Below are 57,671 nucleotides of genomic sequence, written 5' to 3' on the forward strand. Positions count from 1 at the left end.
GCAAAATACTGAGTAGCAAAGAAAAGCATAAATTTACTATCAAACTTGGGTTAAAAGAAGAGTTAAAAGATATGGCAACTGTCGCAAAATTTGCGACAGTTCAAAAAGAAGGTGATAGATGCGTTACTCGACAAGTTGAATATTACAATCTTGAGTTAATTCTTTCTGTCGGATATAGGGTAAAAAGCTACAGAGGAGTTCAGTTTAGAAGATGGGCAAATGGAGTATTGAAAGATTATCTGTTAAAAGGATATTCCGTCAATCAACGCCTTAATGATATGGGAAAAGAGCTTACAAGAATAAAAGAAACTTTATCTGAACATTCGAGAAAGATTGATTTCTTTGTCCGTACATCATTGCCGCCTGTAGAAGGTATCTTTTTCGACGAACAGATATTCGATGCCTACAAATTTGCAACCGACCTTATTAAATCTGCCAAGAAATCTCTTCTGCTGATAGACAACTATGTAGATGAATCTGTTTTACTCATGTTGAGTAAACGCAATCCAGGTGTATCCGCCACCATCTATACAAAAAAGATAACAAAACAGCTACAGCTTGACCTTGACAAACATAACGATCAATACCCACCTGTTAATATAAGAACTTACCATAACAGCCATGACCGTTTTCTGATAGTTGACAATAAAGAAGTATATCATATCGGCGCTTCCCTGAAAGACTTGGGCAAGAAAATGTTTGCATTCTCAAAGCTGGAGATTGAGCCAGGCGTAATAACCGAAAAGCTATAATATTACATATATAGTTCAGAAAATCAGAAACTGTGGCACTTTTACAGGTTCACAAGAAAATAAATCGGACTATTATATCTTTATTCCATTTATTTTGCTTACTTTGTAGAAACTAACAAATAGAGGAATAGCTATGGCTAAAAATAAAAAAAAGGCGGAAAGAGAATGAAGAAAAAAGAGATGTCGGAACTCATCATCAACTATTTCCGCAACAAACCGACTGAGGCTATAAGTCTTAAGCAATTATTCCTGGGACTGAAACTAACAACACATCCTACCAAAATGCTATGTACAGACATAGTGAAGGATATGGCAGAAGACAACTTCCTGATTGAAACAGAAAAGGGAAGATGGAAACTGAATGACAGAGGTCAGATAATGACCGGTACTTTCGTAAGAAAAAGTAACGGCAAGAACTCGTTTATACCTGATGATGGCGGAGAACCTATCTTTATTGCTGAAAGAAACTCGGCCCACGCCATGAACAATGACAAGGTGAAGATTTCTCTCTGTGCAAAATGTAAGAAACAGAAGATAGAAGGACAAGTGATAGAAATACTTGACAGAGCAAAAGCAACTTTCGTAGGTACACTGAAAGTATCGAAAAACTATGCTTTCCTCATTACAGAAACAAGCACACTTGCCAACGATATCTTTATACCTAAAGAAAAGCTTAAAGGAGCAAAGAATGGCGATAAGGCTGTAGTGAAAATTACAGAATGGCCGGACGAAGCAAAGAATCCTTTCGGTGAGGTTATAGACGTGCTTGGACAGGCCGGCGAAAACAACACTGAGATGCACGCCATACTGGCTGAATACGGACTGCCATATACTTATCCACAGTCTGTAGAAGCTGCAGCCGAAAAGTTCTCTGCAGAAATCACAAAAGAGGATTATGCTGAGCGTGAGGACTTCCGCGATGTCACCACATTTACTATCGACCCTAAGGATGCGAAGGATTTCGACGACGCGCTCTCTATCAGACAACTGAAACCGGGACTTTGGGAGGTAGGAGTACATATAGCCGACGTTTCACATTATGTCAAAGAAGGCGGTATCATAGACAAGGAAGCATTGAAACGTGCCACATCCGTATATCTTGTGGACCGTACGATACCTATGTTGCCGGAACGTCTTTGTAACTTCATCTGCTCACTGCGTCCTAACGAAGAGAAATTGGCTTATTCAGTGATATTCGACATGAACGAAAAGGCTGAAGTCAAGAACTACCGTATCAGACATACAGTGATAAAATCAGACAGACGTTTTACATACGAAGAGGCTCAGAATATCATAGAAACCGGTGAAGGTGAATTCAAGGAAGAAGTGCTCGAACTGAACAAGCTTGCTCAGATACTCCGTGAAAAACGCCTTGCTGCAGGAGCTATCGATTTTGACCGTTGCGAGGTAAGATTCGAGATAGACGAAAAAGGAAAACCTTTGAGCGTTTATTTCAAGCAGTCGAAGGAAGCAAACAAGCTGATAGAAGAATTTATGCTTTTAGCAAACCGCACCGTAGCGGAACATATAGGAAAAGTACCTAAGAACAAAAAGGCAAAGGTATTCCCATACCGTATCCACGACCTGCCTGATCCGGACAAACTGGATAACCTTAATCAGTTTATCGCACGTTTCGGATATAAAATCCGTACAAGCGGAACAAAGACTGAGGTATCAAAGTCTATCAACCGTCTGTTGAAGGATGTAAACGGAAAGGGCGAACAGAACTTGGTGGAAACAGTATCTTTGCGCTCAATGCAGAAAGCAAGGTATTCTATCCACAATATCGGCCACTATGGTCTTGCGTTCGACTATTATACTCATTTCACTTCACCGATACGCCGTTACCCTGACCTTATGGTTCACCGTCTGCTGACACGCTACTTGGACGGAGGACGTAGTGCACAGGCCGACAAGTATGAAAGCATGTGCGAACACAGCTCGGCCATGGAACAAACAGCCGCAAGTGCAGAACGCGCATCCATCAAATACAAGCAGGTAGAATTTATGAGCGAGCATATCGGAACCGCTTACGATGGAGTAATCTCCGGAGTAACTGAATGGGGTATCTACGTTGAAATAAACGAAAACAAATGTGAAGGTATGATTGCTATGCGCGACCTTGGCAATGACTATTATGAGTTCGACGAAAAGAACTATTGCCTGATAGGACGACGCTATCATCAGAAATTCAGCCTTGGTGATGCTATCAAGATAAAAGTGGCACGCGCAAATCTGGAAAAGAAACAGCTTGATTTCGTTTTGGCGGAATAAAATTACTATAAACAAAAAAGTCAGAGAAAATCTCTGACTTTTTTGTTTTATAATAAATACTCGCAAAGTTTCTGTACCGCCCTCGCGCGATGACTAATCTTATTCTTCTCATCATTACCCATCTCGGCAAATGTTTCCGAATAGCCGTCAGGCATAAATACAGGGTCATAACCGAATCCGGCTCCTCCCTTTCTTTCACGGATTATACTTCCGTTTACTATTCCTTCGAAGAAATGTTCCTTACCGCCTTCAATCAGACAGATAACAGTACGGAAACGAGCCTTACGGTTTTCCTTATCCTGCATCTCAGAAAGCAGTTTCTTCATATTAGCTTCAGAGTCATGCCCCTCTCCACCGGCATATCTGGCAGAATAAATTCCGGGCGCACCATTCAGAGCCTCGACTTCAAGACCTGTATCATCGGCAAAACAGTCAAGACCATAGTTCTCATATATATACTGTGCCTTCAATGCAGCATTACCTTGCAGCGTATCAGCAGTTTCAGGGATATCGGCATGGCAGTCTATATCATTAAGGCTCAAAATCTCTACCTTATCGCCTAATATAGCACGGATTTCCTCCAGCTTATGTGCGTTATTTGTTGCAAAAACCAGTTTCTTCATAATTTACTTAACTTTCAATGGGTCAAAACCTTCACCGTAAACTCCAACAACGTTACTCTGAGAAATAAAGGCATTAGGGTCTATATCCTTTACAAGACGGAAAATATCGAGCGACTGACTTTTCTTTGCAAGAACAACCACTACCTTGATATCTTGCTTGCTGTACCATCCTTTTCCGTCTAACAATGTAACTCCACGGTTAATCTGAGTGGAAATACCCTGAGCTATTTCATCATGTTTTCTTGAGAATATAAGGAACTGAACAGACTGACGGGTACTGTTAATCACATAATCTATCACTATACTCATGACAAACAACACGCAAAAGCCAAACAATACACGTCGCCAATCATGGAAAATAAAATAACAGGAAGATATAATGATTATATCACAATACATCATCATACGTCCAAGAGTAACATCCTTATACTTGTTGATAATCCATGCAATGATATCAGTCCCGCCGGTACTACCATTATGACAAAACACAAGACCAATACCAAAACCTAAAAGTCCGGCTCCTATGACACATGCCATAAAGTCCTGTCCGGGACCAAGCAACATTGGTAATTTTCCACTATCGTCCTTAAATAACATTTGGAAAAACCATAACAGAAACGTCAGCATGATTATGGCATATATGGTCTTGATACTGAACTTAGGTCCGAGTATTTTCAATGCAAAACCTAAGAATACGGCATTAATTATGAAATATGAAACCTGAATTTCAACACCTGTCGCATAATAGATTATAGCAGCTATACCTGTTACTCCTCCTGTAGTAATCTGATAAGGCAAAAGAAATGCCGCCCAACCTATAGAGTAACATATCAAACCTAAAGTTATGGCCAGGTAGTCTTTCGTCTCCCGGCCAAATTTTCTTTTTAACAATGCTTCCATAAATATGATTTACAGAACAACATTTACTATCTTCTTAGAAACTATAATCACTTTCTTTGGAGTCTTACCCTCAATCCATTTCTGTGACTGTTCATCAGCAAGAACTGCAGACTGGATTGTATCATTGTCTGCATCAGCAGCAAATTCCATAGTGAAACGAGCCTTACCATTGAAAGAGATTGTATATTTCACTGTATCTTCTTTCAGATAGTCTTCGTTGAATGCAGGCCACTGAGCATCACAAACCGATGTAGTGTTTCCAAGAGCTGCCCAAAGTTCTTCTGCCAAGTGAGGAGCAAACGGAGCTATAACAACTACAAGGTCGCTCAAGACTGCTTTGTTACGACATTTCAATGAAGTGAGTTCGTTTACACAAATCATGAATGCACTGATTGAAGTGTTGTAAGAGAATGTCTCGATATCTCCTGTAACCTTCTTAATAAGTTTGTGTACAGCCTTAAGTTCTTCTTTTGTAGCTTCACCATCCTGAGGAAGGAATTCGTCATTACGACTATAGAACAGGCTCCACAATTTCTTCAAGAAACGATGAACACCGTCGATACCGTTAGTATCCCATGGCTTAGACTGTTCGATAGGGCCAAGGAACATTTCGTACATACGCAATGTATCGGCTCCGTAACGCTCAACAATCATATCAGGGTTTACTACGTTGTACATAGACTTACTCATCTTCTCTACTGCCCATCCGCATACATACTTACCGTCTTCAAGGATAAATTCAGCATTGTTGTATTCAGGACGCCAGTTCTTGAATGCCTCAACATCGAGGATATCATTTGATACGATATTTACGTCAACATGGAGAGGAGTAACGTCATACCGGTCTTTCAGTCCGAGAGATACGAATGTATTTGTATCCTTTATACGATATACGAAGTTGCTTCGTCCCTGAATCATACCCTGGTTTACAAGTTTCTGGAATGGTTCTTCCTTAACACTTACACCGAGGTCGAACAGGAACTTGTTCCAGAAACGTGAATATATAAGGTGACCCGTAGCATGTTCTGTACCACCTACATAGAGGTCAACATTCTGCCAATATCTGTCTGCCTTCTCAGAAACGAGAGCCTTATCGTTGTGTGGATCCATATAGCGCAGATAGTATGCACTTGAACCGGCAAAACCAGGCATAGTATTAAGTTCGAGAGGGAATACGTTTACATTGTCTATCTTAGAGTTTTCAACTACCTCGCCTGCATTTACATCCCAGGCCCATTTTGTGGCATGTCCCAATGGAGGTTCACCGGATTCAGTAGGAAGGAACTTGGCAACTTCAGGCAACTGCAAAGGCAATTTGCTTTCGTCTATCATATATGGCATACCGTCCTTGTAGTAAACAGGGAATGGCTCACCCCAATAACGCTGACGTGAGAAAATAGCGTCACGCAAACGGAAGTTAACCTTTACACGTCCGAGGTTATGTTCCTTTACATATTTCTTTGTAGTAGCGATAGCTTCCTTTATTGTAAGACCGTTGAGGTTCAAATCGCAATATGGAGTTGCTCCGGCCTTTGGAGAGTTGCAAACGATACCTTCCTTTGCATCGAAGCTTTCTTCGCTTACATCACATCCTTCAACCAACGGAACGATAGGCAAGTTGAAATGTTTTGCAAAAGCATAGTCACGGCTGTCGTGAGCAGGAACTGCCATAATAGCACCTGTACCATAACCTGCAAGTACATAGTCGCTGATCCAGATAGGTACAGCCTCACCAGTGAACGGATTTACCGCATACGAACCGCTGAACACACCTGTCACGCGGCGATCTGATATACGTTCACGTTCAGTACGTTTCTTTGTACGGTCAAGATAAGCCTCAACTTCAGCCTTCTGAGCCTCAGTAGTAAGCAGTGGAACAAGTTCGCTTTCAGGAGCAAGAACCATGAAAGTAACACCGAACATAGTATCCGCACGTGTTGTAAAGATAGTGAATTCCATGTCACTGTCTTTAACCTTGAAACGAACTTCAGCACCTTCCGAACGGCCAATCCAGTTACGCTGTGTTTCTTTCAGAGAGTCTGTCCAGTCAACAGTTTCAAGTCCGTCGAGCAATCTCTGTGCATAAGCAGAAACTCTCAAGCACCACTGACGCATCTTTTTCTGCACTACAGGATGTCCTCCACGTTCAGAAACACCGTCCACAACCTCATCATTAGCCAATACAGTACCCAGTGCAGGACACCAGTTCACCATAGTTTCTCCAAGATAAGCTATACGATAGTTCATCAGGATTTCCTGCTGTTCCTTTTCTGATTTAGCATTCCATTCTTCGGCAGTGAAACTCAATTCTTCGCTGCAAGCCACATCAAGTCCTTCAGTACCTTTTGTTTCGAAAGCCTTAACCAGGTTTTCGATAGGCTGAGCCTTACCGCATGAGTTGCAATAATAGCTGTTGAACATCTTCTGAAAAGCCCACTGTGTCCAGTGATAATAATCAGGTTCGCAAGTACGGACTTCGCGGTCCCAGTCAAAGCAGAAACCGATTTTGTCAAGCTGTTCACGATAGCGTGCGATGTTGGCAGCTGTAGTTACTGCAGGATGCTGCCCTGTCTGAATTGCATACTGTTCTGCAGGCAATCCGTAAGCATCGTAACCCATCGGGTTAAGAACGTTGAAACCCTGAAGTCGCTTGTAGCGGGCATATATATCGCTGGCAATATATCCCAGCGGGTGACCTACGTGAAGTCCTGCTCCCGACGGATAAGGGAACATGTTCAACACATAAAACTTCTTTTTTGATTCATCTTCCGAAAATTTGTAGGTCTTATTTTCCACCCACTTCCGTTGCCATTTTTTTTCTATCTCCCTGAAATTATATTCCATAGCGATGTACTTTATATATTTGATTTTACGTTATTTATCCAATTTGTTTGCAAAGATACAATAAAAAAAATAAAGATACCCCAAAAGACAATAGAATGAAAGCAAAAAGCAGCAACAAGAGATAAAGTATTATAACTCTTGCTGCTGCCCGCATATTATTTTAATTCGTTTTTACTTTTTAAAATCCGCCCAGTCAGTCAGACGCATATCTCCCTTGTCAAGGAATACTTCATGCATTCCCAGCGCAGCAGAAAGGCTGTGGCTGGTCTGTCCCTTGCTGGCTATCTTGAGGTAATCCCACAACAGCTGCTTGTAGTCCGGATGAGCGCAGTTTTCGATAACAGTCTTGGCACGTTCCATAGGGCTCTTGCCACGAAGGTCGGCAATACCTTGTTCTGTAATTATCACATTTACAGAGTGTTCGCTGTGGTCCTGATGCGAAACCATAGGAACAATAGAACTGATGCATCCACCCTTAGCTGTAGAAGGACAGGAGAAGATAGAGATATAAGCACTGCGTGTAAAGTCGCCAGAACCTCCGATACCATTCATCATCTTTGTTCCGCAGATATGTGTAGAGTTTACATTACCGTAAATATCAGCTTCGATTGCCGTATTCATTGAGATAACTCCAAGACGGCGTACCACTTCCGGACAGTTTGAAATTTCAGAAGGACGCAATACAAGTTTGTCGCGGAAGAACTCAATGTTATCGTAAATATCCTGCAGACAGTCGTTTGTCACACTCAATGAACATGTACTTCCGAACTTAATTCTACCGGTTTTCACCAAATCAATCACTGAGTTCTGTATTACTTCTGTGTACATCTCAAAAGCAGGCACATCAGGATTCTTGCCCAATGCACTCAACACTGCATTTGCTATATTACCTACACCAGACTGTAAAGGCAGGAAAGTAGAAGGTATTGTACCCTTACGCAAATCGTTCACCAGGAAGTCCGCCACATTCTGACCAATCTTGTCTGTTATAGGGTCCGGATCATGGAATCCGCGCGCCTCATCAGGAATATTCACTTCCACCACAGCCGCAATCTTGGCCGGATCGACCTGAATATATGGCGTTCCGATACGGTCACTAGCATGTTCTATCATTATAGGACGACGATGTGGCGGACGTTCAAGTTCATAAATATCATGCATTCCCATAAGACTGTTCTTGTTATGAGCAGCATTAAGTTCAACTATAACTTTTTCTGCCAGACGTGCAACGGTAGGAGAAATACCCACACCGGCAGTAAGGTAGATACGTCCGTCGGCAGTAAGTTCACAAGCTTCCATTATGGCAACATTCACCTTACCCAAGAAGCCTGAACGGATTCGCTGAGCCATTTGTGACAGATGTATATCAGAGTATTTTACCTGTCCGTTGTTGCAAGCCTTGCGGAAATCGGCATTTGTAGTATATGGTGCTCTGAAATCGAGAGCATTTGCACGTATCAGAACGCCGTCACATGAATCACCGGTTGATGCACCTGTAAGAACACTCACCTTAAAATGTTCTCCACGCGCGTGCTTTTCCTCTGCCATTTTAGCCAACTCGGCAGTAACAGCCTTAGGAGTTCCGGCTGGTGTAAATCCACTTAATCCAATAATGTCTCCGTCTTTAATCAAACTTGCAGCTTCGGCCGCTGTCATAAATTTATAGCTCATGATATTGTGTTTTTAAAGTTATTTGTATATATTTGAAAATCAAATAGTATTTTTGAGGCAGTCCAAAGTTAGAAAAAAAACGTCAAAACCAACATTTTTATCATTATTTTCTAATAAAAAATACATTTTTCAGCAATAACAGCTGTTTTTACGACAAAAGAGCAGTCTTTTTAAATCTATAATTAAAAACTGTCATCTATCCAAGGAAAAACGCTTCGTCATTCGATTCAAAACGTTTCGTCATTTAAACTCAAACGACGAAGCGTTTTGGAGCCATATACCGAAAACTTTGTTTCCGCTTTGTGCTTCACTCGGTTTGCAGTATCTTTAGATAAGAAAGGCTGCACCTCGGTATCAAAAGTCGAAAACTTTGTTTTCACTTTGTGCTTCGCTCGGTTTGCACTATCTTTGCAGAAATTTTATCAACTAATATACATATTTATGACAAATGAAGCAACAGGAGCAGACTTAAAATCTGCAACTGAACAGGACAGCAAAAAACTGTTCATCGAGACTTACGGATGCCAGATGAATGTGGCAGACAGTGAAGTAATAGCATCCATCATGCAGATGGCAGGCTACTCTCCATGCGAAACTCTTGAAGAGGCTGACGCAGTGTTTATGAACACATGCTCCATCAGGGACAATGCGGAACAGAAGATTCTGAACCGCCTGGAATTCTTCCATTCTCTGAGAAAGAAAAGAAAGAATCTGATAGTCGGTGTATTGGGCTGTATGGCAGAACGTGTGAAAGAAGACCTGATAGAAAACCATCATGTTGACCTTGTGGCAGGACCGGACGCATACCTGACTCTTCCGGAACTTATAGCATCGGTAGAAGCAGGCGAGAAAGCCATCAACGTGGAACTGTCGACTACAGAAACTTACCGTGATGTAATCCCTTCACGTATCTGCGGAAACCACATTTCAGGATTCGTATCAATAATGCGTGGTTGTAACAACTTCTGCCATTACTGTATCGTTCCTTATACAAGAGGACGCGAAAGAAGCCGCGACGTAGAAAGTATCCTCAATGAGGTACATGACCTTGAAAAGAAGGGCTACAAGGAAGTAACACTCTTGGGGCAGAACGTAAACTCATACCGATTTGAAAAAGACGGAGAAACATTTACATTCCCTATGCTCCTTCGTATAGTAGCCGAAGCCGTTCCGGGAATGAGAGTACGTTTCACCACATCACATCCTAAGGACATGAGCGACGAGACACTACATGTCATAGCAGAAGTGCCAAACGTATGCAAGCACATCCACCTGCCGGTACAGAGCGGAAGTTCTCGCATACTGAAACTGATGAACAGAAAATATACACGCGAATGGTATCTTGAAAGAGCAGAGGCTATACGCCGCATAATCCCTGACTGCGGACTCAGCACAGACATATTCTCAGGATTCCACAGCGAAACGGAAGAAGACCATCAGATGTCACTGTCGCTCATGCGCGAATGTGCATACGACTCGGCATTCATGTTCAAGTATTCCGAAAGACCGGGTACATACGCATCGAAACATCTTCCTGACGATGTACCAGAAGAAATCAAAATCAGACGTCTGAACGAAATGATTGAGTTGCAGAACCAGCTTTCGGCAGAAAGCAACGCAAAGGATGTAGGAAAAACATTCGAAGTTCTTGCAGAAGGAGTATCAAAACGCTCAAAGGAACAATTGTTCGGACGTACGGAACAGAACAAAGTCGTAGTATTCGACAGAGGTTCACACCGTATCGGTGATTTCGTAAAAGTAAAGATTACAGAATCAAGCTCAGCTACTCTTAAGGGAGTTGAGGTGACTGAATAAGAAATCAGCAACAGAGGCATGAAGATATGAATAAATATCGACATGCCTCTGTTTATTTTTTGGTTCATTTATAAAACTATACAGTTTAAAAATGACTTACTGTCTAATCTGATCTTTTATCGTGAGAATTTCTGTAACGATTACCAACAATAGTATATTCAATAATATACTATAAATTATTCCTTACTTAATTCAAATTTATATATTGCGAATGTCATTTCTCCAATTTCGATGTTCAGGATGTTCTTTTCGATGTTGATATCCTTTTCCACAGGAACAATCTTGTTTGGTTCGTCAAGAGTGTTTTCTGCGTCGGAATTGTCAGAATGAAGAGTGATGCACTTGCCGTTGACGAGTGATACTGATTTCTTCAGGCCTTTGAATTCGATGTTCAGCTTCTGGCTCTTGTCCGAAGTATTGACAACTTTCAGAATGTAAGTATTGTTGTCCTTGTCCAATACCGCACTTGCAAAGAGTCCGTTCTGTCCTTCCTGGCCGCTTACAGCCTTCTTGTCCATAGTCAGAGGAATAACGTTTGTTCCCTTGTTGTGTCCGTACAGGTTCTGAACATACCAGCTGCATGTGCGTACAGAGCGTAGATTGTCGAACCATATCAGGTCAGGACGCCACTGCCATCCTTCAACGTGTGCAAGCAGCGGAGCGTATGTAGCCATATGTACGATGTCGGCATTACGTTCTACGCCTGTAAGGAAAGCAGCCTCAAGAAGTGACGCGTGGAAATGATTCCATTTCTTGCCCTTGCCGTGGCACGCATATTCGCCTGCAAACACTTTCGGACCTTTACGGTCGTAGTTGTCATATCTGCTTCCTGAGTTTAGGAACCAGTCTTCAGGACGGTAGAAATGTTCGTCCACCAAATCAACTTTCAGTTTCTTCATTTCCGGCCACAGATATTCAAAATCCTTACCCTCAGAGCCAGGGCCTGACGAACCTATAATCTTCATCTCAGGATATACCTTGCGTATTGCTTCTATGAATAGTTTCAGACGTTCTGGATATTCAGAGCCCCACTGTTCGTTACCAATTCCGATGAACTTGAGGTTGAACGGTTCCGGATGTCCCATCTCGGCACGAAGGCCTCCCCATTTGGTGTCTATACCTCCGTTTGCAAACTCGATAAGGTCGAGAGCATCCTGTATGTATGGCTGAAGGTCGCAAACTTTTACGTGTGCTTCTTCATTCGCATTCTGGAACTGACATGCAAGACCGCAGCTAAGTACAGGCAATGGTTCTGCACCCATATCTTCAGCCAGCAGGAAGAGTTCATAGAATCCCATTCCATAAGTTTGGAAATAATCTGGAAAAAATCTATGCTGAAAACTATAATGCCAGCGGTTTTCATTTAAAGGACGATTTTCTACCGGTCCAACAGAATTCTTCCAATTATACCTTGTGGCCAAATCTGTTCCTTCAACAATACATCCCCCAGGAAAACGGAAGACTCCAGGCTTTGTATCGGCTAAAGCTTGCACTAAGTCTTTACGCAATCCATTTTCACGTCCTTTCCATGTGTCGATAGGGAATAATGATACATGTTCCAAATCAACAGAGCCACCAGATATCAGGAAAATACGAAGATGAGATTTCGCTAAAGTCTGTTTGGGAGTCAATATAAGTTCATATTTTTCCCATTCTTTAGAATTAATATCAAGCTCTTGTGAAGTGATAACTTGGGTTTCTCCCATAGAATCATTATCTATAAGTTCAACTCTTATTCTTTGATTTTCACCTCTTGCCCATACACTGAAACGGTAGTTTTCACCGGCTTCTATTCCTATTCCAAAAAATCCTTCATTCTCTATTCCCGTACTTTTGGCAGGATGTCCTGAATATGACAACCGTACATAATGCGGATTCTTATCGAAAGGGCCATCATTTAAAAGCTTAACATTACCAAAAATATACCATCCCATAAAATTTTGCGGAAACTCAAATGAACGATTCTTAATCAACTCTGCATAAAGCCCTCCGTCAGCACCGTAATTTATATCTTCAAAAAAATGCCCATACATAGTAGGTTGTATCTCTGCACCTATTTTATTTGTCTGAACAACAATTTTATTAACATGCTCAGGGTAAACACGAACTAAAGTTATAAGCAAAAAAGTAAACAAAAGTGTAAAACGTCTTTTCATGTCATAAATTAAAATAATTGTTTTACTGATTATTACTGAATAATAGGCCGGGAGACAATACAAATCATCACTCCCAGCCATATTAAGATATCAGATATTAGGAGTTTCCCAAACCTTAGTTTCTGAACAGCTTAAATCAATCCACTTATCACCGCATTTCAGTTTGAAGTCACCTTCCTCCAAACGCCACTTACCATCATAACCTACAAAGGCGAAATCGCTTCCTTTTATCTTCATGCTTACGGTCTTGGTTTCACCCGGCTGTAACGATACCTTCTCAAAATTACGCAGACGGATATTGTCAGGGGTGCTGCTCGCAACCATATCTTTTGAATACAGAAGAACAGCCTCTTTACCTGCTACACTTCCAGTATTCGTTAAATCTACAGACACTGTTATTTCATCATTTGCTGTGAAAGAGGTCTTATCTGCACGGAGATTATCATAACTGTATGTTGTATAGCTCAAACCGAAACCGAACGGCCACTGGACATCCATCACTGAATCATAATTATAGTTACCACCCATCTGTCCCATATTCTCACAAGGCTTATAATCGTATGTTGCCAAAGCATTGATATATTTAGGATATGTAAAAGGCATCTTGGCGCTGAAGTTGGCATCACCGGACATAAGGTTAGCCAAAGCGTCGCCACCGTAGTTGCTTGGAAGCATTATATTGATAACTCCCTGAGCCAATGGTTCTATTTCGTTAATAATACGTGGACGTCCCTGATTCAATACCAGCACAATAGGCTTGCCGGTCTTTGAAAGTGCCTTTACCAGATTACGCTGATTCTCTGAAAGGGTAAGATCTGTCAGATTTCCTGGAGTTTCACAATAGGAATTCTCACCTATACATGCCACTATGACATCGGCACGCGAAGCAGCCGATACGGCTTTACCTATTTCAGGAGTGTTCTCCTCCCACCAGTTGTCATTCTTATAAGGAGCATATGTAACGCCCGGTTCATAAATGATATTGTCCTTTCCATACTTGTTGCAAAATGCCTCGTATATGGTATTATATGCCTGGGCACACTCGTCGGCGCGGTGTCCCTGCCAACTGTATGACCATCCGCCGTTAAGACAACGCATGGAATTTGCATTAGGACCGGTCAGCAGAATCTTACGGCCTTTCTTTATTGGAAGTATATTGTTCTCGTTCTTAAGAAGAACTTCCGATTCTTCGGCTGCCTGAAGAGCAACTGCAGCGAATTCTGAAGAACCGAACTTGTCATATTTCCTGATGTCCCAATATGGATTCTCAAACAGTCCCAAACGGTATTTAAGACGAAGAACACGTGATACGGCATCGTCTATTCTGCTCATAGGAACTTCACCCTCTTCTACAAGTTCTCTCAGATAAGTACAGAAACTTACCTCGTATGGAACCATAGACATGTCTATACCTGCATTGATTGCTATCTTTATCGCTTCCTTCTTAGTGGCTGCAATGTGGTCGCGGGTACAAAGATTATTTATATCTGCCCAGTCGGTCACAATCATACCGTCCCAGTTCAGGTCTTCTTTCAACCATTCAGTCAGTAATTCACGGTTGGCATGGAAAGGCATACCGTTGTCAACACCGGAATTTACCATCACGCTCAAAGCACCGTTACGAACAGCTGCAAGGAATGGAGCGAAATGTTTCTCGCGCATGTCACTGCGTGATATTGACGAAGGGGTACGGTCCTTTCCGGAAACAGGAACACCGTATCCCATATAGTGTTTCATACAAGCGGCTACATTATACTCTCCTATGTGATTAGGGTCTTCACCCTGGAAACCGACAACGGCCGCTTTACCCATCTCAGCATTTACATAGCAGTCCTCGCCGTAGTTCTCCCACATACGCGACCAGCGTGGGTCACGTCCCAAATCCACTACAGGAGCGTATGTCCATGGAATACATCCGGCTTTTGTTTCGTATGCAGATATTTCTGCACCTTTACGGACCAGCTCACGATTAAAAGAAGAAGCCATGTTTATACCTTGCGGGAACATTGTGCCACCAAGAGTATATGTAGTTCCATGTATCTGATCGACACCATATATACAAGGAATGCCTATTTCCTTCATTGAAATGTCCTGAATCTGCTTTATAGCCTCAGCCCATTTTTCTTTGGTCTGTGCTATACTCAAAGGAACGTTAAGCAATGAGCCTACCTTATATTTTCCTATTACAGTGTCAAGCATAGCCTGATTAAGCACAAAGCCGTGTTTCTTGCTTTTCTCAAAATCGCTTACAACGTCTATTGTTATTTCACACATCTGACCTATCTTTTCTTCCAAGGTCATCTTGCCAAGCCATTCCTTTATATTTAATTCTATTTCAGGATCTGAAGGAATAGCGGGTGGAATTTCATTCTTATTACCACCGCAAGAACTCATACCGACACATAATGCAGAGGCAATAACCAAATTCTTTAGTTGTTTCATGATACTCAATATTTAAAATTTATGATATAATCTTTATCTCTTTCCGTATTAAGCAATAACATTCCGTTAGAACTGCATTCTTTACCATTTACTGTTATTATACTACAATATCCAGGTATTTTAATCTTCAGTTCAGGCATACAACCACCTTTTATTATAGCCTGTACCACTCTACCATTCTTCCACTTCAGTCCGACAGTAGCTCCACCTCTCACTTTCATACCATAGAATTTACCTTCTTGCCAGCTGTCAGGTATTGCCGGTAAAAGATTCACAAAACCATCCTGACTTTGAAGAAGCATTTCTCCTATTCCTGAAGTTCCACCCCAGTTTCCATCCATCTGGAATGGTGGATGCGAACAAAACAGATTTGGGAACGTACCGCTTCCATGCTGTTTAGGATTATCCTGAGTATATGCAGGATAAAGCAAACTCTTGAACAGTTTATAAGCTCTATTGCCGTCGCCAAGACGTGCCCAAAAATTAATTTTCCACGCACGGCTCCATCCGGTACCTTCATCTCCGCGTCTGTTTAAAGTCACTTTACATGCCTCAGCCAACTCCGGAGTATTATAAACCGAAATCTGATTGCCAGGATGCAATCCATATAAATGTGACACATGACGATGGTGAACATCTGTCTCCTCATAATCTTCCAGCCATTCCATCAGATACCCTTTCTTACTAATCTGATGAGGAGGAAGCTGACATATAGCTTTCTTCAAAGAGTCTGCATACAATGAATCGACAGACAATATATGTGATGCCGTTATTACATTAGAATACAACTCCCTAACCAGCTGTATGTCCATAGTAGGTCCCATACAGACACTTATAGGTGTACGGTCTTTTCCTTTAAGATAGAAAGAATTCTCAGGCGATGATGTAGGAGCAGTTACCAGCCATCCATGTTTTGGCTCTTTCACCATGGTGGAATAGAAGAACTCGGACGCTCCTTTAAGAATAGGGTAAATCTCCGACAGATAGTTCCTGTCCCCAGTATAGAGATAATGTTCCCAAAGATGCGCACACAGCCATGCTCCGCCCGTATTTGTGGCTCCCCACGACGGATGTTCTCCGGGAGCAGTGTAATTCCACACATTTGTCATCATATGAAGTACCCATCCCCTGGAGTTTTCTCCATAAAAGGACTTGGCACTTTCCTCACCACTCTCAACCAAACGTTTCACCAAATCAATCAATGGAAGATAAAGTTCTGTAAGATTACCCTGTTCCAATGGCCAATGGTTCATCTGGACATTAATATTTGTATGATAATCTCCATTCCATGGAGTGCCAGGCTCATTTGCCCATAAGCCCTGCAAATTTGGAGGAAGGCTACCCGGACGTGTACTGCTTATAAACAGATACCTTCCATAATTATAATATAGTGCAGCCAGTGAAGGGTCGTCAGACGACTGAAAACTCTCTATACGTTTGTCTGTAGTAAGATGTGAAATATTGGAATTCTCAGGCAAATGAATACCCACACGGTGAAAATAATCGCCATATGCCGAAATTGTTTCCGCTTTAAGTTTGTTCCAGTCATAATCCAAAACATTATCCAGAACACGCTCAGCCTCGGTAGAATACACTTCTCCATTCAGATACGAAGTCTTGGCTGATACAAATACCCATGCTTCATCCGCATTTCGTACAGATATATAATCCTCTCCTGTTTCTCTCTCCGCTTTATCTCCAAGACCTACAACACTTGTTATGGCCGAGTATCGTACGCCTCTTGCCTTGCTTCCGCTATCAAGTTCACCCGACATAAGAAGCTTGCCGTCCGAAGGACTTTCTACCTCTCCTCTCTCTGGTCTACTCAGACTCATCTTGAAAGATATTGAATTTCCTTTATCTGCCTTTATATGTACAACCATAACATCTGCAGTTCTGGAAACATAATACTCGCGTACATAATTTACCCCACCTTTTCTGAAAGAAGTATAAGCAACACTCTCACTCAAATCCAGCCAACGTCTGTAATCGCTTATACTTTCATCAGCAATCGGATAAGAATATTCTATATTCATATCAGCAAGCATCTGATAAGCACCGTAAGTACCACCCTTTTCAGGTTTCTTAGGTACAAAGCTTTTATACATAAGCTCCTGTGCTTCCTTGTTTTTTCCTTTAAAAAGCAGTCTGCGTATTTCAGACAAACTGGTTGATGCCTCAGGATTAAGATAATCAGCCTCAGAACCGCTCCACATACTTATCTCATTGAGAACAATCCGTTCTTTTTCAGTTCCGCCGTCAGGCATCATTCCAAGCCTACCATTACCCAATGGTAAAGTTTCCTCCCACTGTGCAGCCGGTTCATCGTACCACAGCACCATCTCAGAACGTCTGAACTCAGGCAAAAGGTCCATTCCTGTAATAGATTTATAAATAGACTCAGCAATTATCCTTGCACCATATTTGTTCGGATGTACTCCATCCTGATATTCATTAGGATAATAAGGTTTCATAGCAGTATTTAGGTCTATCATACTGATATTCCGTTCCACAGCCACTTCTTTTATAATCGGAATTATGCAATTATATATTATACTGTCATTTATTCCCCATCCTTTATTATCAGAAGGAATAGGCAGACACAAGTAGATTTTAGGAGAAGACGACAAAGCAGAAAAACTATCCAACAATGTATTCAAGTCATGCCTAAAGTCATCCTTATGCAGCCAGTTATGAGGTTTGGAATCATTTGTACCAAGTTTTATTGTAACAATATCCGGTAGAAATTCAAGTGCATCCTTAAAACGCTGTTCCTTCATATAAGGCAAATCACCTTTCATGAGCAATGTTCTGGCACTGAGTCCAAAATTTCCCACTTCGTAATCATCACCCAACAAAGACTGAAGAACAGCCGGATAACTTTCCTGCGACGGATTTTCCAGCCCAAAGCCTTCTGTTATACTGTTACCTACACATGCAATTTTAATATTGTCTGCTTTAACAGAAAACACAATAAAGGTGAATAATAAAAATGACAATATATGTTTTAACATTCTCATTAGATTTTGATATTTTCAGTTTTCAAAAAAACATCTTTTTATGGAATTATCCAATAAAAACATTTATAAATGGTCAATTTTATAAATGCAAAGCGCTCCACCAATATAAAAATGATGGAGCACCTTCAAATATTTTATTCCCAATTATCTGTTCTGAATGGATATAAAGGAAGACTACGAAGGTTTGCTACATTACCCGGTTTATAATCGCGGAATCCATACCTTACGGCAACAGGATTTTTTACATTTTCACATGTTACTTTTATCTGATTACCACACGCTTCAGCCTCTGCGGGATAGAACACTTTGTCTTCGCCTGCCATCTCAAAGCCTTCCATGTCTGACATGCGATTGAAGCCTTCCGGAGCATTATCAAATGTGAGGTAAACATCACCATCCTTCATATACATTGACTTATAAACTGGTCCATACGCCTCAATACCACGTACACCATAGGTTTTGCTCAACGCCATATAAGCAAGTCTTTTCCCAACATCTGTCTTATTCTTCGGATGAATATTTTTCATTTCATAAGGCATAACCAAATCATTTGTAGAAATCATACCACTGTTAGGAATCATGGACTGAGCTTTGAACTGAGACTCTCGTAGAAGAGCAAATAAATTTGTTTCTGGAGAGTTGAAAGGTGCTATCTCCACATAGTAAAAAGGAAGTTCACCAAGCCCCCATTCTTTACGCCATAATTCAACCATTGTCCTCAAGCGTTCGGCATAAGTATTATGTTTTCCCACATTGGCTTCACCCTGATACCATAAGAAACCTTTAATAGTATAATTTTGTAATGGATGTAACATACCATTATACATCAATGTAGGGCTAGTATAATGCCACCATCCGTCTTCTCTCCTTATATCACGTTCCAGGTCAATATCAGGATATTCCGCCACTATTTCACGAGGTAACCACCCTTCTACGGTAGAACCGCCCCAACTACAATTAATAATACCAATAGGAATATCCAATATCTGATTCATCATCATAGCAAAATTAAACCCTGTGGCACTGAATTCAGGAGCATTTTCAGGATTACTGACTTTCCAACTGCCCCTACAGTAATCAACAGGTTCTGTTTGCCCGTCCCTTCCTATTGTAGCAACTCGTATGCCTTTCCATTTCGAGGCCGTAGCTATCAATTCATTTGCACCTTCTATTGGAGCATCCCAAAACCCCCTTAAAGGCATTTCCATATTAGACTGTCCGGAGCAAAACCAAACCTCACCTATCAGAATATTACTCAACTTTGTTTCCTCGCCATCGGATAATGTTATGGCATAAGTCTGATAACTTGCAGATGGAGTCTCTATTTTTATTATCCATTTGCCATCCTTATCTGACATTGTTCTATAAACATTATTCGTCCAAGAAGGACAAATTGTTATTTCCTTGTCACTATCTGCTTTTCCCCACAGACAAACATCTGTTTGCTGCTGCAAAACCATATTGTCACTCAAGATTTCAGGCAATACTATTTTTGCCATTGCTCCAGCCTGCATCATCATCAGGCATGTAATCGTAATTAATTTTTTCATGTTTGAATTAATATTATATTAAACTTATTATTTGTCTTACTATTTACACTTTACATAGCAGGTATTATTTCATTACAGATTAATCTCGAAATAGGCTATTTTATTTTAAAATGTTACCAATTATTTATTTAAAGGCAAAAATTTTATACTCCTCTCATATTTTGTTACTGGTACTTTATATGGTAACATTATAGACCTGCATGTACATCCAACTCCAGAAGTTGCATAGTCAAGATTCAAAGTAACATTCTTACTTTTCTTCAACTGATAAGTATATAATGATTTGGTTAGATTATCAGTCGAAAACGGATATACATTAAAATTAAACAATTCATTCATAGAGATTTTTAAGCCACGTCCGCTCTTATTCTTAATCATCAACCATCTGTTATCACATCTCAAACCATAATCTTGCGGTATCAGATAAGGTTCATACATATCATTAACATTTGAGCTATATTGTCCAACCGGATATCCTGTTTTTCTATCTGGATAATTTTCTTGAGGTCCTCTTCCATACCATAAAATATTATTATAAGTGGAATCTATTTCCATTGTAAGGCCTACCCTCATTAACCACCTCGGAAGTCTACCTTGTGGAACAATCATATGGTTTATATCAATCTCTCCAGTATTTTTAACGCAATATCTATATATATTCTCAAATCCATTTATCTGAACGCCTGATATATACTTATCTAGTTTTCCATAAGACTCATCAGGAGACAATTTATAGCTTCGGCTATAAATATTGACAACATCATTTCCTTTATTATAATCAAAAGATACCATGATATCCTTCAATTTATCAATCCCGAAAGAATATTGTTCATTGACGGTACGCATACCATATTCTTTCTTCCAGCCAGTACGATCTTCTCCCCATGCAGCCCAATCGTCCAGTTCATTAGCAAGAGGGGCTCTCCATACATTAAATTCAACATCTGACTTTATTACCTCCTCATTATTTATATATAAAGAAAACAATCGTCCAGTTCCTTTAGAAAATCCATATTTAAAACCATCTCCTTCTACCCACAAACAAGTATCAGTATCTACACAATTCAAATTATGGTTTCCACATTGCATAGGTAAAACAATGTCCCTATGCCATGGCAAATCAAGCTGTTCCCATGCAACTATATGACCTTTATCGGCCCATATCTCTTTACTCTTCAGGCTTACCTTAAATTCCAATCTATATTCTACATTATCTTTTATTTCAGGTATAGAAATAGATATAGCCACATTCTTTTTATGCAACGGAGCTATATTCTCATCTATAATGCCACGTTGAACAATTTTACAATCCTCCGTAAGGAACCATTCAACCAAATATTTATCCACTTCTATAAAACTATGCTTATTCCATATCTCAACAATAAAATTGCCATTATTATCTATCCATTTGAAATCAACCGGTTGTGCAGATTTTCTCATTTGCCACATTTCCGGTTGCGGCTTTCTGTCAGGCCATATTGAACCGTAAGTCCTTGCACCAATACCATAGCTATAAAATGTCCCTGACGAGTTTTCATTCTCAAAATCAAGCCATAGTACAGAATTTTCTTTATTCAAACCATTTGCTGAATAGATTTTATCAAATATGGCGACATTATCAATCATTGCGTCACATATAGCAACATTAATATCACACCCCTGGGTTTCTGAATTACGACCTATATTTACCGGGAATGGCAGATTCTTAATATGACCATTAGCAGGCATCTCTGCCAATTCTATATTATCTACAGATATAGACATGAATTTCCCATCATACTCACATAATACACTATGCCAATTATACTCCCAGTTTAACGGAAGTTTTGCTGTCAGTTCGTACCTTTTGTCAGTGAAAATATAAAACTTTATTTCATCTACTCCGTTTTGATGTACCCCAAATTGATTATTGCCCTTAGTTATAAAAGAGCCTGAATCCTTACATGAAGCACGCGGATATACATCAAATTTTAAAATAAGCTGATTACTCGTCAACTCCAGATTCTCTCCTCTGTAAATCTCAATCCATGCATCATGACCACTAAAGTCTGCAACCGTATTATTCCCAATCCTTTTCAAGGATACTTTTCCCATAATGTTTGCAGGAGTATCAAATGGTGAGCCGTCCTGTATCCTCCTTACTTTTTCTTCTATACCAGGACTAACAAAATCCCAAATAGCTCCGCCGATTGTCCTTGAATGAGAATTTATGACACGCCAATAGTCATCCAATCCACCGCCTCCATTTCCTGCTACAGACAAATATTCATCCATAAAAGAAGGTCTTATATCATTATCATAGCCCATACCTTGTTGTATTTCCAACTCTATCGGACTAGGATATCTAGGGCCGACAATATCCTCTGCTTCATGTATTGGTGCATTTCCACCATACATCCAAAGCCTTGTTTCATCATATTTCTTGCCTTCTTTCACAACTTCCGTAATATTAAATCCCTCACCAGACTCATTTCCAGCGCTCCAAAACAAGACACAAGGATAATTTCTATCCCGCAAGACCATCCTTCGCACTCTCTCTTTATACATTTCCGTGAAATCACTTCTTTCAGATACCCATTCTGTTGCATGAGCTTCAACTCCTGCCTCATCTATTACATAAAGTCCATACTCATTGGCCAATCTTAGATATGAATTCACAGGAGGATAATGCGAAGTACGCACGGCATTAAAATTAAACTGTTTCAATAATTCAAAATCCTGTCTGATAACATCCTCACGCATCACATGTCCCCATCGCGGATGTTGCATATGTGAATTCTGAGCATTGATCTTTACTGGAACTCCATTCAAGCAAAATACTCCATCTATTATTTGCGTTTCCTTAAAACCTACTTTTGTTTCAATTTTATCAATTATCTTATCCTGACTGTTTAAAAGTAACAAATGCAAGTCATATAGATTTGGTGTTTCAGCAGTCCATTTCAAAGGATTGATTATTTCTTTTGATATAGATACAGACTGTTCCCTCTCTATTTCAAACAAAGGAGATGAAAACTCACTTATTATATCGGAGTGTCTATCCAGCAAAACGGCTTTTACTTTCAACTCACCTTCTATACTATTTCCATACCTTTTTACATCTACTCTTAGATTAAGTTCTGAGTTGATATAATTATCATCCAATTCTGTTTCAACACACCAATCAAACAATCTTGTATCCGGTGTTGAATAGATTATGACATCATCAAATATTCCTGCAAAGCGCCAATAATCCTGACCTTCAAGATAATAGCCGTCACTATATTTGACTACCAAAACAGAAATAACATTTTTACCTTCCCTTAAACAAGACGTGATATTATATTCGGCAGGCTCCTGAGCTCCTTCATTATATCCCACCTCTTGCCCGTTTATCCATACGAATGATGCTGAGGCAACTTTCTCCATACGCAAAAATACTTGTTTGCCATCCCAATCATCAGGTATTGTAAAAGTTTTCCGATACAGACCTGTAGGATTATAGTCTCTCGGCACAAACGGCACATTGACTTTAAATGGGGCATTCACATTTCTGAAGAGCTTGTCACCATATCCCAACATTTCCCAGTTTGAAGGTACTTCTATTTTATCCCAGTTATCATCATCGTAACTATAACTATAAAAATCAGCTGGTATGCTATCCGGGGTAACAAACCACCTAAAATTCCATAAGCCGTTAAGTGAAATGTTACTTTCTGGTATATAATAACTTCTTCCCGGCTCCTGATTAACCTCAAATATTGCCGGATTCTCTATATAATAATATATATTGTCAAGAAACGCTGTTTGGGCTGTTCCAATAACGGCCTGAATAGATAGAATAAAAAATATTATCTTCTTCATAGGATAAATATAAAAACTACTTGCATTCAATTGTATAAGAAGTTCCGGCAAGCCCTTCTCCTTCTACTGTTAAAGTAGCCGTTCCCTTCTGTGTATCAGATTGCAATAAGATTTGTGCCAAGCCATTGAATGATTTTACCTGATAGTGGCGCGCACCTCTATCCTTCGGCGAATCACCATCTTTATATGCAGGATCACCATTCCCTACACCTAAAATCCGTATAGGACCTTCAACGGTAAACTTTAACAAAGGACAAGCTGTAGGAACAAAATTATTCTTCTTGTCTTTTAGCTCCACATCTATAACAGCTACATCTTGTCCGTTTGCAAACAATGTATCCTTGTTTGCAGTCAGTACAATGGATTCCGGTTTCCCTGATGTACGAATCATCCGTGTTAATTGTCTTTTACCGTTCTTAAATCCTATAGCTTTGACTGTACCAGGATAATAAATGGCATCCCATGACAAATGACCATTTTCAGGCATCTTTTTACGTCCAAGTTTTTTATTATTAACAGTAAGTTCCACTTCGTCGCAATTACTGTAAACCCAAACCTTGATACTGTCGCCTTCATGTCCTCCCAGGTTCCAATGAGGGAATATATGAAGTGTAGGTTCGTCAGTCCACCATGATTTTAAATACCATGCCTCATCCTTTGGGAAGCCACAATAATCGAAAATACCTTTATGAGTTCCGGTCTGTGGATAACCTATTGGATTAGGTTCACCACGGAAATCAAATCCAACCCAATAAAACATACCTCCTAACCAAGGACGCTCGCAATAAAATTTCCATCCACGTTCTATGCAGTTAAGTACACTGTCTTTACCATTAGGCTTAAGATTAAGTGATGCCATATGCCCGTTCTTAAAATCATCAAAATATACCCCTCTAGTTCCGCACCCTGAAATTTCTTCAGTACCAATACCACATCGTAATGGATATTGCCCACGGTATTTGTCAATCGGATTCTGGAGTATGTAATTATAACCTGCCACATCAGCAGGAACAAGGACTGAAGGTCCACCGCTTGATGCTACAGTCATCATCCTGCTTGGATCAAATCTATGACAATATTCACGCATAGAAGCTATCACACGTGTTCCTTGTTCACTCCATTCCATACCCCATTCCTCATTACCGACACTCCAAAGTATAATACTAGGATGATTTCTGTCGCGCTCAATCATGCGTTTCAACAGACGCACATGCTCGTTATTTATTCCTGTAAGACGATTTTCTTCTATTACAAGAATACCCAAACTGTCGCATGCGTCAAGCAATTCAGGAGTCATCGGATTATGCGAAGAACGGTAAGCATTGCATCCAAACTCTTTCAACCTCTTCAAACGAAAAATCTGCAAGGCATCTGGAATTGCAGCCCCAACACCGGCATGATCCTGATGCATATTCACTCCCTTCAGCTTCACCACTTTTCCGTTCAAAAAGAAACCTTTGTTCGCATCAAATTTAACTTCACGAATACCAATTGTAGTATTGTAAGTATCAACTTTCTTATCATCTACAAAAACCTCTGTCATTACATTGTACAGATATGGATTGTCTGTACTCCAAAGCTTCGGATTATCCACAGTCAATTGCGAACATACTGTTTGTGAGGTCTTTGGATATACATTTTCGCCATTACCATCACAACTGCCAACTTCTTTTCCTTCACGGTCAAATAATATATGACGTAATTTGAAAGATACTGCTTTCGTTCCGGAGTTTTCTATATTTGTTTCAATATTTAAAACTGCGGAATCATATGTAGAGTTAAGCCTGCTGCTTATGAAAGTTCCAAAAGGAGCCACATGTAAGTCAGACATTTTATGCAACCACACATGACGATATATTCCTGCACCTTCATAAAACCAACCCTCAGCCATTGAGGCATCTACACGAACGGTTATCAAATTTTCTCCCCCGTAATTCAGGTATTCCGAAATATCATACGTCTGTGTAGCATATCCACTTGGCTCACCTCCTAAATAAAATCCGTTGACCCATATTTTTGAATCCCTGAAAATGCCGTCAAACTGCAAATACAAATGACGTCCCAAATCTGTTTCCGGTATGTTTATAATCTTACGATACCATCCCACACTATTTTCAGGATATTTATACCCCAACATTTTATATCCATGGCTATGTATAGCATTTCTATCATATGGTAAATGCACTGCCCAGTCATGTGGCAAATCGACCTTCTCCCATTCCGAATCATCAAAGTCCTTTGAATAAGGACCTTTGTTATGAACTGAATTGGCTTTAGTCAGATAATTGAAGTCCTCTGTTCCACATCCAAAATCTTTTTCCGGAGATGAAGCGGAACCTAAGGCAAATAGCCATCCTTCATCCATTAATATGCGTTCACGTTGTGAATAAACATATAAAGGATACCAAGGCATCATCATGGCCAATAATAATGTAAGAATATTTATTCTCATGTTAAATAATCTATTCATATTCAATTATTCAAACTTCCATGAATCAAAACTTAGACTCTGTCCTTTCAACACAAAATAAAGGTCAGTTTGCCCTTTAAACTTTTTGAGAACTCCGCTTTTTATTATTTCCATATTACCGTTATCCACCATCAATGTAGCAATTATTTCTCCAGAAGGAGTTCCACGACGTACCTCAATGATTCCCTTCCCGCAAACCTTAGCTGCAAAAGAAGAAGGTTTCTTAGAAAATTTCACACCCCTCAAGCATATCAATCCTTCTTCACCATTTGAAAGTCCTGCATACATATTGCCTACCTCAGGTGACTGTGAGAATTTTATATTTTGTGTTGCAGCTGTAGTCCCCGCTTGCTGAAGAACAAACGGGTTCAAGGGTTGTATCTGGTCAACACCTTTCAAGGTCTGATTTCCCATGAAAATATGCACATCCTTTTCATCTACATTTATTTCATCCACACATACATTTCGGAATCCTCCGTCGGTATTGAAACTACTTTGCAATGTCAATGTATGATAGAACAAATACCATTTATCACGGAATTTATGCAAATGTGTATGATTATTACTGAATCCAAGTCCATAGTCACCAGGATTCTTCAGGTAATTATTATGATATTTCCAACTTGTTTTGTCAAGCGGAGTTTTGCTCGTCATATAGAACATACTACATTTCGTCTGTTTCTCTGCAGTATAGTTCCAATCGCTATAATCCTGCCAATCAGTATTGTATGTATAAACATATGTTCCATTTATATAATTCATCTCATTTGCCTCGAAATGATGAGGAGCGTTCATCTTTACTATTTCACTGTCTATGCTTATCATATCCTTGCCTAAACGCATGATACACGAAGAGCCTGCACCTACAGTTAGCCATCCCGTTCCATTGGCATCAATAACTGTACCTGGATCAAAAGGAACTTTACAATCTCCAAGTCCCGGAGTATTGGCATCAATCAAGCTTTTATTAAGAGGACTACTCCATGGACCTACCGGTGATGTCGCAGTCAGTACACCTGTACCGAACCCACTATTTGAAAAATAAAGATAAAAATGTGTTTTACCGTCACTTTCCTTACGTTTTACTATAGAAGGTGCCCACGAGGCCATAATCCAAGGAGCTATACTGTTTACATCAATAATTCCATGATAAGTCCAATTCACCATATCATCGGTTGACATCATCACAAGTGACTTTATACGTTCGTATGTGTTACGCCCATCACGTCCCACAGCCTCATATTGCTGGTTGTCGTTTGTGGCATACACATAGAGTCTTCCTTCATATTCCACGGCAGTAGGGTCTGCTGTAAACATAAAATCAAGTAACGGGTTTGCATAACCGGACATCAATTTCGGAGAAACTTCCGGCACGATTGGCATGTATTTGAAGTTGTCATAATCCGCCTGTACATCCCCCTCGGCAAACAGTCCGATATATACCCCCGTGAAACCTCCATTAGTTTCAGTACTAAGATAACGTGTGTTCATATGTCCGGCTTCTGAATAATGAGTACCGTCTGTTGAATACATCAAAGAATAAATTTCATCACTTCCCTTAATTCTCAGATAAATGAAATCGTCAGTTACTTTGCAAATATCTTCTACATGACATATGTCGTTCAAACGATAACGGAGTTTCAATTGACCGTCAGTTACATAAAGGTCATAATGAGCTGAAGGACAAAGATAAGCAGTCATTCCTACATTTCCATTTCCTTTTGCCTTCATCCTTGTTGTGGCTTGGAAGTTGATATCTTCCTGCCGGCGCCCCACAAACGTAGGTGAAGCTCCATAATCATCCAGTTTTTTATCACTTCCTTTTATACAGAGAAAACCTTTGTTCTCCTTAAGAGAATAGTTTTCCTTTACAGGAATACCTATCCAGTTCCATTCGACTCCAAGTTCAGAATTATTAAAATCCCAATCCGGACTGTTTTTTATTGTAGTTTGTGGAAGCGTTTTTACATCTTTCATATCTATATTTATGGTTCCATCCACATTCACGACCGGCCATCCTTCTTTATTCCATGAAACTGGAGCAAGAAAAGTTTCACGCCCCAAGACATGATGTTGTCCATTCTGAGTACGGAACCCAAGACATACCAGCCACCATGAGCCGTCATGTGCCTGTACCATATCGGCATGTCCTACACCTTGAATCGGATTATTCTGCGCATTCTGATTTATATGTGTCAAAATAGGATTTGCCGGATTACTTTCATACGGTCCTTCTATATTCCGGCTGCGTGCTATAGTAACCTTATGACCATATTCAGTTCCTCCTTCGCTAATCATCAGATAATACCATCCGTCGCGCTTATAGATATGCGGTCCTTCAGGGAAACGTCCGCCTGTGCCAGCCCATAGGCGTTTAGATTCGGTCAACATCTCTCCTGTTTTTGGATTGATTTCACATAGCCATATGGCACCATCTGGATTACTCACCATGTAGCAATGACCGTCTTCAAAGTAAAGTGAAGGGTCAATACCACCTTGCTTAATCCATACAGGATCTGACCATTCCCCACTCGGATTATCAGTATATACCAGAAAATTTCCACGATCTGATGTGTTTGTAGTAATCATGTAATACGTACCGTCATTATAACGGATAGTAGGAGCATAAATGCCTCCCCACATATTACCACCTTTTATTTTCAATTGCGACTCGCGTGTCAGTACATGTCCTGTCTGTTTCCAGTTTACAAGATCACGACTATGAAAAATAGGCACACCGGGAAAATATTCGAACGAACTGTTTACAATATAATAGTCTTCTCCTGCACGGCAAATACTTGGATCGGGATGAAATCCTGGGATAATAGGATTTTTATATCCCTGTGCCATACCGCAAAAAGTAAATAAAAATAAGACTACGAAGATACTTAATGTTTTTTTCATGGATTTCAGTTTTTTCTTATTCAGCTATTATAGTCAGGTTAAACAAAAGACACAGAGACACTGGTTTACAACCAATTAATACTTTGTGGTGTTGTGTCTCTGTGTCATCCAAAAATCTGTTATTATCAATAAGGATACTGTCCTTTTGCCGCACCATCCATCAGCTTTTGATGAATTACTGGTACTATAATATCCAATGTGTTACGGTCAAAGAAACGCGCGCCCTGAATATCCCACAGGAATGGGACACAGCCATAATTTTTCGCCTGCTCTGCCACAAAACCGAGGAAAAAACCTTCGGACTCTTCGCATTTTTCCTGAAGCATACCCATATTGGCTACAATCTTGTCATAGTTCTTATAGTCTTTAAGCAATGGGTCTTTTTCATATTCACGATATGCCAGACCAAACTCACCGACAATTACAGGAACTCCCAGGTCAACGAACTTTGTCTTCATCTTTTTCATCTGCTCATGCACATATCCCTCCTGATTGTCATAATCGAATTTTCCATCCATATATTCGAGAGCATACTTTTCGTAAGGTTCACCCCAGAAATATGTCATGCTTGCAGCCAAATTACTTGAAGGATCGTTTAAACAGAAATTGTATGGCGTATAGTAATGTACTTCTACCATCAAACGTGCAGGAGTAGAGTCTTCAGGAAGTTCAAACCAATCGTATGTCTTATCTATATTAGTATCAGGTCCCTGGACTATCAAATTACGATAAGTATTGTTTCCTTTCGTTTCACGTACCGCATTCACAAAAGCTTGTTCGTAACGACGTAAAACAGCCATATCCTCACGATTTGCGACAGCAGGTTCGTTTGCTCCAGCAAACAAAAGACGTCCGTCATAATCACGGAATGCAGTAGCAATTTGTTTCCAAAAATTATAGACTTTAGCCTCGACTGTAGCTATAGACTCTTCTGTCAGAGCAGAAGCATCACAACTCTGATCCTGCCATCCTCCATCCCAGTGAATATTGACAATGGCATACATATCTGCATTCTGACAAAAATCAACTATTTCTTTCACATGGTTTAACCAATCAGCCTTGAGTGTCTGTCCATCCGCTTCCAGATATTGAGGCTGATTCCATGCACACGGAATACGTACTGCATTGAAACCCATCTCCTTTACTTTATTAATAATAGCTTGGGTTGTAGGAGGTGCTCCCCAAGTATTCTCTCCGTCAGGTGCTTCAAGCGTATTACCTAAATTCCATCCTATAGCAATTGATTTGGCAACTTCTATTGCATCTTTCTCCATACCTTCCGGATATACCGTATCATATTTAGAGCCTTGTGCTACAGCATATTGTTTAATATTTCCGCCCGCATTCATTGTGATAGTTGCCTTACGGGATTGTTCACCAATATTTCTTTCGTAAGTTATTTTTATGTACTGTTCTTTAGTAGCTTTACCTGAAACATTAGACAAAGTACACCACGTCTGGTCACTTTCCAAAGTCCAACTTGTATTTGATGTCAAGGCCACCATAATATGTCCTTGTCCATAACCAAACGAGAAATCAGTAACTTCCTCTCCGTTACTGCTAAGAGAAAACTCTGCTCCCTTAACTATGCTGTCATCCTTGCATCCTTGCAATATTGTTACAAAAAGGATGAAGAATAAATATATATAGTTCTTTTTCATATAGCTTATAATATTTTAATATCAATCTTTTTGTTTGGCAGCAGGTACAATACGGAAATTATCAAAATAAATTTCGACATGTACATTAGCTTTATCAGTAGGATTTGTTATGTAAACTCCCAATTCTGTAGAACGTCCTTTATTCAAGAAATCTTTCCATGTATTTTCTTCAACTAATGAAGACAATGGAATGCTACATTGCATCCATCTACCAATTTCAGTTTTACCAGTAAAAGAACCTACAGGTACATAATTTGATAATGCTGCATCAAAGTTTCCACCCAATTGGATTTGCAACACAGGTCCCTCAAAAGCTTCTGCTATATAACACTCAAATTGCAATTCAAGATCTGATGTTTTCGTATTCTCTGGAATAACATCTGCAGCAGGCCATACAGTGACATTTACGACCTGTCCCCACCACCAATTCCAAGCCGAGATATCACCTACAATACCAGAATACTTTCCATCAGAAATATATGGAGGAACAGTTCCGTCAGCAGAATTATACACCTGAGAAAATCCTCCCCATGTCCTATAGCCGACATTATCCCAATTCAAAATAACATTTTCCTTTGGATAGAATGTTTCTTCCATCTCAAATGTGCCGCTAATTGTAGTAACAGAAAGTTTTCCTGATTTACTTGGAGCCTTAGGCATAGTAAATGACAGTTCGTCATACTCTGGCGAAAGTTTTATTTCATCTGCTAAGATATCAAACTCACCATTTATATTTATACGAGATACATCTATCAGGTTTATACCCAAAATGCGTACTTCGCTGCCTACAATTGGCATAGTGGAACTTATACCTGTTATTTCTGCTTGTGGACCTTCAGGCACAAACTCAATACAAGCATCACTAGTATAACATTCCATTATTATATAGCCTTTTTCGTTCAATTTATCAGGAACCGTAAATGATATTTCACTGTAATCCGAATTTACGCTATAATCTGTTATAGTTTCTGTTACATTTATTGAGTCTGTTGTAAAATAAATCCGTTTAATTTCATAGAAATTTTCTCCCTTCAAGATAATTTCATCTCCTGGTTCAATCGGATAAGAAGCTGATATGTTGGAAATAACAGGACCAGGTGAAAGCACATGCATCGGATACGTGGCCACCCCATGATCTGTTACAATACGCAACTCGGACGGAACATCCGGATTCGGTCCAGACAATTTAAAATCGTCATCGGATGGCACAGTAATAATCAGACTGGTAGAAGTACCATAGTTAGCATTAAAACTAATTTCCTGATTATTTATATATACTTTTTTCACACCATCAAGATTCTCTCCAACAGCTACAATCATCGAGCCTTGACTAACATCGGTAAAAGTGCTGTCAGCCAACGCTGGATCTGTCACACGCAAATAGTGTATAACAGGAATCCTGTCAGTTCCTCCTTCTTCCTTACAAGACGGAGTTATTACAATAGATGCAAATATTACAAAAAGCAATATCAAGCATCCTAAATTTTCTATTATGTTTTTCAATTTTCTCATGACTAATGAAATTATTCGTTAAAATTATAAGGAACAGGTTCTTCCTTCAGCAATGGATTTTGGATAACATCAGATTCCGGATAAGGGAAAAATATATTATCATTTGAGATATTAATTTCGATTTGAGGCTCTTCATATACTCCTTCATGAAAAGTTCCGGTGTAGTCTTCAGTACCGAGAAGTAACCTTCCTGCCTGATCTTCATCTCTCTTTATCACAGTAGCACGTTCTCCACGCTTCTGGCTGTTGAAATATGTCAGCATATAGTCTGGTTTCCAACAATACCATGACACCATATCATACCAGTTGCAATATTCCATACAGAATTCTACTCGTCGTTCACGTATAATATCTTCAAAATCAATGGATTTTTTCTCCCATCTTCCTTTTCCGTTAAACGCACGATATCTAACCTTATTGAAATATTCCAATCCCGGTCCCTCTGTCAGTTTTGCGTTATTGCCTAAACAAGCCTCCGCATAAGTAAGATATACATCTGCAAGACGCAGGATATATGTGTTTAGCGGCGAATTCATAGATTGTACGTATCCATCATTATCATCATCAGGACCTCCTACAACTCCTTTCTTTATAGGCGCACCTTTATATGTATAGGTGTATCCACCGTCAGAAATACAAATATATGGATAATATGTTCCTTGAGTAAAGAAGGTAGTATTTCTACGCAATGTATCCCCCGGCTCCTTATTATATATTTCCAACATCTCTACACTTGCTGCATAGCTGCTCCATACATTCACACCTCCAGTTACTTCGGTAGAAAATGCTAAGTCTGCGAACAAAGTATTACATACTCCCCATTCACCTAGTGGAACCCACTGCATAGCTAATAACGATTCCTGATTATTGTTCTTTTTGTATTTGAAAAGGTCCTCGTAATTTGGCAAAAGTTCCAAACCGCTATTTTCGCATACATCAGCCGCATACTGCTTTGCCAATTCCAAGTCAGCATTGTCACGCTGTCCGCCTTTCTTCCATCCGGAACGCGCCAGATAAGTTTTAGCAAGCATTCCTTTAGCCGCCCAACAAGTGGCACGTCCAGGTTGGTCTCCTTTTTCAGGTAAATTTTCAGCCGCATAAGTAAAGTCATTTATAATGAACTGGAATACATCTTCTTCACGATTCAACGGAAGAATAGGATTATCCACCACTTTCTGATTGTCTTCAATAAGGATTACAGGTCCCCATGCGCGCAACATATAGAAATAGGCACATCCTCGCATCAAACGCGCTTCGGCAATAGCTTTCTTTTTCGCCTCTTCGCTTACATCTCCGGTCGTTTTTTCTTTTACATCCGAAATAACAGAATTCGACATGGTGATTACAGAATAGAATGATTTCCACGCTGCAGACAGAAGTTCGTTAAGAGCTGTCACTTGAAAGGTCGTAAATTCCGGGCTTCCCCACGGGCTATACATATCATTGGCACGTCCGCTTCCAATGGGAACAATAGCACGCTGGTTATAATCGAACCATGCACGGTTATAAAGTGGTGCAGTAGCCGCTTCCAATGCTTCGTCACAAGCATAGAAGTTTGAATCCGTATAAGAGCCTTCTGGCGTTCTGTCGAGGAAACTATCACTACACCCTGTCAGTATTCCGGCCATAAGGACAAGACTTGATAATATTTTGGTTTTACTTTTCATTGCTGTAATGTTATTAAGGTTAGAAACTCAGATTCAGTCCGACAGTATAGATACGCTGTGACGGGTAGCGCGCGTAATCCACACCACGGAGTAATACATTATAATTATATGCTCCAACTTCAGGGTCATATCCCTTGTACTTGGTAAAAGTAAAAGCATTTTGTATGTTCATATATACACGCAGGTTTTCAATGTGCCATTTACGAGTCCATTTTTGCGGGAAAGTATATCCCAGCGAAATGTTCTTTATTCGCAGATATGAACCATCTTCAACAAAACGACTACTCATACGATTGTTGTCGTTACCATCTGCAGTATTAAGACGCTGAACTGTAGCCGATTCCGGATTAGAAACGTGTACATTCCAAATTTCCTCCGGCTTTGCCGGGTCAATCAGTTCTACATGTGCTATGCCTGTAGCTTCCTTAAGCAGGTTACTGTTACGCATAGGATTAGTAAAATCCTGACGGAACAAATTTACAAGCTTGTTGCCATACACACCATTGATAAAGATATTCATGTCGAAGCCCTTATAAGTAAAAGTATTATTGAAACCATAAGAGAACTTAGGTTCAGGGTTTCCAAGATATGTACGATCCTGTTCGTCAATAACTCCGTCACCATTCAAATCCTCAAAGATATAGTCACCTACCCAAACTTCATCTTTTGCTACATGCTGATTCTCCGGAAGTGCAACCGGAAGTCTATTACCATTTTTATCAAGAAGGAAGTTTCCGTCTGCGTCACGTTGATAAAAATCACGTTCCTCCTTGAACATACCTATAGCCTTATATCCATAATATTGTCCTACCGGTTGTCCAACTGTAGAATAAGTAAGTGTCTGTGCGCCATAAATTGTTCCAGATAGCCCTGCCGTTTCTGTATAAAGTTTTGTTATCTTATTCTTATTGAATGAAATGGTTATTCCTGTTCTCCATGTGAAATCCTTTTTGGATATATTGACTGTATTCAACGTAAATTCAGCTCCTTTATTTTCCATAGCTCCTGCATTTACCCATGGAGAATTGATAATTCCAGTCACGTATGAAGGTAATGAGGCTTGCATCAGCAAGTTATCTGTATTCTTCAGATAAGTATCGAAAATAAACTCAACTCTATTATCAAAAAGATTCAGGTCAATACCAGCGTTCCATGCTTTGGTTTCTTCCCATTTCAGTTTGTCGTTAGGATAGTTTCCAGCATAGAATCCGGTTCCCCAAATACTGGCAGCCGATGCCATAGTTACTCCGTAAGCATAGCTTGAAGCAGATTGATTACCTACAAGTCCCCATCCCAATCTCAATTTCAAATTGTTAAGCCATTTCACGTCTTTCAGAAATTTCTCGTTATTTATTTTCCATGCAAGTGCCATTGATGGAAATACGCCCCAACGGTTTGCCGGACCGAAACTGGAGGAACCATCTCCACGTACAGTGAAAGTAGCCAAATAGCGGTCGTCATATCCGTAATTCAATCGTCCATAATATGATTCAATAGCTGAAGAACCTCTTCCACTACTATTTTTGGCTGTAGAAGAATCGCCCATATTCAACTCATGAATAGTATTGAACAAATAATTATCTCGGCTTCCATAAAGAGTTTCATAACTATGTTCCTGAGCTTCATGACCTGCCATAACGGAAATATTATGTTTTCCAAATGTGCCATTGTATGTCAGATAAGTTTTTAGAGTCCAGCTTGAACCTTTATTTGCGCCACGGCTTCCTGTAGATGACTGTACGTAATGTCCATAGTCATACGACGGAGTATATTGATAAGTATTGCTGTAATAATAGTTTCCTGCATATTCAGCACGGAACACCAGCCCTTTCCATAATGTCACATCTGCAAAAAAGTCAACATACATCTGCAATCCCCTGTTATAGTTTTCACGCATGAGTGCTTCTGCTACAGGGTTAGAGAAATAAGTACCATACATATTTTCTGCCTGTGCTCCCCAGCTTCCATCCGGATTTCGTGCCGGAGTATCAGGCAACTGTTCTATGGCAGTACGGATGATATTACCGCTGTCTATCGTATTATTCTGTGTAGTTTGCGCCACAGAAGCTCTCAGACCTGTTGATAACCATTTCGTTATTTTATTGTCCATATTAACACGAGCGGAGAAACGTTCAAAATCCGACCCGATGGCGATACCTTCCTGCTGCAAATATCCGGCAGAAAGAGAGTATTTCACATTGTCGTTTCCTCCAGAAATATTCAACTGGTGATTATGCATAGACGCATTCTGGAAGATTTCCCCCTGCCAGTCTGTTCCTTCACTCAACAGGCTGATGTCTGCAAATTCCGCACGTTTGCCGAAGCCGATTACTTCCGCACGCAGATTCTGATATTCGGCATATTCGCGCAAGTTCATCACCCCAAGTTTTTTCGGAAGTTGCTGCAAACCGTAATATCCTTCATAAGTGATACGCGTCTTTCCGGCCTGTCCCTGTTTGGTAGTGATAAGTACCACACCATTAGATGCACGCGAACCATAAATAGCCGTAGCTGATGCGTCTTTTAATATTTCCATAGAAACAACATCCGAAGGGTTAATGGATGACAATACACTGGAGTTTGAATCGTTGTTACCGGAAATCGCCACACCGTCTATCACGTAAAGCGGTTCATTTCCATTCAATGAGTTAATACCTCGGATACTAACGGATATACCTCCACCCGGCGTTCCGGAATTTTGTGTAACAGATACTCCGGCAGCCTTACTCTGCAATGCCTGGTCCAACGAAGTGACAATGGATTGTTTTATCTCATCCTCACCTACTGATACCACTGAACCTGTAAGATCGCTACGCTTCATAGTTCCGTATCCCACTACAACGACTTCATCCAAAATCTCAGAGTCTTCCTCCAACTCCACGTTTACTACCGTTTTTGAAGCCTTCACTTCTTGAGACTTAAAAACCGATATAAGAAAAGACAATGGTTTCATTGGATCTTGCCTGCAATGAATACCTCCCTTCAAAATCCGTAATAGTTCCTACCTGAGGTCTCTCTTTAACTTGAACACTCACGCCTATTAACGCTTCACCATCTGTTCCCGACGTTACAACTCCGGTAACAGTCCTTTCCTGCAAAACTTCCGCAAAAGAGAATTCCACCCCCACAATACATGATACGATAAATATCAATGCGATGCGGTAACCGTAAAAGTTTTTGCAACATTTTAGAAACTCGTTTCTCATTTCAGTTTACCATTTTAAAAATTAACAAATTAATATTTTTACATTACTACAAACATCAATCAGCCCAAATCATCACACTGCAAAAGTAAAGAAAATAAGAGAACACGAACTTAAAACGTGTTTTACGAATATGGCATGTTTGTTAATGTAAAGTACCCGTATGTTACCACACATGGTATAAAATGTTACCTGTCCCCGTCAGAATACCGTACAGACAGCATTTTCAGCAAAAAAACAGGATTCTATCACCCCAGCCTTACAACATATATAATCATGTAATACCATCCCATAATAAAACATGTTTTATATATACATAAAATATGTTTTGTGCTTTCATTTTCTATAAATACAACTTATGTTTTTATAAATACAAGTTATATTTATAAAGATACAAACTATATTTACATATATATAGCTTATATTTACAGAATGTGATTAGGAAAGATGGAATTTTCAACTATACATACAAATTTATCCTAAACACATATACAAACTATATTTCAGATATTGTTTAAACAGTATTTGAATAGTATTTAAACAATGTTTTAACAGCATATGAAAACCGATAACGAATACCGGTTACATATTATACTGTCATTGATAACATTTTGGCAATATAGCATAACAAACACCTGTGTTACAGTTACGATTTGAGCCCATAATTAAAATATTATATTCAATAACTTTGCAATAGTGATTTTTGAATTATTTTTGTTTAATCGTTAAACATTTTTTATTATGAGAATGACTTTAATGTTTGGTCTTGGACTGGCAACAACTTTGCTGGCCACGTCTTGTACAAAAGAAGAAAATTTCAATCAGGCGCAAGACATTATGTTCAGCAGCTCTATCAGTTCACGTGCCACAGACACTTCATTCGAGAAAAATGACAAAATTGGTATTTCCATGACTCCTGGGAATACTACAAACGTCCTTTATTCTACAGAAGGGAGGATTTTTATTAGTTTATAACCCCAATGAGACAAGAACTGAAATATTTGCTCCAATTGAAATCGAACATGGAATAACGAGCTATGATTTTATAATAGATGAAGATATATCTAAGAATTTACAAGATAATATCATTAATAAAAACCGACTCCTTATATATGACAAGAATCAGACAGGCAGACTTGTAATCACCAGCGTAGAATATATCCCCGCTCAATAAAGACAAATATTTTTTATTGTGGTGAACTCTTAATATTTTTCACTTGCCGGTCTATGAGGAATTGTAGGGGAATTCAATACCTCACAGATTCCGGCAAGTAATTTTATAGGCATCACCAAATTAATCAAAACATCTTGAATGAAAAGACATATACTACTTTTAAAACTATGTATATTTATTTTAACTATAAATACATGGCCGAATATACACGCTGAAACAAAGGCGAAAACTCCTTATGAAACAGCCAAAGAATTGGGTTTAGGATGGAACTTAGGCAATCAACTTGATGCTTTTCAAGACGGGAAAGCACAAGAAACAGTATGGGGAAATCCACCTGTGACACAAAAATTCTTCTATCGTTTGGCCGAAGTTGGATTCACCTCCGTACGTATCCCAATAACATGGGTAGGACATTTTGGTGAGGGTCCTGAATATAAAATTTCGGACAGTTATATGAACCGGGTAGCAGAAGTTGTAAACTACGCAGAGAATGCAGGCTTAAACACAATTATAAACATACACCATGACGGAGTGGAAAGTTACTTCTGGCTTGACATCAAAAATGCAGCACTAAACGAAGAAATAAACGATACTATTAAAAACATGATAAAGTCTATATGGACTCAGATAGCAAACCGTTTCAAGGATAAAGGTGATTTCCTTATATTTGAATCAATGAACGAAATCCATGACGGTAAATGGGGATGGGGAGCGAACCTTAGCGACGGTGGACGCCAATATGCTGTTTTAAATGAATGGAATCAGGTATTCGTAGATGCGGTACGTTCCACAGGAGGAAATAACGCAAACCGTTTTCTGGCAATACCTGGCTATGCCACCAATATAGATTTGACAGTAAAACACTTCAAATTACCTAAAGACAAAACTCCCAACCGACTGATGGTATCAATCCACTATTATGACCCAATGGATTACACAATGGGAGATATTTATTCAGAATGGGGACATACAGCGAGTCAGGATATGAAATATAAAGGAATGGATGAAGAATATATGCAGGAACAATTCAAGTCAATAAAATCAACTTTCATTGACAATGGTATTCCTGTTTATATAGGAGAAATGGGATGCAAATACCGTGAGGATAAACGTTCTGAAAGTTTTAGAGAATATTTTCTGGAATATCTATGCAAGGCAGCCAAAGAAAACGGTATGGCTCCATTCTATTGGGACAACGGAAAAGACCGCTCATGCATTTTTGACCGGTCTAACGGGAAGCTGGTACATAACGGAAAACGTGTGATAAGACTTATGAAACGCGCTGTTTTTACAGACAAGAAATCATATACACTCCAAACAGTTTATGAAAACGCTCCACAATAGTCTTAATAAAACAATATAGGAATAAATTTGTTAATAAATTTTTTATGCGATGAAAAAACTATTCTATTCTATCATTATGCTTTTGTTTGTTTCTTGTAGCACAAACGAAAAAAAAACAGATGTGATGTCTGTTGAATCTCCGAAAGGAACAAATGTATTTCAGGACAACTGGGAAAACATAGCCGAGAATTACCATTTCCCTGAATGGTTCTCTGATGCCAAATTTGGAATATTCATCCACTGGGGAGTATATTCAGTCCCCGCATACGGAAGTGAATGGTATTCAAGAAATATGTATCAGAAAGGGTCTGACGAATATAAACACCATATTGAGACATATGGTCCACAGGACAAATTCGGATACAAAGACTTCATACCTATGTTCAAGGCCGAAAAATTCGATGCCGATGAATGGGTGAAATTATTCAAAGACGCAGGAGCAAAATACATAGTACCCGTTGCGGAACACCATGACGGATTTGCCATGTACGATAGCGAGCACAACCGATGGAATGCAGCAAAAATGGGACCTAAAAAGGATATTATAGGCCTGTTGAAAAAGGCTGCGGAAAAAGAAGGAATAATATTCGGATTGTCAAGCCACAGACTTGAGAATGCATGGTTCTTTAACGGTGGTATGGAATTTCCATCTGATGTACAGGATACTACAATCACACTATATGGTAAGCGTTCAGAAAAAGAAGTATATTCAGAAGATGTATGTATAGATTTCTTGAAACATACACACGAATTGATAGACAAATACCAGCCACAGCTTATATATTTCGACTGGACTGTAAACAAGATTCCGGATTACTTTAACAAATTCCTGGCTTATTATTATAACTGTTCGTTGGATTGGGACAAGGGTGTTGTTGTAAACACTAAACACGGTTATCCGACAAATATACTGGTAGGGGACGTGGAACGCGGGAAACTGAATGAAATGAGAAAATATCCTTGGCAGACAGACACTTCAGTAGGCAAACATTCATGGGGATACGTTGAGGGAGAAGAAAACAAGACACCGGACCAAATAATACACGACCTGGTGGATATTGTAAGCAAAAACGGCAATCTCTTGTTGAACATAGGACCACGCCCTGACGGAACTATTACGGACGAACAAAAGCAAGTACTGCTATCAATAGGTAAATGGTTAAAGATAAACGGTGATGCCATATATGGTACACGTTGTTGGATTAAGTCCGGCGAAGGTGAATCAAAAGGTACTTCCGGTTCATTTTCAGACAATGAAGCAACAAAATATAATTGCCAAGATATACGTTTTACCACTAAAGGCAACACTCTATATGCCATCACTTTAGATTGGGGCAAACAAGTAATGATAAAATCTTTGAACAAGGATATTGTACGTGATGCAAAGATTCTTAACGTGGAAATGCTCGGTTCTAATGAAAAAATAGCATGGCAACAAACAGACAAGGGCCTCTTAATAACTTTCCCTTCCAAAAAGCCATGCGAAACCGCATATTCATTTAAAATCTCTTTTGACAAAAAAGTAGGTGAAGGATTAGAATCCGAAATGATTGATATACCATTCAAACATGGATAAAAACATGGATTTATTAATTTAATTTGTTGATGTATATGTTTTGCCCGGCTTAAAATGTTTTTAGGTCGGGCAATTAATTATATATAGTTGTTACGATTTTGGTTTTTTGCTTACTTTTTATTTCTTTTGTAAAATAAAAAAATAAATTGATTTATATGAAAAGATTGTCTTTGGTCATATTATGGCAGATTATATTCGTTTCTTTGTATTCGCAACCTTTCAATTTCAAACACCTTGAAGTGGCTGACGGATTATCCAACAATTCAGTTTATGCCATATTGAAAGACAAAGACGGTTTTATGTGGTTCGGAACCAACGCCGGACTGAACCGTTTTGACGGATATACATTCAAGGTTTTCCGCCATTTACATGATGATAAACATTCACTCCCTGACAATTACGTAAAAGAAATAATAGAAAGTCCCAATGGAAATTTATGGATAAAAATGGGGACAGGATACACTATGTTCGACAAAGCGGCCAACCAGTTCAATAACAATACCAAAAGTTTTATGAAAAAACTAGGCAGCAATGGTTTACCTGAATGTATTTATGTAGATTCAAATGAACAGACATGGTTTTTTGTAGGATGGGAAGGTTTTTATCGCTATGACAAAAATAATAATACAAAATTCGTTTCATTATATAACTTTGGATTGCCTGAATTTGGTGTCAGCGCTATCAATGAATGTAACGATGGAATTTTATTCCAATACAACAACGGAATACTTGTCTGCATTGACCCGTCTGAGATGAAACCTAAATGGATAAAGGATGAAATATCTCTTCAAATGAACGGGAAACAAGCATTTTATTCATTATTCGTAGATAAAGAACAGTGCATTTGGATTTCCAATAATTCAAATTTATATGTATATGATACAGTTTCAGACGCATGGAGACACGATTTGGAAGAACCATGGAAAAGCCTGAATGATATTATACATTCAGTTTCACAAGATAACATTGGTAGAATATGGGTAGGCAAAGACTACGGAGGCATAGATGTTTTTGATAAAAAAACCGGTCATTTAACAAATCTTGTAAATGATAAAAATAATACCCGCAGTTTATCACATAACACCGTTTACAAAATATATACAGACAAATATGGAACAACATGGATTGGAACATATAAAAAAGGTATTTCATATTATAGCGAAAGTATGTTCAAATTCAACATGTATGAACTTGGTGATATTACATGCGTAGAACAGGCCGATGATAAGCATGTGTGGTTAGGAACAAATAATGATGGACTACTTTTATGGAATATCGAAGAGGCGAAAGTAAAAAAACACTACAACTTTACCTCACCCATAGTTTCACTATTAAAGACAAGTGATAACAGATTATGGATAGGCACATTCAACAATGGTCTGTACAGTCTTGACATAAAAGGATTAACCAAATACACAGTAAACAATAACGGGTTATTGGGCAATAACGTGTGGTCTATGGCAGAAGCTGACGGAAAGCTATGGATAGGTTTCTTAGACGGAGGAATCCAATATATTGATATGAAAAGCAACAAACTTACCAAGTACGATGAAATAAATGGGATGGTACCATCACTATGCGTAACAAAAGACAATATCCTTGTAGTAGGAAAGTCACAATTAGCTTTAGTAGATCTGGAAACACTCAAATTAAAAGAAACAATCAGAAATACATCTTTAAGCAGACATTGTGTAAATCAGGTATATAGTGACAGCCGTGGATTAATATGGATAGCGACAAACGAAGGTCTTGAAATGTATAACAGAAAACGTCACGCAACTACAAATTTTACAGAAACAACAAATGCAGATGGCGAAGTCATATCGGGTATAACAGAAGATAATAATCACGATATCTGGGTTACATCTACACGTCACATGATCCACATAAAGGTATCAAAAGATGCAAACGGAGAATATGTATTCGAATCACACATTTACAATGAGAAAGACGGACTACAAAACTGCGATTTCAATCTAAGGGCAATTAAGACATTGAAAGACGGTACGATTATTGCAGGAGGACTTTATGGACTAAACACATTTAATCCTGATAAAATACATTATAACACAATACCTCCTAAAATAATGTTTTCCGAATTATATCTGTTTAATCAGAAGATTGAAGCTGGAGTAGAATACAATGGCAATATCATACTGACTAAAGACATAAACTCAACAAGAAAAGTAGAACTTAAAAATACACAAAATATATTCTCATTAGAATTAAGTTCAGACAATTATAATCTACCTGAAAAAACATGCTATAAATACAAAATGGAAGGTATAAATGATGAATGGCTTACATTGCCTGTAGGATTAAACAGGCTTACATTCACAAATTTAACCCCGAAAAAATACATTTTAAATGTAAAAGCCATAAACAGCGACGGATATGAAAGTATAGAAACTGCAAAACTGGAAATCGTGGTACATCCTCCTTTCTGGTTATCTTGGTGGGCATATTCATGTTATACCTTAATAGCAATATGTATATTGTTATCAGCACGTAAAATGATTTTAAAACGTGAGCGGGAAAAATTCCGTTTACAACAAATAGAACAAGAGGCTGTAAAAAATGAAGAAATAAGCCAAATGAAGTTTCGTTTCTTTACAAATATCAGCCATGAGCTTCGCACTCCTCTGACATTGATTATATCACCATTAGAAGACTTGTTGAAAAGTACAAAAGATGAATCACAAAAATCAATGATCATGCTTATATACAGAAACGCACAACGCCTACTGACACTTGTAAACCAGCTACTTGATTTCAGAAAAAGTGAAATGACAGGACATACTCTATCGTTATCAGAAAGTGATATCGTAGCATATATTCGCGAAGTATGTAACTCATTTATGCTAATGGCAAACAAAAAACATATTCAGTTCTTTTTCTTTTCAGGAATAGACAATTTCCATATGGCATTCGATGCTGATAAAATAAGTAAAATAGTTACTAACTTACTTTCAAACGCATTTAAGTTTACACCTGACGGCGGACGAGTAACTGTCATGATAGAACACATTGAGGGAACACAGGAAATGCTGGAAATAAAAGTATCAGATACAGGTATTGGTATCCCAGACTCTGAGAAAGAGCATATTTTCGAACGATTCTATCAAACTGGACATAAAGGAATTGAAGAAAGTACAGGTAGCGGTATAGGACTTAGCCTGGTGCGTGATTTTGTAAACTTACATGATGGAAGTGTAGAAGTATTCGACAATATAGGGACAGGAACAGTTTTTGTAATACAACTTCCTGTAAAACATGTAAACTTAATGTCGGAACATATTGTCAGTGCTGTTGAAAATACAAATGAAAAAAATAATGAAGATACAGAAAAAGTAATAGAACAAACAGACCGTAAAGACTTCCCATTAATACTAATAGTAGATGATAATGAAGATTTCCGTATTTTCATGCAACATAGTTTAGAATTACAATACAATGTTGAAATAGCATCCAATGGAGAAGAAGCATGGGAAATGATACAACAGAAACGCCCTGATCTTATTATAAGCGATGTAATGATGCCTGTAATGAATGGCATAGAACTATGCAAACTAATAAAAAACAATCAGCCAACAGCACACATACCTGTAATATTACTAACTGCACGACAGGCTGTTGAATCAAAAGTTGAAGGCTTGGAAATAGGTGCAGATGATTATGTAACCAAACCTTTTAACATGACGGTATTGACATTACGTATCAGGAAATTGATTGAGTTAAGTCATTACAAACAAATATCACACTCAACAATAGATCCTACGCCAAGCAACATAGTAATAACATCATTAGATGAAAAACTAGTAGAAAAAGCTATTAAATACGTAGAAGACAATATATCTAGGAGTGAACTTTCAGTTGAAGAACTTAGTAGCGAACTTGGAATGAGTAGAGTACATCTGTATAAAAAGTTATTACAGATAACTGGAAAAACGCCAATAGAGTTTATACGTACAATCAGACTGAAAAGAGCAGCTCAATTATTACGCGAAAGTCAGTTATATGTATCCGAGATTGCTTATGAGGTAGGATTTAACAACCCCAAATATTTCAGCAAATATTTCAAGGATGAATTTGGAGTTTTACCTTCAGCATATCAGTTAAAAGAGAAAAATAACAAATAATACCCTTGTATGAAACAAACAGACCTCTGAGGAACAAGATAATACCCTTGTATAAAACATTATAAATCTTAACTCCTAACTATAAACAGTATTTTTGCATATGAGAAAAGTTTTATAGAATTAACTAATTAAATACTTGGGTATATGAATGCGAGAAATATCTTTTATTGTCTCCTTGCCGTTGGGATGTCATTCGGATGTTCGAATGTCTATGAAGAAACAGACTATGGCGTAATAGTTAAAGTTAAACCTAAAAACGAAACGGATGCACATCTGGTTCGTATGGAAGTAATGGGTGACAAACTATTTCATGTATCGGCTACAAAGGAAAATAAATTTGCCGATTCTAAAAGTTTGATAATTGTTCCACAAACAAAAAAAATACCTTTTACTATTAAACAACAAGGAGATACCGTTATTGTTTCTACAGAGAAAATAAACGCCTCCGTGTTAAGTTCCACGGGAGAAGTATGGTTTACTAACAAGAAAGGAGAGATAATTCTGCAGGAAAACAAAGGTGGAGGAAAGACTTTTACTCCTATAGAAATAGAAGGTACAAAAGGATATTCTATAAGACAAGTTTTTGAATCGCCGGAAGATGAAGCATTCTACGGACTCGGACAGCACCAGTCTGAGGAGTTTAACTACAAAGGTAAAAACGAAGAACTGTTCCAGTACAACACTAAAGTTTCAATACCTTTCATCGTATCTAATAAAAACTATGGTGTTTTGCTAGACAGCTATTCACTATGCCGTTTCGGAAATCCTAATGACTATTCACTATTAGGTGAAGTATTTAAGCTATACGACAAAGAAGGTGTTGAAGGTGCAATTACAGGCACATACGTTCCCGAAAAGAATACATCATCAGAAACTATAGTCAGACGTGAGCCTCAGCTATACTTCGAACACCTGAAAAGAGAAGATTTGTCTAAAGTGGTAAATCTTCCAGAGAACTTCCCATTCATGGAAGCAAACGTAACATACGAAGGTATGATTGAACCTTCCGAAACAGGTGAATTCAAGTTTATTCTATATTATGCCGGTTATACAAAAGTATATATCGACAACAAACTGGTAGTACCGGAAAGATGGCGTACTGCATGGAATCCTAACAGCTATAAATTCTCAGTTAATCTGGAAAAAGGAAAAAGAGTTCCTCTTAAAATTGAATGGAAGCCAGACGGTGCCGTATCTTATTCAGGCTTACGTGTAATGAGTCCTGTAGCTCCTGAAGAACAGGGGAAACAGTCATGGTGGAGCGAAATGACAAAACAACTTGACTACTACTTTATTGCAGGAAATGACATGGACGACGTAATCAGCGGATACAGAACCCTTACAGGGAAATCACCTATCATGCCTAAATGGGCTATGGGGTTCTGGCAGAGCAGGGAAAAATACAACACTGCTGATGAGATGCTTGGAGCATTGAAAGGTTTCAGAGATAGAAATATTCCTATTGACAATATCGTACTTGACTGGAACCACTGGCCGGAAGATGCATGGGGTAGTCATGAATTCGACAAGAACCGTTTTCCAAATCCTAAGGCTATGGTTGACTCAATACATGCGATGAATGCACATATGATGATCTCCGTTTGGCCTAAATTCTATACTACAACCGAACATTATAAAGAGTTCGACAAGAATGGATGGATTTATCAGCAGTCTGTAAAAGACAGCCTGAGAGACTGGGTTGGCTCTGGTTATACTTACGGATTCTACGATGCATACGATGCAGACGCACGCAAGCTGTTCTGGAATCAGATGTACGAACATTATTATCCGTTGGGTATAGACGCATGGTGGATGGATGCCAGCGAACCTAATGTGAGAGACTGTACAGACTTGCAATACAGAAAAGACTTGTGCGGACCTACTGCACTTGGCCCTTCTGCCGAATATTTCAATGCATACGCACTCATGAACGCTGAAGCAATCTATAACGGTCAGAGAAGTGTGGACAACAACAAACGTGTATTCTTGCTTACACGTTCAGGATTTGCCGGACTGCAAAGATACTCAACTGCCACATGGAGCGGTGACATAGGTACAAGATGGGAAGACATGAAAGCACAGATTATGGCCGGACTTAACTTTGCAATAAGCGGAGTTCCATACTGGACCATGGATATTGGCGGTTTCTGTGTAGAGAACAGATATGTAGCCGGACAGCAGCAGTGGAACAATAACAAGACAGAAAATGCCGACTATAAGGAATGGAGAGAGCTGAATGTAAGATGGTATCAGTTCGGAGCATTCTGTCCGCTATACCGTGCACACGGACAATACCCATTCCGTGAAATCTGGGAAATTGCACCGGAAGGACACCCGGCATATAATTCTGTAGTTTACTATTCTAAACTGAGATATAGCCTTATGCCATATCTTTACTCACTGGCAGGTATGACTTGGTTCAACGATTACACTATCATGCGTCCTCTTGTAATGGATTTCACTGCCGATACAAATGTAAATAATATTGGTGACCAATACATGTTCGGTCCGTCAATCATGGTATCACCAGTATATAAATATGGAGAACGCCAGCGTGAAGTATATTTCCCTAAATCTGCAGGATGGTATGATTTTTATACAGGAGAATTCCAGCAGGGTGGAGAAAAAAAACTGGTTGACGCACCATACGAACGTATGCCTTTGTTCGTACGTGCCGGTTCAATCATTCCTTTCGGTCCTGATATACAATTTACTTCTGAGAAACAGCCTGAACATATAAAACTTTATGTTTATCAAGGTGACGACGCTTCATTTACTTTATACGAAGACGAAGGTGTAAACTACAACTACGAACAAGGTAAATACAGTATGATTGAGATAAATTATAATGAAAACACCAAAGAACTTGTAATATCAGACAGAAAAGGTGAATACGACGGAATGTTGAAAGAACGCACATTCGAAATCGTAAAAGTGAACAAGGAAAACTCTGATGCTTTCGACAAAAAATCAAAAGGTATAATCGTCAAGTATGACGGTAAATCACAAACAGTTAAATTGTAATCAATGAAATTATTTACATACATAGGTATATTTTGCTGCATGCTCCTGGGGGCATGCAGCTCTGTATCTGTATCCCCAAGGGAAAAGATATGCTTCAATGACAACTGGTCATTCTCTCTGAGTGACAATCCCAAAGCATCAGAAACAGATTTCGATGATAAGGAATGGAGAGTATTAAATCTTCCTCACGATTGGGCCATAGAAGGTGATTTCAGCAAGGACAATCCATCGGGAACAGGCGGTGGTGCTTTACCTGGAGGAATAGGTTGGTACAGAAAAACATTTATCCCAAGTAATGAAGATTCCGACAAGATAATAAGAATAGATTTTGACGGTATATATATGAACAGTGAAGTGTTCATAAACGGACAATCGTTGGGTAAACGTCCATACGGCTATATCTCATTCGGTTACGACATAACCCCATATCTGAAATGGAATGAAAAGAATGTGATAGCAGTCCGTGTAGATAACTCGGAACAGCCGAATTCCAGATGGTATTCCGGATGTGGCATATACAGAAATGTATGGTTGACAAAAACAACCCCTGTACATGTTGACGAATGGGGAACTTATGTCACAGCATCGGATATCAGTAACGAAAATGCGACTTTAAACATTGTGACTACGATACAGAACTCAGGGAATAACAATGAAACAGTAACCCTGAAGTCTATACTCAACGATATGGATGGAGCTGTTGTTGCCGAGACAGAATCATCTGTTTCTGTTGTGGCAGGACAGAAATCCAATATAAGCCACACCCTGAATATCTCATCACCTAAATTATGGGACACGGAAAATCCGTATTTGTACTCTCTCGTCACAGAAATTATCAAAGACGGCAAATGCATTGACAGATACACCACAACCACGGGAGTACGTAATTTCAAGTTTGATGCCGAAAAAGGATTTATTCTGAACGGCAAACAAACTAAAATTAATGGTGTGTGTATGCACCACGACCTTGGATGTCTGGGAGCTGCCGTAAATACCAGAGCTATAGAAAGACAGTTGCAGATTCTGAAAGAGATGGGATGCAACGGTATCCGCTGTTCACACAATCCGCCTGCACCTGAATTGCTTGACTTATGCGACAAGATGGGATTCATTGTAATGGACGAGGCATTCGACATGTGGCACAAGAAAAAGACATCACACGACTATGCAAAATACTTCAATGAATGGCATGAAAAGGATTTACGCGATTTTATATTACGCGACCGCAACCATCCTTCTATTTTCGTATGGAGTATAGGCAACGAAGTGCTGGAGCAGTGGAGCGATGCAAAAGCGGATACACTATCATTGGAAGAAGCCAACCTCATACTTAACTTCGGACATTCTGCAGATATGCTTGCTAAAGACGGAGAAATGAGTGTAAACTCACTTTTGACAAAAAAACTGGCTGATTTTGTTAGGGAACTTGACACTACACGTCCGATTACTGCTGGATGTAATGAGCCTAATCCCGGGAACCACCTGTTCAAATCAGGAGCTCTTGACATAATAGGATACAACTATCATAATGCTAACATTTCTGACGTTCCAAAGAACTTCCCTGGCAAGCCTTTCATCATCACGGAAAGTAACTCAGCTCTGATGACAAGGGGATACTACCGTATGCCAAGTAATGAAATGTTCATATGGCCTGAACGCTGGGACAAACCTTTCTATGATGAAAGTTTCTCATGTTCTTCATACGATAACTGCCATGCTCCATGGGGTAACACTCACGAGGAAAACATAAAACTGGTAAGAAACAATGATTTTATCAACGGACAGTACATATGGACAGGATTTGACTATATAGGCGAACCTACTCCATACGGATGGCCAGCAAGAAGTTCCTACTTTGGAATCGTCGATTTGGCAGGTTTCCCTAAAGACGTTTATTATCTGTATCAGGCAGAATGGACAAACAAACAAGTACTGCACCTGTTCCCTCACTGGAACTGGACTGAAGGACAGGAAATAGACATGTGGTGCTATTACAACAATGCCGATGAGGTTGAACTTTTCATAAATGGCGAGTCGCAAGGAATACGCAGTAAAGACGAGGACAACCTACACGTAGTATGGAGGGTTAAGTTCATACCAGGTACTGTTAAGGCCGTTGCAAGAAAGAATGGCAACATTATTGCTGAAAAAAAAATACATACAGCTGGAACTCCACATAAGATAAGACTTACTCCTGACAGAAATATCATAACAGCGGACGGAAAGGATTTGAGCTTTGTCACTGTAGAAGTGCTGGATAAAGACAATAATTTGTGTCCTCTTTCTGAAAATCTTATTAATTTTGAAGTTAGAGGTAATGCTTTCATTGCCGGTGTTGACAATGGTTGCCAGACATCAATGGAACGTTTCAAGGACAATAAGCGCAAGGCATTTAATGGAAAGTGCCTGGTAGTATTACAGAATAACGGAGAAAAAGGAACTGCCACATTAACAGCAAATTCCAATGGTTTGGAAAGCTCAAATATAGAAATCAAATCAAAATAAATATATACATAACCATGAAAAATACATTTTTTACAGCAGGTCTATTGGCTTTGTCATTTATAGCAACAAACGCACAGAACAACATACCTGTATATCTAGATGACAGACAACCTATAGAGTTAAGGATAGAGGACGCATTAAAGCGTATGACTCTTGAGGAAAAAACACGTTTAAGCTACGCACAGGGAAAATTCAGTTCTCCTGGTTGCCCTCGTTTGGGTATTCCCGAACTTTGGATGAGCGACGGCCCTCATGGTGTACGTGCAGAAATAAACTGGAATGACTGGGGTTACGCAGGATGGACAAGCGACAGCTGTACAGCCTTCCCGGCATTGACATGTCTTGCAGCCAGCTGGAATACGACTCTTGCAGCCGACTATGGTAAAGCAATAGGTGAAGAAGCAAGGTATCGTGAGAAAGATGTACTGCTCGGCCCTGGAGTAAATATCTATCGTACTCCATTGAACGGACGTAACTTCGAATATCTTGGTGAGGACCCTTATCTGGCTGCTGAATTATGTGTACCATATATCCAGGGAGTTCAAAAGAACGGTGTAGCAGCTTGCGTAAAGCACTATGCACTGAATAATCAGGAACTATGGCGCGGACATATCGACGTGCAGTTGAGCGACAGAGCCCTACGCGAAATATATCTTCCTGCCTTCCAGGCTGCAGTTGAGAGAGGTGGAGTATGGAGCATAATGGGAGCATACAACAAAGTAAGAGGAACTCATGCGACACATCACAAACTGCTCAACAACGACATTCTGAAAGGTGAATGGAATTTCGACGGATGTGTAATTACCGACTGGGGAGCTGCACACGACACATACGAGGCTGCAATGTACGGGCTTGATATAGAAATGGGGTCATATACCAATGGGCTGACTTCAGAATCTGAATTCGGTTACGACGATTACTATCTTGGAAAGAATTACCTGCAGATGGTAAAGGACGGAAAAATTCCAATGGAAGTTGTAAATGAAAAAGCGGCACGTGTATTAAGGCTTATATTCCGCACAGTCATGAACAGAGAAAAGCCTTTCGGTTCAATTACAAGCGAAGAACATTACAAGACTGCATACAACATTGCTACCGAGGGAATAGTGCTTCTCAAGAACAAATCATCAAAGAAAGCTCCTGCACTTCTTCCGATAGATATGAACAAATATAATAAGGTACTTGTAGTCGGAGATAATGCTGTGAGAAATCTTATGGCAGGAGGAGGTTCGTCAGAGCTGAAACCAAAACTTGTAGTGACTCCACTTGACGCACTTAAAAAAGAGTTCGGAACTAAAATAGAGTTTGCTCAAGGATATATGGCAGGAAGACCTATGTACGGAAATGAAGAAGTCATTCCACAGGCTACTATGGATCCACTGCGTAATGATGCTGTACAAAAAGCAGGTAAAGCAGATCTGGTAATTTTCATCGGAGGTCTAAACAAGAATCATTTCCAAGATTGTGAAGGTGGAGACAGAAAGACATTCGGTCTCCCATTCGGACAGGATGAATTAATAGAAGAGATAGTAAAAGTAAACAAAAATATCATAGTAGTGATAACAAGCGGTAACGCAGTAGAAATGCCATGGGAAAGAAAAGTACCTTCTATAGTACAATCATGGTATCTTGGTTCTATAGGCGGATCAGCATTGGCTGATGTCATTACTGGAAAAGTAAATCCTAGCGGCAAACTTCCTTTCTCTTATCCTGTGAAACTGGAAGACTGTCCGGCACACTATTATGGTGAAATGAGTTACCCAGGTGATAGTATCAAACAGGAATATAAGGAAGACATTCTCGTAGGCTACCGTTGGTATGATACTAAAAACATAAAGCCTCTGTACTCATTCGGCCACGGTATCAGCTATACCACTTACGCCTATTCAAAACCTTCTATTTCAGGAAAATCAATATCTGAAAACGGAGAACTGACAATATCTGTCAAAGTAAAGAATACAGGTAAAATTAAAGGTAAAGAAACAGTGCAGCTATATATAGGAGACGAAAAATGCAGTCTTCTACGCCCTAAAAAAGAGCTGAAAGGTTTCTGCAAGGTTGAACTTGTTCCAAACGAAGAAAAAGAAGTTGAGTTCACCATTGACGCTAATGACTTGAAGTTCTTTGATGACAGAACCCAGAAATGGACAGTAGAACCCGGAAAATTCAAAGCCTATATTGCTGCGGCTTCTGATGATGTACGAGACGTTTTAGAGTTCGAATATAAATAACAAACTATAAATTACTTAAACTTATTACACATGAACAAATATTTACTATTCTGCACACTTGCTTTATCATGTTCTCTCCTGTCAGCACAACAGGCAACAGTGACAGGACCTGACAAAAACTTAAAAGTAGATATATCTGTAAAATCAGGTAAACCATTTTACAGTGTTACTTATAAGAATAATATAATTCTAGAAAATTCTCCGCTTGGATTTATTACCGATATAGGTGATTTCAGTAATAACATATCTTACGTGGAACAAAAATCATCTTCAATCAATAAAACCTATGTTCAAGACAGAATAAAGCATTCGGTCATAAAATATAATGCAAACGAATTGAAGATTACATTCTGTAATGCAGATAAACATCCTTTCGATGTGGTATTCAGAGTAAGCAATAACGATATTGCTTTCAAATATGAGATTCCACAATGTGGTGAAAGGGCTTCTATCGTAATTAAATCAGAAGCTACGGGTTTTGATTTCCCGGAAAACACAACCACATTCATTTGCCCGCAAAGTAAGCCTATGGTGGGATGGAAAAGGGCAAGACCAAGTTATGAAGAAGAATATAAACCGGACGAGCCAATATCTACCCCATCGCAATTTGGCGAAGGATATACTTTCCCATGCCTTTTCCACGTTGGCGACAATTGGGCTTTAGTTTCCGAAACCGGAGTAAGAAGCAAATATTGTGCTTCGCATCTTAGTGATGCCACTAAAGATGGACTTTATACAATAGCTTTCCCTAATGAAAACGAAATGAATGGACTTGGAAGTTCAACACCCGGATTAGCCCTTCCTGGAGAAACTCCATGGCGTACAATAACCGTTGGAGACAACTTAAAACCAATTGTAGAAACAACAGTTCCTTTTGATGTTGTTGAACCATTGTACGAACCTTCACAGAAATATGAATTCGGACGTTCCACTTGGAGCTGGATTTTATGGCAAGACCCAAGCATTAACTATGATGACCAGATAAAATTTATAGATCTTGCCGCACAAATGGGATATGAATTTACACTCATTGACGGTGGATGGGAGACAAACATAGGACGCAAACGAATGGAAGAACTTTTCAAATATGCCCAAAGCAAAGGCGTAGGAGTATTTGTATGGTACAACTCTAACGGATATTGGAATGATGCCCCGCAATGTGCAAAACAGTGCATGAGCAACTCTATAGAACGCAAGCGTGAAATGAAATGGTTGCAGAAATGTGGAGTAAAAGGCCTTAAAGTGGATTTCTTCGGTGGAGACAAACAACAAATGATGGGGCTATACGAAGACATCCTAAGCGATGCCAACGAGCATGGACTTATGATAATCTTCCACGGATGTACCATCCCTCGCGGATGGGAAAGAATGTTCCCTAACTATGTAGGAAGTGAAGCTGTTCTTGCATCAGAAAACTTGATTTTTAATCAATATTATGATGATAATGAAGCATATAATGCAACATTACATCCCTTTATCCGTAACACTATAGGTTGCATGGAGTTTGGTGGTACAGTATTAAATAAATACCTTAACAAAACAAATGATGGTGGAGCAATACGCCGTACGACAGACGTATTTCAAATTGCAACAGCCGTTTTGTTTCAAAATCCTATACAGAACTTTGCAATAACTCCTAATAACATGTACGACGCACCTTCTTCCATGATAGAGTTTATGAAAGATGTTCCTACCACTTGGGATGAAACAAGATTTATAGACGGATATCCTGGTAAATATTGTGTTTTGGCACGCCGTCATAACAACAAATGGTATATAGCAGGAGTCAATGCATTGAAAGAACCACTAAAACTGAAGCTAAATTTATCAATGCTTGATAACGGTAACGAATGCACATATTATTATGACAATAAAAACCGTCAACCTCAGAAAGAAGTTCTTAAAATTAAAGATACATCCTCTGTTAATGTTGTTATCCAACCCGAAGGCGGCATAGTTATTGTAAAATAAAAATATAAAATTAATGAAATTCATCTATAGTTTGAGACTCAAATCATAGATGAATTTCATTAACTCCCAAAAGGAATAAATCATTTATTGCCAAGAACAAAGTCTTATTACATTATTATCATCTGTATTATCACCATCTCCTCTCCGGCATCACAATCATAAGTATAAGATATACTATCACACCGGAAAATGCAGTAAACACAGTAAGCAATGCATAAGCTACTCTTACTAAAGTTGTATCAAAGCCAAAATATTCTGCCAGACCAGCACATACGCCGGCTATCATGCAGTCATTGGAACGTGTAAGTTTTCTATTATTCATAATCTCCTGTTTATTTTACATACGAAGATAGTAAAAAACGGAGAATATATGCACTTACTCTTAAAAACTTTTAAATAAATGCCATATATACCTATTTATTTTGTTATTTTGCAGGAAATTAGGGATAAAAGTGAGTAAACTATATATAAACAAGTGTCCGATATGCGGACAAAGCCGGTTTGAGAAGGTTATGACATGTACAGACCATTATGCCACGGGCGAATCGTTCGATTTGTGCCGCTGCATGAATTGTAGCTTTATGTTTACTCAAAATGCGCCTGTCGAGTCTGAGATAGGCAGATATTACGAATCACCGGATTATATTTCACACAGCGACACTCACAAGGGACTTATGAACTCGGTATACCATAAGGTAAGAAAGCATATGCTTTCAGAAAAGGCCGGACTTGTGAGCAGGAGCAGCAATCTTACATGCGGAAGAATTCTTGACATCGGTACCGGTACGGGCTATTTTGCCGACAAGATGAAAAGAGAAGGCTGGCAAGTATCTGCCATCGAGAAAAGTCCTCAGGCAAGAGAATTTGCCAAGGAACATTTCGGGCTGAGTGTAAATCCACCGGAAACACTGTTTACTCTTAAAGAAAAATCTTTCGATGTTATCACGCTTTGGCATGTAATGGAGCATCTGGAACAGTTGGACCGTACATGGGATACATTGGACAGGATTCTTAAAGACAGCGGAACACTGATAATCGCAGTACCTAACGCCGCTTCCTACGATGCCGAAAAATATAAGGAGATGTGGGCAGCATATGACGTTCCGCGCCATTTGTGGCATTTCACACCGTCAACTATCAAAAAGCTCGCTTCTAAGCATGGATTTGTGATGACAGAAAGATATCCTATGCCATTCGATGCTTTTTATGTGTCAATGCTCAGCGAAAAGTATATGAAGAAATCGCATACTTTCGTGCGCGGATTATTCACAGGCACAAAAGCCTGGTTTGCATCGCTCAATCACAAGGATAAGAGCAGCTCTATGATTTATATATTCAGAAAGAAACAGTTATGAAAAAACATAAGTCAACATTCGACATGCAGTTTATTACAGCAGGTATAAGCACCACAATGGTATTGTTCCTGTTAGGGCTTGTGGTATTCTTTGTTCTTACCGCAAACAATCTTTCAGTATATATAAGAGAGAACATTGCTTTCAGTGCGATACTCGATGACGGAATAAAGGAAACCTCGATAATAAAACTTCAGGAAAGTCTCAACAAAAAGGATTATGTAAAGCAGACTGTGTACATATCCAAGGACCAGGCTCTGAAAGAACAGATAGAGGCTATGGGCACAGACCCAAGCGAATTTCTCGGCCATAACCCTTTCAATGCGTCAATAGAGATAAAGCTTAATGCGGGATATACTCACCCTGACAGCATAAAATGGATAGAAAAGGAACTGATGGAGAACAAGAGTATTCTCGAAGTAAGCTACCCTCAGAATCTGCTTGACTCTGTAAACAGGAATCTTCAGAAGATAAGCGCTTTTCTGCTTGGTCTTGCAGTTCTGCTATCGCTCATTTCTTTCTCGCTGATAAACAATACAATACGCCTGACTATCTATTCTAAAAGATTTCTGATACACACCATGAAACTGGTCGGCGCAAGCTGGGGATTCATACGCCGCCCGTTCATCACCAGAAACCTGTGGATAGGAATACTTTCAGGAGCTGTAGCCAACGCCATTCTTACGGCATCGGCCTATACGGCAGTGAAATACGAACCGGAACTGTTGGCTATAGTATCGCCGGAGAGTATCATGATTGTAGCAGCTGCGGTAATGGTGTTCGGCATGATAATAACAACCTTTTGCGCATACATATCTATCAACAAATATCTGCGTATGAAAATAAGTGAACTCTATTGATAACAATAAATAATCAAGATATGGACAGAACCAAATTTGCATTCGACAAGACAAACTTCATCCTCTTGGGTATAGGGATGGCAGTTATCATTATCGGCTTTCTGCTGATGACAGGCCCGGGTTCTACAGAAACGACTTTCGAACCTGACATTTTCAGTGTACGCCGCATAAAAGCAGCCCCTTTTGTA

The 57,671-nt window shown here is 39.2% G+C and carries 29 protein-coding genes and 2 pseudogenes (1 of these 31 running past the window's edge); 14 read left to right on the plus strand and 17 right to left on the minus strand.

Annotation, left to right across the window (positions count from 1 at the left end; genetic code table 11):
* Together rhuM and rnr are read left to right on the plus strand one after the other, a co-directional pair.
* On the plus strand, nt 1-752 hold a 752-nt coding region (rhuM, locus tag QZ379_RS01770; RefSeq protein ID WP_291557614.1), incomplete at its 5' end, for a RhuM family protein.
* A 165-nt stretch (nt 753-917) separates the two neighbouring features.
* The gene (gene rnr / locus QZ379_RS01775; protein WP_291557617.1) at nt 918-3,026 is read left to right on the plus strand and encodes a ribonuclease R; all 2,109 of its coding nucleotides are present in this window, start codon (nt 918-920) and stop codon (nt 3,024-3,026) included.
* A gap of 47 nt (nt 3,027-3,073) precedes the next feature.
* Here rnr and QZ379_RS01780 read toward each other — a convergent pair whose 3' ends face one another.
* The 4 genes from QZ379_RS01780 to QZ379_RS01795 all read right to left on the minus strand — a co-directional run bounded on the left by QZ379_RS01780 (nt 3,074) and on the right by QZ379_RS01795 (nt 9,064).
* Nucleotides 3,074-3,652: a non-canonical purine NTP diphosphatase gene (locus QZ379_RS01780; RefSeq protein WP_291557691.1), complete on the minus strand. Its 579-nt coding sequence runs from the start codon at nt 3,650-3,652 to the stop codon at nt 3,074-3,076.
* Entirely contained in the window at nt 3,653-4,549 is an 897-nt protein-coding gene (locus tag QZ379_RS01785) for a YitT family protein (RefSeq protein WP_154044248.1), read from the minus strand.
* 9 nt (nt 4,550-4,558) lie between these two features.
* The gene (gene leuS, locus QZ379_RS01790; protein ID WP_291557624.1) at nt 4,559-7,393 is read right to left on the minus strand and encodes a leucine--tRNA ligase; all 2,835 of its coding nucleotides are present in this window, start codon (nt 7,391-7,393) and stop codon (nt 4,559-4,561) included.
* 171 nt (nt 7,394-7,564) lie between these two features.
* The gene (locus QZ379_RS01795; protein ID WP_291557626.1) at nt 7,565-9,064 is read right to left on the minus strand and encodes an acetyl-CoA hydrolase/transferase family protein; all 1,500 of its coding nucleotides are present in this window, start codon (nt 9,062-9,064) and stop codon (nt 7,565-7,567) included.
* Between the two features lie 441 nt (nt 9,065-9,505).
* Between QZ379_RS01795 and miaB the strand changes: the two genes are divergently transcribed.
* Entirely contained in the window at nt 9,506-10,879 is a 1,374-nt protein-coding gene (miaB, locus tag QZ379_RS01800) for a tRNA (N6-isopentenyl adenosine(37)-C2)-methylthiotransferase MiaB (RefSeq protein WP_291557629.1), read from the plus strand.
* Between the two features lie 176 nt (nt 10,880-11,055).
* Here miaB and QZ379_RS01805 read toward each other — a convergent pair whose 3' ends face one another.
* From QZ379_RS01805 to QZ379_RS01860, 12 genes and pseudogenes are all read right to left on the minus strand, one after another.
* Nucleotides 11,056-13,035, minus strand: coding sequence for an alpha-L-arabinofuranosidase C-terminal domain-containing protein (locus tag QZ379_RS01805; RefSeq protein WP_291557632.1), 1,980 nt, complete (start codon nt 13,033-13,035; stop codon nt 11,056-11,058).
* A 90-nt stretch (nt 13,036-13,125) separates the two neighbouring features.
* Nucleotides 13,126-15,477: a glycoside hydrolase family 3 N-terminal domain-containing protein gene (locus tag QZ379_RS01810; protein WP_291557635.1), complete on the minus strand. Its 2,352-nt coding sequence runs from the start codon at nt 15,475-15,477 to the stop codon at nt 13,126-13,128.
* A 5-nt stretch (nt 15,478-15,482) separates the two neighbouring features.
* Nucleotides 15,483-18,497: a glycoside hydrolase N-terminal domain-containing protein gene (locus tag QZ379_RS01815; RefSeq protein ID WP_291557638.1), complete on the minus strand. Its 3,015-nt coding sequence runs from the start codon at nt 18,495-18,497 to the stop codon at nt 15,483-15,485.
* A 134-nt stretch (nt 18,498-18,631) separates the two neighbouring features.
* Nucleotides 18,632-20,047 carry a sialate O-acetylesterase gene (locus QZ379_RS01820; protein ID WP_291557641.1) on the minus strand — a complete coding sequence of 472 codons (1,416 nt, stop codon included), beginning with the start codon at nt 20,045-20,047 and terminating at the stop codon, nt 18,632-18,634.
* Between the two features lie 120 nt (nt 20,048-20,167).
* Nucleotides 20,168-23,890, minus strand: a complete 3,723-nt coding sequence (locus QZ379_RS01825) for a glycoside hydrolase family 2 TIM barrel-domain containing protein (RefSeq protein ID WP_291557644.1) — start codon at nt 23,888-23,890, stop codon at nt 20,168-20,170.
* 16 nt (nt 23,891-23,906) lie between these two features.
* Nucleotides 23,907-26,360: a beta-galactosidase GalA gene (galA, locus tag QZ379_RS01830; RefSeq protein ID WP_291557648.1), complete on the minus strand. Its 2,454-nt coding sequence runs from the start codon at nt 26,358-26,360 to the stop codon at nt 23,907-23,909.
* A gap of 6 nt (nt 26,361-26,366) precedes the next feature.
* Entirely contained in the window at nt 26,367-27,743 is a 1,377-nt protein-coding gene (locus QZ379_RS01835) for a glycoside hydrolase family 43 protein (protein WP_366933565.1), read from the minus strand.
* Nucleotides 27,744-29,264: pseudogene (locus QZ379_RS01840) on the minus strand (glycoside hydrolase family 43 protein); the annotation flags it as partial.
* A gap of 125 nt (nt 29,265-29,389) precedes the next feature.
* On the minus strand, nt 29,390-30,925 hold the full coding sequence (locus QZ379_RS01845; protein ID WP_291557649.1) for a cellulase family glycosylhydrolase: 1,536 nt from the start codon (nt 30,923-30,925) through the stop codon (nt 29,390-29,392).
* Nucleotides 30,926-30,946: 21 nt separating this feature from the next.
* Nucleotides 30,947-32,437 carry a glycan-binding surface protein gene (locus QZ379_RS01850; RefSeq protein ID WP_291557651.1) on the minus strand — a complete coding sequence of 497 codons (1,491 nt, stop codon included), beginning with the start codon at nt 32,435-32,437 and terminating at the stop codon, nt 30,947-30,949.
* Nucleotides 32,438-32,448: 11 nt separating this feature from the next.
* Nucleotides 32,449-34,104, minus strand: coding sequence for a RagB/SusD family nutrient uptake outer membrane protein (locus QZ379_RS01855; RefSeq protein WP_291557653.1), 1,656 nt, complete (start codon nt 34,102-34,104; stop codon nt 32,449-32,451).
* A 19-nt stretch (nt 34,105-34,123) separates the two neighbouring features.
* A pseudogene (locus QZ379_RS01860) lies at nt 34,124-37,310 on the minus strand (TonB-dependent receptor).
* A gap of 738 nt (nt 37,311-38,048) precedes the next feature.
* On the opposite strand from QZ379_RS01860, the gene QZ379_RS01870 reads away from it, so the two are divergent.
* From QZ379_RS01870 to QZ379_RS01905, 8 genes are all read left to right on the plus strand, one after another.
* A complete protein-coding gene (locus tag QZ379_RS01870; RefSeq protein WP_291557659.1) occupies nt 38,049-38,282 on the plus strand; it encodes a fimbrillin family protein in 234 nt (77 codons plus the stop codon).
* Between the two features lie 337 nt (nt 38,283-38,619).
* A complete protein-coding gene (locus tag QZ379_RS01875; RefSeq protein WP_154045079.1) occupies nt 38,620-39,825 on the plus strand; it encodes a glycoside hydrolase family 5 protein in 1,206 nt (401 codons plus the stop codon).
* Nucleotides 39,826-39,874: 49 nt separating this feature from the next.
* On the plus strand, nt 39,875-41,401 hold the full coding sequence (locus tag QZ379_RS01880; protein WP_291557664.1) for an alpha-L-fucosidase: 1,527 nt from the start codon (nt 39,875-39,877) through the stop codon (nt 41,399-41,401).
* Nucleotides 41,402-41,556: 155 nt separating this feature from the next.
* Nucleotides 41,557-45,540, plus strand: a complete 3,984-nt coding sequence (locus QZ379_RS01885; RefSeq protein ID WP_291557666.1) for a hybrid sensor histidine kinase/response regulator transcription factor — start codon at nt 41,557-41,559, stop codon at nt 45,538-45,540.
* A 144-nt stretch (nt 45,541-45,684) separates the two neighbouring features.
* Nucleotides 45,685-48,564: a TIM-barrel domain-containing protein gene (locus QZ379_RS01890; protein WP_291557668.1), complete on the plus strand. Its 2,880-nt coding sequence runs from the start codon at nt 45,685-45,687 to the stop codon at nt 48,562-48,564.
* 3 nt (nt 48,565-48,567) lie between these two features.
* Entirely contained in the window at nt 48,568-51,069 is a 2,502-nt protein-coding gene (gene galB, locus QZ379_RS01895) for a beta-galactosidase GalB (protein ID WP_291557670.1), read from the plus strand.
* Nucleotides 51,070-51,083: 14 nt separating this feature from the next.
* Nucleotides 51,084-53,300 carry a glycoside hydrolase family 3 C-terminal domain-containing protein gene (locus QZ379_RS01900; RefSeq protein ID WP_291557672.1) on the plus strand — a complete coding sequence of 739 codons (2,217 nt, stop codon included), beginning with the start codon at nt 51,084-51,086 and terminating at the stop codon, nt 53,298-53,300.
* A 30-nt stretch (nt 53,301-53,330) separates the two neighbouring features.
* Nucleotides 53,331-55,271, plus strand: a complete 1,941-nt coding sequence (locus tag QZ379_RS01905) for a glycoside hydrolase family 97 protein (protein ID WP_291557674.1) — start codon at nt 53,331-53,333, stop codon at nt 55,269-55,271.
* A 130-nt stretch (nt 55,272-55,401) separates the two neighbouring features.
* On the opposite strand, the gene QZ379_RS01910 is transcribed toward QZ379_RS01905, so the two are convergent.
* Nucleotides 55,402-55,593, minus strand: a complete 192-nt coding sequence (locus QZ379_RS01910; protein ID WP_291557676.1) for a PspC domain-containing protein — start codon at nt 55,591-55,593, stop codon at nt 55,402-55,404.
* Between the two features lie 130 nt (nt 55,594-55,723).
* Between QZ379_RS01910 and QZ379_RS01915 the strand changes: the two genes are divergently transcribed.
* The 3 genes in view from QZ379_RS01915 to QZ379_RS01925 are tightly spaced (at most 20 nt apart) and all read left to right on the plus strand, a layout consistent with a single transcriptional unit that may run on beyond the window.
* Entirely contained in the window at nt 55,724-56,626 is a 903-nt protein-coding gene (locus QZ379_RS01915; protein WP_291557678.1) for a class I SAM-dependent methyltransferase, read from the plus strand.
* On the plus strand, nt 56,623-57,483 hold the full coding sequence (locus tag QZ379_RS01920; RefSeq protein ID WP_291557681.1) for a permease-like cell division protein FtsX: 861 nt from the start codon (nt 56,623-56,625) through the stop codon (nt 57,481-57,483). Before QZ379_RS01915 ends, QZ379_RS01920 begins: the two co-directional genes overlap by 4 nt.
* Before the next feature lie 20 nt (nt 57,484-57,503).
* Nucleotides 57,504-57,671 carry the 5' portion of a DUF3098 domain-containing protein gene (locus QZ379_RS01925; protein ID WP_291557683.1) on the plus strand. 78 nt of this gene lie beyond the right edge of the window, so 168 of the gene's 246 nt are visible here — the first part of the coding sequence; its start codon is at nt 57,504-57,506; its stop codon lies off the right edge, out of view.

Source organism: Bacteroides sp. (genome assembly GCF_019417265.1).
In the GTDB taxonomy this organism is placed as follows: domain Bacteria; phylum Bacteroidota; class Bacteroidia; order Bacteroidales; family Bacteroidaceae; genus Phocaeicola.

Bases quoted from the DNA above. Each gene is read 5' to 3' on its own strand.
- QZ379_RS01905 (WP_291557674.1), top strand. From the start codon at position 53,331: ATGAACAAATATTTACTATTCTGCACACTTGCTTTATCATGTTCTCTC.
- QZ379_RS01880 (WP_291557664.1), top strand. From the start codon at position 39,875: ATGAAAAAACTATTCTATTCTATCATTATGCTTTTGTTTGTTTCTTGT.
- QZ379_RS01845 (WP_291557649.1), bottom strand. From the start codon at position 30,925: ATGAAAAAGAACTATATATATTTATTCTTCATCCTTTTTGTAACAATA.
- QZ379_RS01870 (WP_291557659.1), top strand. From the start codon at position 38,049: ATGAGAATGACTTTAATGTTTGGTCTTGGACTGGCAACAACTTTGCTG.
- QZ379_RS01910 (WP_291557676.1), bottom strand. From the start codon at position 55,593: ATGAATAATAGAAAACTTACACGTTCCAATGACTGCATGATAGCCGGC.
- QZ379_RS01825 (WP_291557644.1), bottom strand. From the start codon at position 23,890: ATGAAGAAGATAATATTTTTTATTCTATCTATTCAGGCCGTTATTGGA.
- galB (WP_291557670.1), top strand. From the start codon at position 48,568: ATGAAATTATTTACATACATAGGTATATTTTGCTGCATGCTCCTGGGG.
- QZ379_RS01785 (WP_154044248.1), bottom strand. From the start codon at position 4,549: ATGGAAGCATTGTTAAAAAGAAAATTTGGCCGGGAGACGAAAGACTAC.
- QZ379_RS01855 (WP_291557653.1), bottom strand. From the start codon at position 34,104: ATGAAAAGTAAAACCAAAATATTATCAAGTCTTGTCCTTATGGCCGGA.
- QZ379_RS01835 (WP_366933565.1), bottom strand. From the start codon at position 27,743: ATGCCAATCGTGCCGGAAGTTTCTCCGAAATTGATGTCCGGTTATGCA.
- leuS (WP_291557624.1), bottom strand. From the start codon at position 7,393: ATGGAATATAATTTCAGGGAGATAGAAAAAAAATGGCAACGGAAGTGG.
- galA (WP_291557648.1), bottom strand. From the start codon at position 26,360: ATGAATAGATTATTTAACATGAGAATAAATATTCTTACATTATTATTG.
- QZ379_RS01815 (WP_291557638.1), bottom strand. From the start codon at position 18,497: ATGAGAATGTTAAAACATATATTGTCATTTTTATTATTCACCTTTATT.
- QZ379_RS01920 (WP_291557681.1), top strand. From the start codon at position 56,623: ATGAAAAAACATAAGTCAACATTCGACATGCAGTTTATTACAGCAGGT.
- QZ379_RS01795 (WP_291557626.1), bottom strand. From the start codon at position 9,064: ATGAGCTATAAATTTATGACAGCGGCCGAAGCTGCAAGTTTGATTAAA.
- QZ379_RS01810 (WP_291557635.1), bottom strand. From the start codon at position 15,477: ATGAAACAACTAAAGAATTTGGTTATTGCCTCTGCATTATGTGTCGGT.
- QZ379_RS01885 (WP_291557666.1), top strand. From the start codon at position 41,557: ATGAAAAGATTGTCTTTGGTCATATTATGGCAGATTATATTCGTTTCT.
- QZ379_RS01850 (WP_291557651.1), bottom strand. From the start codon at position 32,437: ATGAGAAAATTGAAAAACATAATAGAAAATTTAGGATGCTTGATATTG.
- QZ379_RS01820 (WP_291557641.1), bottom strand. From the start codon at position 20,047: ATGAAAAAATTAATTACGATTACATGCCTGATGATGATGCAGGCTGGA.
- QZ379_RS01875 (WP_154045079.1), top strand. From the start codon at position 38,620: ATGAAAAGACATATACTACTTTTAAAACTATGTATATTTATTTTAACT.
- QZ379_RS01900 (WP_291557672.1), top strand. From the start codon at position 51,084: ATGAAAAATACATTTTTTACAGCAGGTCTATTGGCTTTGTCATTTATA.
- QZ379_RS01890 (WP_291557668.1), top strand. From the start codon at position 45,685: ATGAATGCGAGAAATATCTTTTATTGTCTCCTTGCCGTTGGGATGTCA.
- miaB (WP_291557629.1), top strand. From the start codon at position 9,506: ATGACAAATGAAGCAACAGGAGCAGACTTAAAATCTGCAACTGAACAG.
- QZ379_RS01805 (WP_291557632.1), bottom strand. From the start codon at position 13,035: ATGAAAAGACGTTTTACACTTTTGTTTACTTTTTTGCTTATAACTTTA.
- rnr (WP_291557617.1), top strand. From the start codon at position 918: ATGAAGAAAAAAGAGATGTCGGAACTCATCATCAACTATTTCCGCAAC.